This window comes from Paenibacillus lautus (assembly GCF_050482385.1).
GTDB lineage: Bacteria > Bacillota > Bacilli > Paenibacillales > Paenibacillaceae > Paenibacillus_AQ > Paenibacillus_AQ lautus_B.
This window is the reverse complement of the sequence record NZ_JBCNHV010000013.1, coordinates 403,699-445,473: the sequence shown is the minus strand read 5'-3', so window position 1 is coordinate 445,473 and position 41,775 is coordinate 403,699. Positions and strand designations below refer to the sequence as shown.

General features: G+C 50.6%; 40 protein-coding genes and 1 riboswitch (1 of these 41 only partly in view). Of the genes, 8 read left to right on the top strand and 32 right to left on the bottom strand.

The features are described from left to right. The 28 genes from ABEW73_RS18550 to fni form a co-directional block, all read right to left on the bottom strand. Positions 1-396 (bottom strand): hypothetical protein (locus ABEW73_RS18550; RefSeq protein ID WP_430206392.1); only part of this gene is annotated, 396 nt, incomplete at its 3' end. Between the two features lie 327 nt (positions 397-723). Next, positions 724-2,070: a UDP-N-acetylglucosamine 1-carboxyvinyltransferase gene (gene murA, locus ABEW73_RS18545; protein WP_430166921.1), complete on the bottom strand. Its 1,347-nt coding sequence runs from the start codon at positions 2,068-2,070 to the stop codon at positions 724-726. A gap of 498 nt (positions 2,071-2,568) precedes the next feature. Beyond that, complete coding sequence (locus ABEW73_RS18540; RefSeq protein ID WP_100540952.1) at positions 2,569-2,823, bottom strand: DUF1146 family protein; 255 nt, start codon at positions 2,821-2,823, stop codon at positions 2,569-2,571. A 663-nt stretch (positions 2,824-3,486) separates the two neighbouring features. After that, the gene (locus ABEW73_RS18535; RefSeq protein ID WP_430166883.1) at positions 3,487-3,891 is read right to left on the bottom strand and encodes a F0F1 ATP synthase subunit epsilon; all 405 of its coding nucleotides are present in this window, start codon (positions 3,889-3,891) and stop codon (positions 3,487-3,489) included. A gap of 99 nt (positions 3,892-3,990) precedes the next feature. After that, positions 3,991-5,391: a F0F1 ATP synthase subunit beta gene (gene atpD / locus ABEW73_RS18530; RefSeq protein WP_076323983.1), complete on the bottom strand. Its 1,401-nt coding sequence runs from the start codon at positions 5,389-5,391 to the stop codon at positions 3,991-3,993. 119 nt (positions 5,392-5,510) lie between these two features. Then, complete coding sequence (gene atpG, locus ABEW73_RS18525) at positions 5,511-6,371, bottom strand: ATP synthase F1 subunit gamma (RefSeq protein WP_076323982.1); 861 nt, start codon at positions 6,369-6,371, stop codon at positions 5,511-5,513. Between the two features lie 267 nt (positions 6,372-6,638). Then, positions 6,639-8,153 (bottom strand): F0F1 ATP synthase subunit alpha, encoded by a 1,515-nt coding sequence (atpA, locus tag ABEW73_RS18520; RefSeq protein WP_430166881.1) that lies wholly within the window; start codon positions 8,151-8,153, stop codon positions 6,639-6,641. An 18-nt stretch (positions 8,154-8,171) separates the two neighbouring features. Next, a complete protein-coding gene (locus tag ABEW73_RS18515) occupies positions 8,172-8,717 on the bottom strand; it encodes a F0F1 ATP synthase subunit delta (RefSeq protein WP_071218870.1) in 546 nt (181 codons plus the stop codon). Continuing rightward, positions 8,714-9,202, bottom strand: coding sequence for a F0F1 ATP synthase subunit B (gene atpF, locus ABEW73_RS18510; protein ID WP_430166879.1), 489 nt, complete (start codon positions 9,200-9,202; stop codon positions 8,714-8,716). Before atpF ends, ABEW73_RS18515 begins: the two co-directional genes overlap by 4 nt. A gap of 95 nt (positions 9,203-9,297) precedes the next feature. Further along, a complete protein-coding gene (gene atpE, locus ABEW73_RS18505; protein ID WP_007128780.1) occupies positions 9,298-9,510 on the bottom strand; it encodes a F0F1 ATP synthase subunit C in 213 nt (70 codons plus the stop codon). Between the two features lie 106 nt (positions 9,511-9,616). Then, on the bottom strand, positions 9,617-10,378 hold the full coding sequence (gene atpB / locus ABEW73_RS18500) for a F0F1 ATP synthase subunit A (protein WP_076323978.1): 762 nt from the start codon (positions 10,376-10,378) through the stop codon (positions 9,617-9,619). Between the two features lie 35 nt (positions 10,379-10,413). Then, a complete protein-coding gene (locus tag ABEW73_RS18495; protein WP_076323977.1) occupies positions 10,414-10,791 on the bottom strand; it encodes an ATP synthase subunit I in 378 nt (125 codons plus the stop codon). Beyond that, complete coding sequence (locus ABEW73_RS18490) at positions 10,788-11,018, bottom strand: AtpZ/AtpI family protein (protein ID WP_076323976.1); 231 nt, start codon at positions 11,016-11,018, stop codon at positions 10,788-10,790. The genes ABEW73_RS18495 and ABEW73_RS18490 overlap by 4 nt, the downstream gene beginning before the upstream one ends. A 175-nt stretch (positions 11,019-11,193) precedes the next feature. Continuing rightward, positions 11,194-12,351, bottom strand: a complete 1,158-nt coding sequence (gene wecB / locus ABEW73_RS18485; protein WP_430166877.1) for a non-hydrolyzing UDP-N-acetylglucosamine 2-epimerase — start codon at positions 12,349-12,351, stop codon at positions 11,194-11,196. 64 nt (positions 12,352-12,415) lie between these two features. Then, positions 12,416-13,045 carry a uracil phosphoribosyltransferase gene (upp, locus tag ABEW73_RS18480; RefSeq protein WP_430166875.1) on the bottom strand — a complete coding sequence of 210 codons (630 nt, stop codon included), beginning with the start codon at positions 13,043-13,045 and terminating at the stop codon, positions 12,416-12,418. 344 nt (positions 13,046-13,389) lie between these two features. Further along, positions 13,390-14,640, bottom strand: coding sequence for a serine hydroxymethyltransferase (gene glyA / locus ABEW73_RS18475; protein ID WP_430166873.1), 1,251 nt, complete (start codon positions 14,638-14,640; stop codon positions 13,390-13,392). Between the two features lie 90 nt (positions 14,641-14,730). Further along, positions 14,731-15,315 (bottom strand): TIGR01440 family protein, encoded by a 585-nt coding sequence (locus ABEW73_RS18470; protein WP_430166871.1) that lies wholly within the window; start codon positions 15,313-15,315, stop codon positions 14,731-14,733. An 81-nt stretch (positions 15,316-15,396) separates the two neighbouring features. Next, entirely contained in the window at positions 15,397-15,861 is a 465-nt protein-coding gene (rpiB, locus tag ABEW73_RS18465; protein WP_339268509.1) for a ribose 5-phosphate isomerase B, read from the bottom strand. A 114-nt stretch (positions 15,862-15,975) separates the two neighbouring features. Then, positions 15,976-16,057: riboswitch (ZMP/ZTP riboswitch) on the bottom strand. Between the two features lie 91 nt (positions 16,058-16,148). Next, a complete protein-coding gene (locus ABEW73_RS18460; protein ID WP_213647039.1) occupies positions 16,149-16,736 on the bottom strand; it encodes a low molecular weight protein arginine phosphatase in 588 nt (195 codons plus the stop codon). Between the two features lie 54 nt (positions 16,737-16,790). Then, a complete protein-coding gene (locus tag ABEW73_RS18455) occupies positions 16,791-17,354 on the bottom strand; it encodes a manganese efflux pump MntP family protein (protein WP_430109511.1) in 564 nt (187 codons plus the stop codon). Between the two features lie 81 nt (positions 17,355-17,435). Continuing rightward, a complete protein-coding gene (locus ABEW73_RS18450; protein WP_430166920.1) occupies positions 17,436-18,581 on the bottom strand; it encodes an L-threonylcarbamoyladenylate synthase in 1,146 nt (381 codons plus the stop codon). Between the two features lie 218 nt (positions 18,582-18,799). Continuing rightward, positions 18,800-19,495 (bottom strand): stage II sporulation protein R, encoded by a 696-nt coding sequence (spoIIR, locus tag ABEW73_RS18445; protein WP_379409687.1) that lies wholly within the window; start codon positions 19,493-19,495, stop codon positions 18,800-18,802. A gap of 242 nt (positions 19,496-19,737) precedes the next feature. Beyond that, entirely contained in the window at positions 19,738-20,916 is a 1,179-nt protein-coding gene (locus tag ABEW73_RS18440) for an FtsW/RodA/SpoVE family cell cycle protein (RefSeq protein WP_430166870.1), read from the bottom strand. Between the two features lie 317 nt (positions 20,917-21,233). Next, on the bottom strand, positions 21,234-22,421 hold the full coding sequence (locus tag ABEW73_RS18435; RefSeq protein WP_430166868.1) for an FtsW/RodA/SpoVE family cell cycle protein: 1,188 nt from the start codon (positions 22,419-22,421) through the stop codon (positions 21,234-21,236). Between the two features lie 133 nt (positions 22,422-22,554). Next, positions 22,555-23,445, bottom strand: a complete 891-nt coding sequence (gene prmC, locus ABEW73_RS18430; RefSeq protein WP_430166866.1) for a peptide chain release factor N(5)-glutamine methyltransferase — start codon at positions 23,443-23,445, stop codon at positions 22,555-22,557. 4 nt (positions 23,446-23,449) lie between these two features. Beyond that, complete coding sequence (gene prfA / locus ABEW73_RS18425) at positions 23,450-24,517, bottom strand: peptide chain release factor 1 (protein WP_076323964.1); 1,068 nt, start codon at positions 24,515-24,517, stop codon at positions 23,450-23,452. Positions 24,518-24,814: 297 nt separating this feature from the next. Continuing rightward, positions 24,815-25,915 (bottom strand): redox-regulated ATPase YchF, encoded by a 1,101-nt coding sequence (ychF, locus tag ABEW73_RS18420; protein WP_076323963.1) that lies wholly within the window; start codon positions 25,913-25,915, stop codon positions 24,815-24,817. Positions 25,916-26,099: 184 nt separating this feature from the next. Beyond that, on the bottom strand, positions 26,100-27,131 hold the full coding sequence (gene fni, locus ABEW73_RS18415; RefSeq protein ID WP_430166918.1) for a type 2 isopentenyl-diphosphate Delta-isomerase: 1,032 nt from the start codon (positions 27,129-27,131) through the stop codon (positions 26,100-26,102). A gap of 491 nt (positions 27,132-27,622) precedes the next feature. Here fni and ABEW73_RS18410 point away from each other — a divergent pair, with 491 nt between their 5' ends. After that, a complete protein-coding gene (locus ABEW73_RS18410; protein WP_430166916.1) occupies positions 27,623-29,062 on the top strand; it encodes a phospholipase D family protein in 1,440 nt (479 codons plus the stop codon). A gap of 72 nt (positions 29,063-29,134) precedes the next feature. Here ABEW73_RS18410 and cls read toward each other — a convergent pair whose 3' ends face one another. After that, positions 29,135-30,637: a cardiolipin synthase gene (gene cls / locus ABEW73_RS18405; RefSeq protein ID WP_339268520.1), complete on the bottom strand. Its 1,503-nt coding sequence runs from the start codon at positions 30,635-30,637 to the stop codon at positions 29,135-29,137. Positions 30,638-30,839: 202 nt separating this feature from the next. On the opposite strand from cls, the gene ABEW73_RS18400 reads away from it, so the two are divergent. From ABEW73_RS18400 to ABEW73_RS18380, 5 genes are all read left to right on the top strand, one after another. Further along, positions 30,840-31,436 (top strand): TetR/AcrR family transcriptional regulator, encoded by a 597-nt coding sequence (locus tag ABEW73_RS18400; RefSeq protein WP_430166864.1) that lies wholly within the window; start codon positions 30,840-30,842, stop codon positions 31,434-31,436. 111 nt (positions 31,437-31,547) lie between these two features. Continuing rightward, positions 31,548-31,889 (top strand): DMT family transporter, encoded by a 342-nt coding sequence (locus tag ABEW73_RS18395; protein WP_430166862.1) that lies wholly within the window; start codon positions 31,548-31,550, stop codon positions 31,887-31,889. Continuing rightward, on the top strand, positions 31,889-32,203 hold the full coding sequence (locus ABEW73_RS18390) for a DMT family transporter (protein ID WP_430166860.1): 315 nt from the start codon (positions 31,889-31,891) through the stop codon (positions 32,201-32,203). Before ABEW73_RS18395 ends, ABEW73_RS18390 begins: the two co-directional genes overlap by 1 nt. A gap of 151 nt (positions 32,204-32,354) precedes the next feature. Beyond that, positions 32,355-33,293 (top strand): TetR/AcrR family transcriptional regulator, encoded by a 939-nt coding sequence (locus tag ABEW73_RS18385; RefSeq protein WP_430166858.1) that lies wholly within the window; start codon positions 32,355-32,357, stop codon positions 33,291-33,293. Positions 33,294-33,339: 46 nt separating this feature from the next. Next, the gene (locus tag ABEW73_RS18380) at positions 33,340-36,555 is read left to right on the top strand and encodes an efflux RND transporter permease subunit (protein ID WP_430166857.1); all 3,216 of its coding nucleotides are present in this window, start codon (positions 33,340-33,342) and stop codon (positions 36,553-36,555) included. A gap of 91 nt (positions 36,556-36,646) precedes the next feature. On the opposite strand, the gene ABEW73_RS18375 is transcribed toward ABEW73_RS18380, so the two are convergent. After that, positions 36,647-37,324 carry a TorD/DmsD family molecular chaperone gene (locus ABEW73_RS18375; RefSeq protein WP_430166855.1) on the bottom strand — a complete coding sequence of 226 codons (678 nt, stop codon included), beginning with the start codon at positions 37,322-37,324 and terminating at the stop codon, positions 36,647-36,649. Between the two features lie 341 nt (positions 37,325-37,665). Between ABEW73_RS18375 and moaA the strand changes: the two genes are divergently transcribed. Next, on the top strand, positions 37,666-38,670 hold the full coding sequence (moaA, locus tag ABEW73_RS18370; protein ID WP_430166853.1) for a GTP 3',8-cyclase MoaA: 1,005 nt from the start codon (positions 37,666-37,668) through the stop codon (positions 38,668-38,670). 158 nt (positions 38,671-38,828) lie between these two features. Here the strand turns inward: moaA and mobA are convergent, their stop codons facing one another. Continuing rightward, a complete protein-coding gene (gene mobA / locus ABEW73_RS18365; RefSeq protein WP_430166851.1) occupies positions 38,829-39,485 on the bottom strand; it encodes a molybdenum cofactor guanylyltransferase in 657 nt (218 codons plus the stop codon). Between the two features lie 141 nt (positions 39,486-39,626). Here mobA and ABEW73_RS18360 point away from each other — a divergent pair, with 141 nt between their 5' ends. Continuing rightward, complete coding sequence (locus tag ABEW73_RS18360; RefSeq protein WP_430166849.1) at positions 39,627-40,910, top strand: MFS transporter; 1,284 nt, start codon at positions 39,627-39,629, stop codon at positions 40,908-40,910. A gap of 173 nt (positions 40,911-41,083) precedes the next feature. Here ABEW73_RS18360 and ABEW73_RS18355 read toward each other — a convergent pair whose 3' ends face one another. After that, positions 41,084-41,775, bottom strand: partial view of a glutamine--tRNA ligase/YqeY domain fusion protein gene (locus ABEW73_RS18355; protein ID WP_430166848.1) — the end only. It continues 1,027 nt past the right edge of the window; 692 of the gene's 1,719 nt are visible here — the last part of the coding sequence; its start codon lies beyond the right edge, outside the window; its stop codon occupies positions 41,084-41,086.

The following is a 41,775-nucleotide window of genomic DNA, read 5'->3' as shown; positions in this document are numbered from 1 at the left end:
ATGCGGGCCCTGCGGCATCGCCGCTGGCCCGCCGTGGGGTGGCGCGGCGCCGTGCGCAGACGCGCCAGCGGGGCGGCCGGGCGGCGGCGTTTGGGCCGCCCGGGGGCTGTGGCCGGACTCGCCGAAGGCGTCCGGCGCTCTCCCCGGGCCGCGGTGCCCGCGCGGCCCTTCCTGAATATCCTTTTTATCCGGTTTCGAATCATGGCTATGTTCTTCAGTCGATCCGACCTTCTTCTCAAGTTCACCGGGAAAATCCCACTTCAATACGGGAGCAGCCGATCCTTCGGATGGCACCTGGTATGATTGAGGATCTCCTTCTTTCAGAACGTCTTTTGAATCGACCACTCGTTTTTTCCCTGCCGTGCTCAGATTTACCCGAACCTTCGAATCTTTCATTGCATTTCCCTCCTGTGCCTTTTCCCCTGGTATATACCTCTGGTTCATGCTCCATCACGCTCTACTTATACTTATGAGATACGGGCATTTGATAGAACTATTCTAAGAGAAAGGAAAAAATCACATGGATGAAGAAACGATGACGCTAACTGCAAGCAAGCTAGCAAAGAAACTCTAGTCATCCCGAATCTCAACGTAAGAGAATGAATGATCAGCCCGCCATGATAAGGACATACAAAAAAAGAAGGAGCCTCGCCCTTTCGGCAAAGCCCCTTCTTCTACACTCTATTGGGGTCTATCCTGGATCATCATGGTCAATCTTGAATGTTACACCCAGGTAGGTTGAACTTTGAAAACTTTGGCGTCTTCTGTTTCGCTTGCCACTTTTTTCGAAACCTTCTCGGAACTCTGGTCTTCCGTTGAAATACGCCAGATATCCGCGCCAAGTCCAGACAGCTTCTCCGCTAAATGAACATAGCCGCGATCGATATGCTGTACGCCGCCAACTTCGGTAGTCCCCTCCGATACAAGCCCGGCCAATATCAAGGCAGCCCCTGCACGCAGATCCGTTGCCGTTACTTTGGCACCTTTAAGCTTAGCTCCGCCCGTAACGATAGCAGAACGTCCTTCAACTTTGATCTCCGCATTCATCAGTTGGAATTCGTCCACATGCATAAAGCGGTTTTCAAATACCGTTTCTGTAACGACACTTGTACCTTCGGAAACCAGTAAAAGCGCCATCATCTGGGACTGCATATCGGTTGGGAATCCAGGATAAGGCAAGGTTTTCACATCAACCGACTTTAATGGTTTGTCAGCAATAACGCGAATTCCATTCTCGTCCGGTTTAACGGTAATCCCCATCTCTTCCATCTTGGAAATAACCGGTCCAAGGTGGTCTGCAATGGCTCCTTCGACATACACATCCCCGCCCGTGATCGCAGCCGCAGCCATAAAGGTGCCTGCTTCAATTCGGTCAGGAATTACGTTATGCTTAACGCCATGCATCTTCTCAACGCCCTCGATACGAATCACACCCGTGCCCGCACCGCGAACTTTGGCGCCCATCGCATTCAGGTAATTCGCTAAATCGACAATTTCCGGCTCTTTCGCCGCATTTTCGATTACCGTAATCCCTTCAGCCAATGTAGCAGCCATCATAATATTTTCAGTAGCACCCACGCTGGCTACGTCCAAATAGACCTTCGCCCCACGCAATCTGCCATTGCTTTTAGCTTCAATATATCCTTGTCCGAGGCTAATCTCAGCCCCGAGAGCTTCAAATCCTTTTAGGTGTTGATCAATGGGTCTTGTGCCGATAGCACATCCACCGGGAAGCGAAATCCGGGTTCGTCCACAACGTGCCAATAAAGGTCCCATGACCAGAAAAGACGCTCGCATCTTCCGCACCCATTCATAAGGTGCTTCACATGTCGTTATGTGCTCTGCATTCACACGTATCACTTCATCTTGATATGTAATGCCCGCACCAAGCGACTCCAATACTTTACTGATTGTAATTACATCGTCAAGAGGAGGTGCGTCAATAATAACACTTTCCCCAACTTCCCCTAGTAGAGAGGCAGCGATGATCGGAAGAACTGAATTTTTTGCTCCGCTGACTTTGACGCTTCCGGTCAGTCTTTTGCCACCGCGGACGATAAATTTGCTCATCATGGTTTCCCTCCGCGTCCATAATTTTCCTGATTGCCTGTGTTAGTGATTAGTTGTTGCTAATTCCCTAACTTTCATCTTAACATTAGTGATTTCCGCTAAACAAGCGATTTTCGAACTATTTATGACATCTGATTCGGTGTCTACATCAGGTATCAGAAATCCATGATGCCACCTTTATGAAGCATATGTTATCCGCAGTATGGACCTACGAAAGGTACCATGACCAACCAGCACTTGTCAATGCATAACAATTACCGGGTGAACACTATAGTCCGGAAGTCATACCGTCCGCCCGATCAAATTCATATTTTAAGTGTTAACATAATAAAATGCGTTTATTCGACATCTTCTCCCCAAGCAACCTAACAGAGATATAACCATTCATGCTGCAATTAAAACAGGCGAATATAATATCGCCAAGCCCATAACCTCGTGCAACAAATGTTCGATTACTAATTGCAGCACCTTGTGTTATGTATGACGCTCATTCCCGCTCTAAAACATATATCGGATCATTTGACTCCATGTAATGTAGTCAATTAAGAATTCAGCCACGAATCGTCCAAGCACCACCGCCAGCAGCAAATGCAACAGCTTTCCCTGCGGCCCTTTGGGATGACGGACAACCAAATCCAGCTTTACTTGTTGTAATGCCCACCAAGCCAGTGCGATACAAATCAGCGAAACGACAATAGACAACAATCCGTTAACACCAACAGCACTGATTGAATTAGATAAATCCTGGTTCATACTCCCTCCTCCTTCATAAATTATCCTGCCCCGTTCGGGACCGACTCTTCTATAATACTTGGCTGGAGGCTAAGAATCCAGCACTTTCTATTCGACATTTCCTCGGAAATAATAAAATTTATCGACTTTGCCCGAAAACGATCATGAATACACTATTAGCAGAAGTTAGAATTCCCATTAATTTCACTTCAAAAAACATCCAACAGCCAATCATATAGTGTAGTTTTATATCTCGAACTTCTCTTTATACCGACGGTGTAACAAAAAAATACCCATCTATGAAATTAATGATATTCACAGACCGTGTATAGCTGAGATGACGTTATCACGAAAGAAGAATATTTATGTATCAAAACAATCCATGTCTCAGGTCCTTTCTAAGAGTAATTGATGGCTATGGACCCATTTACGTCATCCACCAAATTGTATATGCCATTGGCTCCATGAGCCAACTAGATTCCCACCAGATATGCGGTTCAGACAATGAGATAACCATAAAGGATTACCTCTCTCTCCCTTTCATGCTAGGTTATACCTGCAATCTATGAATGCTCAACACCTTAAACGAGCACTTTTATAACCAGTATCATTGGCTACTAATAGAAATAGAACACAAAAAGACAGCTTGGCTGAAAATTACAGCAAGCTGTCTTCGTTACCTTATTAGTTCCGCGTCACTTTAATCCGGTTCATCGCTCTTTGCAGAGCCAGTTCCGCGCGACGGTGGTCAACTTCATCTTGTCTTCCCTTCGCATGCAGGCGGGTCTCAGCTCTTTCCTTCGCGGCTTCCGCACGCTCCAGGTCGATTTCTTGCGCTTTCTCTGCGCTTTCCGCCAGGATGACAATCTTATCTTTACGGACTTCGACGAAACCGCCTTGTACCGCAAACGGGGTTCTCTGGTTGCCAATCTTCACATAAACTGGCGCTATCTGAAGCGGCGTAACGAAGGAAATATGACCTGGCAAAATGCCCAGCTCTCCCTCGACCCCACGCACCGTAACACTGTTCACCTGCTCTGAGTAGACCAGGCGGTCCGGTGTTACGATTTCCAACAAAATGGTGCTCACTTCCATCCCTCCTCACCGTTTTCCGCAGAAAACTCGCGCAGCAGACCTCACAGTCTCACAAGAAGCACTGTTCCGGTCTGCCGATCACGGAGCGTCAGCTTACAATGTTTTTGCTTTTTCAACTGCCTCTTCAATCGTACCTACGAACAGGAAAGCCGCTTCCGGAAGGTGGTCGTGCTTACCTTCCAAGATCTCTTTAAAGCTTCGTACGGTTTCTTTAACTGGTACATATTTACCCGGGATGCCGTTGAACTGCTCGGCAACGTGGAAAGCTTGGGACAGGAAACGTTGAACACGACGAGCACGTCCAACAATCGCTTTATCTTCCTCGCTCAGCTCATCCATACCGAGAATCGCAATGATATCTTGAAGCTCGTTGTAACGAGCCAAAATTTTCTTAACGCCTTGAGCGACATTATAGTGCTCTTCACCCACGATTTCCGGAGCCAAGATACGGGAACTGGATGCAAGCGGATCTACCGCAGGATAGATACCCATCTCGGAAATTTTACGCTCCAGGTTTGTCGTTGCATCCAAGTGAGCAAACGTTGTAGCCGGAGCCGGATCCGTATAGTCATCCGCCGGTACATAGATAGCCTGGATGGATGTAACGGAACCTTTTTTGGTAGAGGTAATCCGCTCCTGCAAGCGTCCCATTTCGGATGCCAGCGTTGGCTGGTAACCTACCGCGGAAGGCATACGGCCCAGAAGGGCGGATACTTCGGAACCCGCTTGAGTAAAGCGGAAGATGTTGTCGATAAAGAGAAGTACGTCTTTACCTTCTTGATCACGGAAATATTCCGCCATCGTCAAACCAGTCAATGCTACGCGAAGACGGGCACCCGGAGGCTCGTTCATTTGTCCGAATACCATCGCGGTTTTGTTGATAACACCGGAATCACTCATCTCGTGGTAAAGGTCATTACCTTCACGAGTACGCTCACCTACGCCGGCGAATACGGAAATACCGCCGTGCTCTTGGGCGATGTTGTTGATCAATTCCTGGATAGCAACGGTTTTACCAACGCCGGCACCACCAAAGAGACCGATCTTACCGCCTTTTTGGTATGGAGCTAGCAAGTCGATGACTTTAATACCCGTTTCAAGCATTTCTGCTTGCGTGGAGAGCTCATCATAAGCAGGAGCCTCACGGTGGATCGGGTTATTAATTTCGGATACTACGGCACCTGCATTATCGATCGGCTCACCCAATACGTTAAATACACGGCCAAGTGTAGCGGAACCTACTGGAACCGTAATCGGTCTGCCCAAATCCACGGCTTCGATACCGCGAACGAGACCATCCGTGGATGACATAGCGATACAACGAACCAGATTATCACCCAAATGATTGGATACTTCCAAAGTCAAATCAACCGAGCGGCCGCCTTCCAGCGTTGCTTCAATCTTGACAGCATTAAAAATCTCGGGAAGATGACCGCGCTCAAATTCAATGTCAACTACAGCACCTGTAATGCTGACAACGCGTCCTTTTTTCATTGATTCGTTTTCCCTCCTACCCGCTCACCTCTAGCGGTGAACGATGATCGTAAAAGCGGCTTATTCATGACATGGCCGCATATCCGTTAAATACTAAGTTAAGAATTCGGAGCCGTGCATTATTGCTGAGCGTTTGCCCCGCCCACAATCTCGGAAATTTCCTGCGTAATGGCAGCCTGACGAGCACGGTTGTAAGTAAGGTTCAACTCGTTGATCATCTTGCTTGCATTCTTCGTTGCAGCTCCCATAGCAGTCATCTTCGCACCCAACTCACTTGCCTTCGCATTCAGCATCGCACTGAAAATCAATGTTTCCGCATATTTCGGAAGCAGAACCTCGAGTACGCCTTCAGGAGACGGTTCGTACTCATAACCCGTCAGGTTCTCGGCACTACCAATGTTCTCCATCGGCAGAAGCTTAGAGATCTCCTGAAGCTGAGTCAAAGCATTCACGAATTGGTTATAGCACACGTATAACTCATCAATCTGACCCAGTTCATATTGATGAACCGCCGCGTTAGCGATGGCCTTAATATCTGCGTAGGTCGGACTATCGGATAAATCGGTGAGCTCCTCAACAACCGGAAGTCCACGACGGCGGAAATAATCCCGTCCTTTACGTCCGATCACAAACAGGCAATACTCGTCCTTGGACTGATGGCGTTCTGCGATAAAGTTCGACACTTTTCGCAAAATGTTGGAGTTCGATGCACCAGCAAGACCGCGGTCTGAAGTGATCACCAGATAACCGGTTTTCTTCACTTCACGCTTTTCCAGCATCGGATGGCTGATTCCCTTGGTTCCAGCAGCAATGCTGCCAACCACTTCTTTCAGCTTCTCGGAGTATGGAAGCGCGGAGGTTGCCTTCTCTTGAGCTCTTCTCAGCTTCGCGGCAGCAACCATTTCCATCGCCTTGGTGATCTGCCTTGTGTTCTGAACACTCTTGATCTGCCGCTTAATATCACGTAATCCTCTTGCCATGTTTTCACCACCTTAAAGCTCTGGCGAAGCCAAAGCTAACTTCGAAAGCAATCACCTAACTTTGGCGGAGCCAAAGTTACTTCGTAAGCATAAGCCTAGCTTTGGCGAAGCCAAAGCCAACTTCGTACGCGTAGACTAAGCTTTGGCTAGGACCAAAGCCGTACCTTTTGTAAAAATCACTTTGGTCACAGCCAAAGCTACATTCCATATGATGAAAGAGGATGCCGGGCTTACCCCGGCTCCCCTCCTATTGCTTACCTGAGGAGCTTAAACCGAAGCGGCAAAGCCCTTCTTAAATTGATCGATTGCCGCTTTCAATGCGTTTTCGTTGTCGGACGTCAGATCCTTCGTATCCGTAATGGATTGAAGAATTTCCGGTTTATTGCTTTCAATAAACGTGAGGAACTCACTCTCGAAACGGCGCACGTCAGCAACCTCGATATCATCGATATATCCTTTAACGGCTGCGTACAAGCTAACCACCTGTTGTTCAACGGACAACGGCTGGTTTACACCCTGCTTCAGGATTTCCATCAATCTTGCACCACGGTTCAAACGAGCCAAGGTTGATTTGTCCAGATCAGATCCGAACTGGGAGAACGCCTGGAGCTCACGATATTGCGCAAGATCCAGCTTCATGCCGCCCGCAACCTTTTTCATCGCTTTGATCTGCGCGGAACCACCGACACGGGATACCGAAATACCGACGTTAATCGCTGGACGTTGACCGGAGTAGAACAACTCAGACTCCAGGAAGATCTGTCCATCCGTAATCGAAATTACGTTGGTTGGAATGTAAGCAGATACGTCAGAAGCCTGTGTTTCAATAAATGGCAGTGCGGTTAATGAACCACCACCAAGCTCATCGTTGAGCTTCGCTGCACGTTCCAGCAAACGGGAGTGCAAGTAGAAAACGTCACCCGGATAAGCTTCCCGACCCGGAGGACGACGGAGGAGCAAGGACAACTCACGGTATGCTGCCGCTTGTTTCGACAAGTCATCATAAATGATGAGTGCATGCTCGCCTTTGTACATGAAGTACTCACCCATAGCGCAGCCTGCGTATGGAGCGATGTACTGCAATGGAGCCGGCTCAGAAGCCGAAGCCGTAACAACAATCGTATACTCCAGTGCGCCATGACGGCGAAGAGTTTCAACTACCTGCGCTACAGTGGATTGCTTTTGGCCAATGGCTACATAGATACATTTAACGCCGCTGCCCTTTTGGTTCAGGATCGTATCGATCGCAACGGTGGTTTTACCCGTTTGGCGGTCACCGATGATCAGCTCGCGCTGTCCGCGGCCGATAGGTACCATCGCGTCGATCGCTTTAATACCTGTCTGCATAGGCTCATGAACGGATTTACGTTCGATAACGCCTGGTGCGCTGCTCTCAACCGGACGATAAGCTGTCGATTCGATCGGGCCTTTGCCGTCAAGCGGTTGACCCAGCGGATTGACAACGCGTCCAAGCAGAGCTTCACCTACAGGAACCTCCATGATACGTCCTGTACGCTTAACCTGATCGCCTTCCTTGATTTCGGAGTAAGGTCCCAGGATAACGACACCGACATTGCTCTCCTCAAGGTTCAGCGCCAGACCGAACACGCCGTTCTGGAACTCCAAAAGTTCCCCGGACATCGCGTTCTCCAGGCCGTACACGCGAGCAATACCGTCACTTACTTGAATTACCGTACCTACTTCAGAGACAGTGATATCGGATTTATATTCTTCAATTTGACTTTTGATTAAAGTACTGATTTCTTCAGGTCTGATACTCAACGTTTTCACCCCTATCTACTATGCTCGTCTATTAAAAGACTTTTCAAGACGTTCCAGTTTCCCGGCAAGGCTTCCGTCATAAAGCTTGTCGCCAATGACGACTTTCAGGCCGCCGAGCAAACTCTCGTCCACAACATTGGTCACCCGGATATTCTGGTGTGCTAACTGACCGAATTCCGAAGCTACCTGTTCTTTTTCCTGATCGCTAAGCGGGTAGGTGGAGTACACCGTGGCGTCCGCCAATCCTAAGCTCGCACCTTGTATCTTCACATAACTGTTCAGCAGTTCAGCGAACATTTCTGTACGCCCTCTGTCGAGAAGCAATTCGATCGTGTTCAATACAGGCTGCGATACCTTCCCTGCCAACGCCTGGCTGATTACGTTCATCTTCACGGACTGGGGGATATTCGGCGTGGAGATGAATTTCTGAATGTCGGCATCGCCTTCAATGGCATGCACAACAGCGCGCAATTCCTCTTCCACTTCCAGACCCTTCTGCTGCTGAGCCGCCACTTCGAACAGCGCCCGCGCATATCGCTTGGCTGCTACTGTATTTTGGCTCATGGTCTGCCTCCTACCTCTTTAAGGTATTGATCCACCAGTTCTTCTTGAGCTTTGTCATTCTTCACTTCCCGTTCAATCAGCTTGGTAGCGATTTTCACGGAAACACTGCCGATTTCATTGCGAAGCTCTTCGACAGCTTTCTTCTTCTCATTGTCGATATCACGAACAGCCTCGGATTTCAGGCGAACCGCCTCTTCCTTAGCTTGCTCCATAATTTGCTCAGCTTGTTTGTTGCTAGTTTGTCTTGAACGCTCGATGATTTCGTGAGCATCTTGACGCGCTTGCTCCAGTGCCTTCTTCTGCTCTTCTACATAAGCAGTTGCCTGCTGACGTGTCTGTGCCGCTTCGTTCATCTGGCTCATGACCAGTTCACGACGCTGCTCCATGATGCCGAACAATTTACTGAACGCAAACTTTTGAAGCAAAAGGTAAAGAATAATAAACGAAATAATAGTGATTACCATATTTTCCCATAGAATATTCATTGAGGTCACTCCTTTCCATCAACACGAAGTGCGGTGCCTAACAAAACGAAGGCGCGGATGGCATCGGCCCTCCCCGCCAAACCGTTGTATTGTTATTAAGAGAACATGATCAAGAACGCGATAACAGTAGCCGCCAAAGGAATAACCTCTACGATACCAACACCGATAAACATGGTTGTTTGCAATTGACCACGTGCTTCTGGTTGACGAGCGATAGACTCAACTGTTCTACTTACGATCATACCGTTACCCAAACCTGCGCCAAGGGCGCCCAGACCTACTGCAATAGCTGCTGCCAAAAATTCCATTGTTAAATATCCTCCTTAAAATTGTTTCAAAATTGAAATTTGGTGAAACTATAGAAAATATCTCTTTCGAAAAACACCGCTGTTACGGCGGATTCGTCCGAGTTGATCAATGCTCTTCGTGAATCGTTGTTTGCGAGATGTATACCATGGTCAAAATCGTAAAGATAAACGCCTGCAATGCACCAATGAAGATACTGAAACCTTGCCATGCGGCCATAAACGGAATGCCCCAGAAGCCGGTTTTCAGAATCACTGTGATCAGTACCTCGCCGGCAAAAATGTTGGCATAAAGCCGGATTGCCAGAGCGATAGGTTTTGCCAGGTTCTCAATGATATTGAGTGGCAAGAAGATCGGGAACGGTTCGATGTAATGCTTCAGGTAATGCTTGCGATTCTGCTTCAAGCCCAGGTAGTTCATGAGCACGAACACAACGATCGCAAGACCGGCCGTAACGGAAATGTCCGCTGTTGGCGACTTCCACCACAATACGTGGGCGTAGTGGCCATGTTCAAGTCCGAGCGTAGCCAGGATTGGCTGACCAAAGACTTTGAAGTTCTCCGGCAAGTCGGTGATAATTGAGAACGGCAGGCCCAGCAAGTTGGCTACAAAGATGAACAGGATGAGAGTAAGCCCCAATGATATGTAAGCTTTCCCTTTCTTCAGATCCATCGCACTCGCTACGACGCCTTGCACAAATTCCACTACCCATTCCATGAAGTTTTGCAGTTTGGAAGGGTTTTCGACAGATAGATTACGTACAGCTAGTCGACATAATACGAACACCACCAAACAGGTGACGAACAGCATCAGTACCGCTGAAAGATCAATATTCAATCCGCCAAGTTTGATAATCGGTGAATCATGCATAAAATTGTTTTCACCCCTTTCCAAGTTAGCGCTGATCAATGATTGTTTCTCAAACTGAACACAATGCTGACAGGAATGGTCAACAATTGGGGTATGAACAGACCGGCAATTGCACCGCCGAGAGATACCTGCTCGAGTTTAGCGGCGAAGATAACAATCAGAAATCCGATGCACAATCTCGTAATAAAGCCGAAGTTGTACTTTTTCGGTTCCGGATCGACAGCCAATTGCGCCAGCTGCTGCACTTTCATGGAGAGGAAGCGTACATTAAACAATCCCGCCGCCATGCCCATGATCAACCCCATAAAAATCGGGCGAAATTCCGGATAGAGAGCCCATCCGAGAAACAAGGCAGACAATAAGAGTAATGATACTCTAAATACAGCGTTCACAATGGAAGTCAAATCATTCACGCCTGCGCCCCCAAAAACTTTTTAATGAGAAGAGCGATATTCAAAATCCCTACAAAGAGCCCCGAAAGCGTACCAATGGCAAGCCACACTCTGGGCCCGTCCAAATGATTCATGAGCCATCGCCCGGTAAAAAAACCGATGAGAATGTAAGCGGCAAGCAAACCGCCAGCCCCGCTAATGTATAGCGCTATCAACCAAGGGTTATCTTGACTTTTCGGATTTTTCATATGAACCTCTAATCCCAACTCATTTTACTGAATATTGCAAGAGTTTGTCAATGAATCGATTTGATGGATTTACCGTGTGAAATCGGCGTTTTGAGCAGTCTAAATTGCACAAAACGCCGCGGTAACCGTACAGTTCAACTGTATGCTGTCTTCTTGCCCATCAGAATACGGTAAACTATACCTTTGTGAACATTCTGTGAAATTCTTCAGGGCGCTCTTTTCGGATGCCGAAATGGTGCAAAATCGCATTGACAATTCGCTGTGAAGCTTGTCCATCACCATACGGATTAGCTGCTTTGCTCATCTTGTCGTAGAGCTCCTGATCCGTCAGAAGAACCTTAATCCGTTCATATACATTCTCCTCCTGGGTGCCTACCAGCTCCAGGGTGCCGGCCTCAATGCCCTCCGGACGTTCCGTCGTATCCCGTAGCACCAGCGTCGGCACGCCGAATGACGGAGCTTCCTCTTGCATACCGCCGGAATCCGTAATAATGAAATGCGTATGGGTGTAGATATTGTTCATATCCACAACATCCAGCGGATCAATCAGCTTGATGCGCGGGTGATCTCCCAGAATGCGATGAGCCGGCTCTTTAACGGCAGGGCTCGGATGTACAGGATATACGATGGCGATATCCTCAAATTCATCGGCAATGCGCTTTACCGCTTCAAATATTTGACGATGCGGCTCCCCTTGGGATTCGCGGCGATGTGCCGTCATCAGGATCAAGCGTTTGCCCTTCGCCCAGTCCAGAACCGGATGGGTATAGCCTTCACGCACCGTGTACTGGAATACGTCCGTAGCCGTATTACCCGTAACATAAATGCGGGATTCCGGCTTGTTCTCCTTGCGGAGATTCTCGGCGGACCAGCTCGTCGGCGCAAAGTGAAGATCAGCAAGCACACCGGTCAGCTGACGGTTCATCTCCTCCGGGTAAGGATTCAGCTTGTTCCATGTCCGCAGACCCGCCTCTACATGGCCAACCTGAATCTGCTGCAGAAAGGCTGCATAGCTGGCCAGAAACGTTGTCAGCGTATCGCCGTGCACCAGCACGATATCCGGTTTAGCCTCACGCAGAACAGGCTCAAGACCCTCCAGAACGCGCACGGTGATCTCGTTGAGCGTCTGACGGTCCTTCATGACATCCAAATCATAGTCGGGAACAATCTTGAACACATCCAGCACCTGATCCAGCATTTGCCGATGCTGCGCAGTAACACAAACGACCGATTCAATATGCTCGGGGTGACGTTGAAGCTCCAGAATAAGCGGCGCCATCTTGATTGCTTCGGGGCGGACCCCAAATATTGTCATCACTTTCACTTTTGACATGTTTGAAATACCCCTCTTTGCTTGTTTTCAAATATTCAAGACGTACGAATGACTGGCTCGGCTCTTATTTCGTGCCGTACAGCCGATCCCCTGCATCCCCAAGGCCCGGTACGATGTAGCCATGGTCATCAAGGCCCTCATCGAGAGCAGCAACATAAATGTCCACGTCCGGATGGGCCTCATGGACAGCCTTCACACCTTCCGGTGCAGCCACGAGGTTCATCATCTTGATCTGGGTACAGCCGCGTTTCTTCAGCACGTCGATAGCAGCGATGGCGGATCCGCCCGTCGCGAGCATCGGATCAATGACGATCAATTCCCGTTCCGTAACGTCCGTTGGAAGCTTCGTATAATATTCAACAGGCTGAAGCGTTTCGGGATCACGGAACAATCCGACATGCCCTACCTTTGCTGCAGGAAGCAGCTTGACAACTCCATCCAGCATGCCTAAACCAGCCCGCAGGATCGGAATCAAGCCGAGCATGCGGCCGGAAATGACTTTGCCTTGGGTTTCAGCTACCGGCGTCTGTACGGATATCGATTCAAGAGGAACCTCCCGCGTAATTTCATAAGCCATCAATGTCGCGACTTCGTCTACCAATTCGCGAAAGTCTTTTGTGTTAGTCCGCATATCGCGGATAAATGTAAGTTTGTGTTGAATCAACGGGTGATCACAAATCACCAATTTTCCCATGTCTGGTCCCTCCGGTTTGAGTACAAATGTTATTTCAATATGGGCGTAAAATAGTTGTGAGCTCCATAAATCCTGTCTATTATATCATTCCCTCTGCTCAATTGACACCTGCACGGGTCATGTTTTATTCCATGAGTTTTTGACCTTATAACTAAACAGGATCTCCTTCTGTCCTGAGCCTAGGTTTTCCATTTTCGCCTATATTGATGCTAACCGCGAAGCTACCTGACTGGGAAAATGAGAGCATAGCAATCTGGCCAGAATGTTTATAGCTCCTAAAAGGACCCCACCTGCATCAGGCGGGGTCCTCTTATCATAGGCTTCTTCTGCGGAGCAGACTGTGATTAATATTTCATTTCAGCATAGAGAGGATATTGATCTGTAAGCTCAGCCACCAAACGGCCTGCTTTTTCAAGCGTTGCCTCGTCTTTCGGCTGCTTCAATGTCATGGCAATAATTTTCGCGATTTTCACCATCGCCTGCTCATCCATACCGCGGGAAGTAACCGCAGGGGTACCGATACGGATACCGCTCGTTACGAACGGGCTGGTTGGATCAAACGGGATGGCATTCTTGTTCACGGTAATCCCGATGGAGTCCAGAACTTTCTCCGCGTCTTTACCGGTGATGTCCAGATTACGGGTATCCACCAGCATCAGGTGGTTATCGGTTCCGCCGGATACGATGTTCAAGCCTTCCTCGATCAGAGTATCGGCCAGCACTTTCGCGTTCTTCACAACGTTCTCTGCATACGTCTTGAAGGACGGATCCAATGCTTCGCCCAGCGCAACGGCCTTGGAAGCAATGACATGCATGAGCGGGCCGCCTTGGGAGCCGGGGAATACCGCTTTATCGATCGCTTGCGCCCAAGCTTTTTTGCACAGAATCATACCGCCGCGAGGTCCGCGAAGAGTTTTATGCGTCGTTGTCGTTACAAAATGGGCATGCGGAACCGGATTCGGATGAAGACCTGCCGCAACGAGACCGGCAATATGAGCCATATCGACCATGAACAACGCGCCAACGTCGTTTGCGATGGCAGCAAGCCGTTCAAAATCAATGATGCGAGGGTAGGCACTTGCACCTGCCACGATCAGACGAGGGCGATGCTTGAATGCCGCTTTGCGGACTTCGTCGTAATCGATCAGGAACGTATCTTCTTGCACGCCGTAGGCAACGAAATTGTACAGAAGGCCGGAAGCGTTAACCGGGCTTCCGTGAGTCAAATGCCCGCCATGGGCCAAGTTCATGCCGAGCACGGTATCTCCAGGCTTCAGAGCTGCCAAATATACCGCCATGTTCGCTTGCGCACCGGAGTGCGGCTGAACGTTGGCATGTTCGGCTCCGAACAGTTCTTTGGCGCGGTCACGGGCGATATCTTCCACGATATCTACACGCTCACAGCCACCGTAATAGCGTTTGCCAGGGTAGCCTTCCGCATATTTATTCGTCAGCACGGTCCCCATTGCTTCCATAACCGCTTCGCTAACAATATTCTCAGAGGCAATCAGCTCAATGTTGCTGCGTTGACGCTTCAGCTCCAAATCCATCGCTTCCAATACTGCCGGGTCACTCTTTCGCAAATGTTCCATCATGTTCATATCCTCCCATAATCAATCGTTATTTTTTCTTGCAAAGTCAATACTACAAGTTCTCATAATTAAAAAAGCGAGTTCTCATTCGAATCAATCGCATAGCGTGGAATCATCCCTCTGCTCGAGCCGGTACACCGCGCGCTCTCCGCCAATCAGTTTCGGACGGGTATAAGCCGCGGTTACGCGCGCTTTGCCGATATAACGCTCAGCCGGTCTGAACGGAACCGCTACTCGCCGCAAATGCATGCCGATCAGCGTCTCGCCGATATCAACTCCCGCATGTGCTTCAATCGATTCCGCAAGACAAGGCTCCTTCATGCTGCGGTAAGCCGCAGAGGCCATCGACCCGCCCGCTCCCGGAATGGGAACAGCCGCCACTTCCGTCAAACCCAACCGCTCGAGCAGCTCGCGTTCCATGACAAGCGCACGGTTCAGATGCTCACAGCATTGATAGGCCACCGCAAATCCGAATTCCGCTTGAACCTCGGCAATGCCCTGAAGGAGCTGCTGCGCCGTTTCAAGAGCGCCGCCTGTACCGATCCGGCGTCCGACCACTTCACTGGTGCTGGCGCCTATGACCAGCACTTTACCAGGTCCTAACACGGCCGCTTCGGCCAGTTCGCGGACAATCCGCGCTGTCTGTTCGTTCAAGGAAACCTTGGAGATATCCGTCATGTCACAGTCCTCCCGTTGATTTTTTCACAGAAGATGCTTCATTCCCATATCACGATAGCCGCAGTTGCTTTACGCATTCACCTATCGCGATTCATTCTTCAGGTAACGCTCCTCGATGGCCTTGATCTTGTTCACGCGGCCGATATGGCGCTCGCCATGACTGAAATCCGTTGTCAGCCATGCGCTGACGATTTCGGCAGCAAGTCCGGGACCGACGACACGCTCACCCAGCGCAATCACGTTGCTGTCGTTATGCTCGCGCGTTGCTTTGGCTGAAAATACATCATGTGTCAGCGCGCAGCGAATGCCCGGCACCTTGTTGGCCGCAATGCTCATGCCAATCCCCGTACCGCAGATCAGAATGCCGCGATCCGCTTCACCCGAGACTACCTTCTCGCACACAGGAAGGGCATAATCGGGATAATCCACGGAATCGGAACAGCCGCAGCCCAGATCCTCAACCTCATGTCCAAGACCCCGAATGACTTCCACGATCTCCTCTTTCAGACGAATGCCGGCATGATCCGTACCCAATGCAATTTTCATCTATGAAAAACCCCCTCGTATGTTCGCTTTTGCGTTTTAGCTTGTTTCATTATAACCCAAATTCCACGCAAAAGACGAAAAAAGAGCAGTCGGCGCACGTATTGTGCTCCAAATGCTCTTTGCCCAGGCGACCGGCCGTATATTCCGATGCTCCATCGTGGTTTCATCCACTTCGTCGCCAGTTACACCGGATCACTTGTTTTTCACCTTCATCTTAAATCAATACCATGTGAAAGGCAAGTGGCTTTTTAGCCTAATGGTAGGCTTCATATCGATCAAAGCAAGGCTTAGTTATGCCGATCCGCCTCCAGCTTGTCCAAGAGACGGAACAACGCCGTCCGAATCTCTGCAGCCGTCGCTTCATATTCCTCCCGCGAGCCTCCAAAAGGATCGGAGATATCGAAGCTCGGAATGCGCTGGCGCAGCTCGATCAGACGCTCCCGGTCACGGTCGCTGACGTCGCGGCCCAGCGATCTGGCCAGCTCAAGCGCCGCATACAGACTATCCTGCTCCCGCAGATCATCCAGCACCTGTCGGTCATCCTCAACAAACTCTTTCAGCGTATGCATCTTGTCTGCGGCGTGCGGGAACTGCCTTATAGCATACTGCTTATGCGACTGGGTCAACGTCAGGATCAAGTCTGACCACTCCACCAGATTCGCAGTCAACGGTTTGGACACCAAGCGTTCTTGGATATCCTGGTCTCGTAGTATGGACTCCGCATGATGGGACACCGGCATTCCATCCACGGCCGAGACACCGGCGGACTTCGTTTCCAGCGGGATGCCCCGTTGTTTGGCAAGCTTGCGCAGCATGCCTTCAGCCATTGGACTGCGGCAGGTATTTCCCGTGCAGACAAACAGTATATTTTTCACGGTCCCGTTCCTCCCGTTAGTAGGTTCTTTGGGGTTATTGTAACAAATATAACGTCAAAAGATAAACATGACACCAAATATAACCAAAATCAGCCCACCCAGCATTTCACCGTACTCCCCCAGCTTATTGCTTACCTGACGGCCAAGCAGCAAACCGAGAATGGACAGCAAACCGCCCACGATCCCGAAGGAGATCACGATCAACAGCACATCATCCACAAACATTCCGAGCGAAACACCTACCGAGAAGGAGTCGATGCTGACGCTAAGCGAAAACAGCAGCATGCCTAAAAATGCGGTAGGATGTATTCGCTGCCCTTCTCCGCCCCGCCAGGCGTTATACATCATATGCCCGCCCAGTAAAAGCAGCAGCCCGCCGGCCGCAAGCCCTGTGACGTGGCCCAGTAACATGCCAACATAGCGGCCGGCAAATAAGCCCAGCAGCGGCATCAACATGTGAAACAACGCGATCATGAAGCTGATGCCCAGCATATGGCCTAAGCGCATGCCGCTTCTCATTCCGACTCCGATTCCAAGCGAAAATGCGTCTAGCCCGAGTGCAACCGCCATCAGCAGAATCGCCGCAAGCTGTCCCGATTGGACAGACGCCTCCAGCATGCCCATTCCCCCAAGTCCCATGGTCTTGTACACCATATGCGGACAAGGGGTAAATGATGCCAAAAGCGTTCATTCGGCAGCTCAATTCACATCGATGATGTGGTGTCCTGCGGCCTTCAACAGCCGGTTCATGACGGCTGCCCCAAGGCCTTGCTCCGGGCACGCTTCGGCCAGAATGAAGGTCGCGCCTTCGTCATCGAACTGGCGCAGGCCGGCGTACAGCCGGCGGGCCGCTTCCTCCGGCGCGGCCAGGCTGCCGAGCGAGACGGCAACGTCCGCACGGTAGTGACCGATGTGCTCGTCGAATGACAGCACCCCGGTCACCTCCCCGCGCCGGGCGGCCGCCTCAAGCTCGGCCCCGATGCGTGCCGACACCGCGTCGGCACGCAGACCCTGCACCACGCACATCGCACCCTTCGGTGCGTAGTGCGTGTACTTCATGCCCGGCGAGCGCGGCGCCGGGCTCTCCGCCTCCCCGGCGGCGCGATGCAGCGCCGGATCCATGCGCACGCTTGCCGCAACGGCGGCAAGCTGCTCGGCCGTGACGCCGCCCGGGCGGAGCACCGTGACGGTCCCGTCTTCGCCGACTTGCACCACCGTCGACTCGACGCCCACCCCGGCCGGGCCGCCGTCGAGCACGCCGTCGATCGCCCCGGCCAGATCCTCCAGGACATGGCTGGCCAGCGTCGGGCTTGGCCGACCCGAACGGTTCGCGCTTGGCGCAGCCAGCGGACGTCCGGCCGCGCTGATCAAAGCCAGCGCCACGTTGTGATCCGGCATCCGCACGGCAACGGTATCGAGGCCCGCCGTCACGCGAGGGGAGACAGCACCCGGTTTAACGGGCAGTACCAGCGACAGCGGCCCAGGCCAGAACATTGCCATCAGCGCCCGTTCCGTCTCATTTACATGAAGGACCAAACCGTCAAGCTGAGCTAGCTCCGAAATATGCACAATCAATGGATTGTCCGACGGCCGGCCTTTCGCGGCAAAGACGCGCTCGACCGCTTCCGTATTGCCGGCGTCCGCGCCAAGCCCGTAGACCGTTTCCGTCGGAAAGGCCACCGTTCCGCCGAGCTCAAGCACCTGCCCCGCTTCCCCAAGCGCCTGCTTTGCCTCATTCTCCAAACTTAAGCTCTCCCTAGAGAGCGAGTTCGAGACGTGCCACACTTGAGTTGATTTTGCACCAACCTGGCGGAAGCCGTTATCCCGCTGCTGGTTAGGTTCCATGCCGTTCCCGTTCTGTTCCATTCCTATCCCAAACTTTCTGTATATGAAATATATAAACTCCAGTGCGAGTTTTGCCTATGCCCCAAAATAAAAAGCGCTTTTCGTTCTTCAGTCCCGTGCCGGTTCCCATTCAAACCAGTCGCGCCAAAGAGAAAGCACTCTTCTACATCAAAGTTTATCATACCCGATCAGGATTGAAAATCAACTCGCTCATAATCTTAGAACAAGCTTACCACCCAGTTCCAAATGCCACGGAACATATCCCACAAGAAGAAGCGGACCTCCGGTTCGCTATCGCCTGCGTTCTTCGGGGCTTCCTCTTGGGAAGTTTCGCCAGCCTCAGCAGAAACCGTTTGGATACCTGTGTCAAGAGGCTGCGCCGCCGCATCCCCGCTGCCACCATCGATGAAACACAGCGGCGGGAACAGGACACACCACCAGTTCTGCCCTTGACCTTCTCCTAAAGAAATCCGCAGCGCATCGTAATCGCCGGCCGGATACACCGTGCCCCCGTATAATTTCGTCGGGAACGGCACGACGCCAAGCTCTACGGTGTAACTGTACGTAATTCCTCTTTTCTTCAACTCTTCACCCACCAATTGGCGGATTTCGGGAAGATGCTGCCGGGTTAATGCTTTGGCGTCTTCTAGGCTTTGCGGGTTCTCCAGCTGCAGGACCCAAAGCTGCATTTGCTCAACGACCGCATCACGAATCTCCCTTTTGACGAGCTGATCGGACGGGGTATCTGAATTCGCGAGAATGCGAAGCCGTATCGATTCTTGAGGGATCGGACCGCCAACAACGGAAGCATCAATCTGCTGTCCTTCCCAAGCCATAATGACCATAAACATGCAGGATAAGAGCACAACCATTTTCTTCACGATAATACGGAGGGTTTCACTATAATTTGTCATCTCGGACAACCGCCTCTCTATGAACGAAACTCTATGATGCTATCAGTATGTCCGCCGGACAAAGATATAAACGTAGAATCTAGCAATTGATATAAAAATCATAGATTGATGCAGCACGAACCAAAAAAGATGCGACTCCCACGGGAATCGCATCTTCGCCAAGATCGGTTATTCAGTTCATCTGATTGCCGTGCCCCACACTTTTTCGCTGGAGATAGGGCAATTATTGAGCTTCCCCCAAGTTACGCCTGCTTAGAAGCGGCCGGGCGATAGGCATGCGGATCCGGCATATCTTCCTCCACTTCCTGTCCATGCAGCTTCACGCTCATGGCGACCCCCAGACTGGCCATGCTGATCACAAGGGAAGTTCCCCCGTAACTGATGAAAGGCAGCGTAATCCCGGTCAACGGCATCAAGCCGATAAACATGCCGATGTTCTCGAAGATCTGATATAAGAACATGGCCACGACCCCTATAATAAGAAACGGCCCCGCACGCTCTCGGGATTCCAGGGAGATCAGGATCAGCCGATGGATCAGGATGAAATATAACAGAAGCAGGACGGAAGACCCGATAAAACCGAATTCCTCGGCAATCTGCACAAATATGGAATCGGAGTACGCATAAGGCACCCTGCCCGACTGGATCGACGATCCCTGCATGTAACCCTCGCCGCTCATGCCGCCCGAAGCGATGGCAAGCTTCGCATTCGTCGTATGATAGCTGGCCTTGGCGGTCGCCTTCTCCGGATAGAGCCACGGATCAATCCGTTCCACCCAGTGCGGCTTCAGTATTTTCGATTCCAGCAGTTCATCATGATAATGAATATAGGCCTGAGCGCCGCCGAAGGCAACGCCTGCCACAAGCGCAAGCCCAATGAGCGCGTGGGAGAACTTGACGTTCCCGATCCAGAGCAGCCCCAGCAAAATGACGACATAACTGAGCGCGTTACCCAAATCATTCTGGGCCATGACGAGCACAAAAGGCACGAACGCCAAGAGTCCGATCGGAACAACGTCTTTCCAGAAGGACAGCAGCGGTTTGTTTTTGCGCACCAATACGAAAGAAAGGAAAATAATCAGGATCAGCTTGAACAATTCAGCAGGCTGTATACTTAAACTGCCAATGTAAATCCAGCCTTGGGCGCCGTTGATGTCCTTACCGATAAACATAACGAGGACCAAAACAGCTAATCCACCCAAGTAAATATATTTAGCATATTTAATCAACAACCGGTAATCCAGCAGGCTGATTCCGAAAAAAGCAATGAAACCGACAATGTAAAAGGCAATCATGCGGAGATGAGAGCCTTCGAATTTGGTGTCAACGGTTGTGCTGTATATCGACGTAATGCTGATGCCCATCATCAAAACCAGTACAAAAACAATAACGTAATCCATCTTCTTAAATTTCTGAAGCATTCTTTACGGTCCCCCTGTGCCCGGAGCTGTTAACCTCAACCCCCGGTTTGCCTATACAGGCATATAACGATTATTCGAAAAGAAAGTTTGACGCTGCTTATCGTTGATCCAGATGATATTCCGTTAAAAAAGTCTAAAGGCGACATTACAATGGAGCGTTTCAAGGAGCAGGCCGTGCTTAGCCCCTAATGAAATATTCTAAAAGATTTCCTCCACTAATACAATTCACGGGCCCTTCTGTGGATACCAACAAAAAATACAAAAGAGATGCTGCTTTCGATAGCATCTCTTTTGATTCTAAATCCGATATACGTAAATCAAGCCTGTTTGGGTGGTGCGGAACGGTACGTTTGAGGATTGGGCATATCCTCCTCCACTTCCTGTCCATGCAGCTTCACACTCATGACAACCCCGAGACATGCCATGTTAATGATGAGGGATGTTCCACCATAACTGATGAAGGGCAGCGTAATCCCTGTCAAAGGCATCAACCCAATAAACATGCCGATATTCTCAAAGATTTGATACAGCAGCATGGCAACAATACCGATGATTAGAAACGGACCCGCTTTGTCCCGGCTTTCCAATGAAATCAAAATCATCCTGTGAATGAGTATGAAATATAACAACAACAGAAGGGAAGAACCGATGAAGCCGTATTCCTCTGCGATTTGCACAAAAATCGAATCCGAATACGTGTAAGGTACGCGCGAGGATTGTACGGAGCTTCCTTGTAAATACCCTTCTCCGCTCATACCGCCTGAAGCAATGGCCAGCTTCGCATTGTTCGTATGATAACTCGCTTTCGGCGTTGCTTTTTCCGGTATCAGCCATGGGTCAATCCGTTCCATCCAGTGGCCGCGGCTCTCCATGATTTTCGATTCTTTGATTTCATCATGATAGTGGATATAGGCCTGCGCTCCACCGAATGCGATGCCTGCTACCAGCAGCAGCCCGATGAGAGCATGCGAAAACTTCACATTCCCGATCCATAACAACCCAAGCAAGATGACAATATAGCTCAGTCCATTACCCAAGTCATTCTGAACCATGACAACGGCAAACGGGATAAACGTCAAGAGCCCAATCGGTACAATGTCCCGCCAAAAGGACAACTTCGCTTTATTCTTACGAATAAGAACATAGGTGATAAATATGATCAGCACCAGCTTAAACAATTCCGCAGGTTGAAAATCCACGATACCGAGATTGATCCAACCTGTGGCATTATTTTTGGTCTGGCCGATGAAGGAAGGCAGCAAAAGGGTTAATAACCCGCCGATGTATATATGCAGTGCGTATTTATTCCATAACCGATAATCAATCAAACTCAACCCGAAAAAGGCTGCGAATCCGAGGATATAAAATATCCCCATCTTGATATGGTGTCTTTCGAATCCGGTGTCGTCGAGCGTGGCACTATATATCGATGTAATACTGACAACCATCAGCATCAACAGTACAAAAACAATAACAAAATCAATTTTCTTGAATTTCTGAAGCATGCTTTGGTCCCCCTGTGCCCGGAGCTGTACACACTGATTTGCCAATTGAGGTAAGGTAACGATCTGAACGACAACAAACGTTTAATCGGCTCAGCCCATCATCTATTTTAAAAGAAATCCACCCAGAACACAATTAACGAGAAATTCCCAAAACATGCCTGTCAATCCCCGCCAAATCCGGCACCGTGACGATTTCCTTCCAGTGTCCTTCACTCCGCAGAAGCTCTGCCACATCCTCGGCTTGGCCCATACCCAGCTCAAAGGCGATCAGCCGCGGCGGCGCTGACAGCAAGGGCAGCTGCGCCATCATAATCCGGTACGGATTCAATCCGTCCGGCCCGCCATCCAGTGCCGTTCGCGGCTCATAATCGCGGACTTCGGGCTGAAGTCCCTCAATATCCTCCGCCGGAATGTACGGTGGGTTGGAGACAAGGATATCCGGGGTCATGCCGGCGAATGGCTCCAGCAGGTTCCCCTGCCGAAACTCGACACTGGCGTTCAGCTGCTTCGCATTATGAGCAGCTACCTCCAGCGCATCCGGCGAAATATCGCTCGCCTGCAAATCCCATGCCGGCTCCTGCAATGCCAACGTAATGGCGATGGCTCCGCTACCCGTGCCGATGTCAATGGCCTGTAGCCTTTCATTCGATCGCAGCGTGAGCTCTTGTCCATATTTCAGCACCGCCTCCACGAGCAGCTCCGTTTCCGGACGCGGAATGAGAACCGCTGGCGTAACTCCAAACGGCCGGCCATAAAATTCCTGTTCGCCGATAATATACTGCGCAGGCACGCCTTGGGCTTTGCGATTGATCGCTTCTTCCAGGGCGTGGCGGCGGTCCGCCGGAAACGGCTCCGCGAGTGCCATATAATATGAGGTTCCCGACAATCCCAGCACATGCTCCAGCAGCAGCTGCGCATTCCGCTGCGGTTCCATTACCCGCAAGCCGTCTAAAAAAGAAGAAGCCTCCACAAAGGCTTCTCTTATGCTGCGCTGCGGCGTCAATTCAAATATCGTCCGCTTCAAAGCGTTATACTCCTTTTTCCATCAGTTCAGCCTGCTCCGCAAGGGTCAGCGCCGAAACGATCTCTTCAATCTCCCCGTTCATCACTTGATCCAGCTTGTGAACGGTAAGTCCGATCCGGTGATCGGTTACACGGCTTTGCGGGAAGTTGTACGTACGGATCCGCTCACTGCGGTCACCTGTACCTACTTTGCTCTTCCGCTCACCGGCATACTTCGCTTCTTCCTCTTGGCGCATCATATCAAAGATACGGGCACGAAGCACCTGCAGCGCCTTATCTTTATTGGAGTTCTGCGATTTGCCATCTTGGCACGTAGCCACAATCCCCGTCGGGATATGCGTTACGCGTACCGCCGACTTGGTGGTGTTAACGGACTGACCGCCTGCACCACTGGAGCAGAAGGTATCCACGCGGATATCCTTGTCATGGATTTCGATATCCACTTCTTCCGCCTCTGGCATGACCGCCACCGTAGAGGTGGATGTGTGGATACGACCTCCGGATTCCGTAGCCGGAATACGCTGCACACGGTGCGCGCCGCTCTCAAATTTCATTTTGCTGTAAGCGCCGCGACCATTAATCATGAAGATGACTTCCTTGAAACCACCCAGATCGTTCGTGTTGACGTCCATCAGTTCAACCTTCCAGCCCTGGGTATCCGCATAACGGGTATACATCCGGTACAGGTCGGAAGCAAACAGTGCCGCCTCGTCGCCGCCGGCTGCGCCGCGAATCTCGATGATTACGTTCTTATCATCATTCGGGTCCTTCGGCAGCAGCAAGATCCGAATCTTCTCCGCCAGCTCGCGCTCACGCTGGGTAAGCTCCTCGATCTCCATTTTCACCATTTCGCGCATGTCGTCATCCAACTTTTCGCCCTGCATGGTTTTGGCAGCTTCGAGCTCTTCAATTACATTTTTATATTCAACATAAGCCTCATAAGCAGGCTGTAAATCGGATTGTTCTTTGGAATAATCCCTGAGCTTCTTGGAGTCATTAGCGACATCGGGGTCGCACAACAGCTCACTTAACTTCTCGTAACGGTCCGCAAGGGATTGTAATCGGTCCAACAAAGGAATTCACCTCTCTAAGATATATTCCTGAAGATATGCCCTTTTTGCACTTCATTTCGCATCAACAATGAAGTGTAAACGACTTTTTATTTTACCATGAAACGACGTATTTGACCAGCAGGCAGTTGACAGGACTGAAAGGATCTCTCCCTTCGAGTTTGGCTCCCATTCAGAGGGTGATCCACCTGTCACAGGGAAGGTCCAGCATGGCTCAGCTCATCACTATTATATCTTCAAAAAAACCACGGTCCCATGCACAAAGTGACATGGAGCCATGGCCTTTGAATACTTCAATTCCTACACATTGAAACGGAAGTGCATAACATCGCCGTCATTCACAACGTACTCTTTGCCTTCCAGGCGAAGCTGTCCGCGTTCCTTCGCGCCGTTCATCGAACCGGCCGCAACCAGATCATCGTAAGCTACGACCTCCGCACGGATGAAGCCGCGTTCGAAGTCGGTATGGATTACGCCTGCCGCTTGCGGAGCCTTCGTTCCTTTGCGGATCGTCCAGGCACGTACTTCCTGCACGCCTGCCGTAAAGTAGGTGTACAATCCCAGAAGACTGTAAGCCGCCTTGATCAGACGGTTCAAACCGGATTCTTCCAGCCCCAGCTCCTCAAGGAACATCGCTTTGTCCTCGCCTTCGAGCTCGGCAATCTCGGCTTCAACCTTCGCGCTGATTGGAACCACGAGCGCGTTCTCCGCAGCTGCGAAATCACGAACCTGCTGCACAAAAGGATTGCTGTCGGCTTCCGTAACGCCGTCTTCGCTCAGGTTAGCCGCGTATAGCACTGGCTTCAATGTCAGTAGGTGCAAATCACGAACAATCAGCTTCTCATCATCGCTCAGTTCCACACTGCGTGCCGGTTGATCGTTGTAAAGGGCTTCCTTCAGGCGCTCCAGCAGTTCTACTTCCTGAGCATACTGCTTGTTGCCGCCCTTCATGTTCTTTTTCGCGCGATCGATCCGCTTCTCCACGCTGTCGAGATCCGCAAGGATCAGCTCCAGATTAATCGTCTGGATATCGCTGACCGGGTTCACTTTGCCGTCAACGTGGGTGATGTTCTCGTCTTCAAAGCAGCGAACAACATGAACGATGGCATCCACTTCACGAATATGGGCAAGAAACTTGTTCCCGAGGCCTTCCCCTTTGCTCGCCCCGCGAACCAAGCCCGCGATGTCCACGAATTCAAAAGCGGTCGGTACCGTTTTGTTCGGCTGAACCAGTTCGGTCAGTTTGTTGAGGCGCTCATCCGGCACTTCCACGACACCGACGTTAGGATCAATCGTACAGAACGGATAGTTGGCCGATTCGGCGCCCGCTTGCGTGATCGCATTAAACAATGTTGATTTGCCGACGTTTGGCAAACCGACGATTCCTGCTTTTAAAGCCATTTATGTGACAACTCCTTATCAGGTTTACTTCTTTATTTATAAGTATTACACAGCGTTGGTTCTACTCGCCGAAGCTACGAATTGCCAGCTAAACAATCTTATTAATTATAGCAGATACCCGATAGACTTCAACACGAATATACTGCCATCGTTGAATGTGATCCGGGCTCATCATTCCGGCCATTTATGCACGAATCAGCCGTTTGGTAGACTTCAGCGCATCGATATTCCCTGCGCCGATTCCGAACATCGCCGTCCGCAGTTCCAACTCCACCTGGGCAAGCCGCTGATCCAACGCTTCCACCGATTCGACCGCCGAGCCCAGGAGTCCACGCCCGAAGCCTGCCAGATCGGCGCCAAGTGAGAGCGCTTTAGCCGCATCGACGCCGCTCTGCAGCCCGCCGCTGCCAATAAGCGAACAGGTTGGCGCAGCTTCGCGCACCTCCACGATGCATTCCGCGGTAGGATTGCCCCAACCGGCGAAAGCCTCAGCCGCAGCGCGGCGAACCGGATCCGGGCTGCGAAATTTTTCAACCTGGCTCCATGAAGTACCGCCCGCACCTGCCACGTCGATGAAGGCCGCCCCGATATTCAGCAGGCTCTGCGCCGTTTCACCATCGATTCCCCAGCCGACTTCTTTAATGCCAACTGGCACCGAAAGCGTACGGCACAAATCCTCAATTCGCCCAAGCAAACGGCCAAACCGGGTATTCCCTTCCGGCTGAAACACCTCTTGAAGTCCGTTTAAATGGAGAACCAGCATGTCCGCACCCGCGATATCCACCGCCCGCTGACAATCGTTAAGGCCAAAGCCATAGTTCAGCTGCACCGCTCCAAGGTTAGCGATAACCGGCACGCTCGGCGCACTCTCCCGGACACGGAAAGTAGAAGCAAGCTCTTCCTTCTCCACCGCGGCCCGCACAGAGCCTACCCCAAGTGCCCAGCCGCGCCGCTGCGCGGCTTCAGCCAAACGTCTATTGATCTCTCCGGTAGCCTTGCTTCCGCCAGTCATGGAGCTGATTAGAAATGGTGTGCGTACGGAAAAATCAAGAAATGTGGTGTCCAGCTTAATATCATCAAAGTCGATTTCCGGCAATGCGGAGTGACGGAAGCGGTAACGTTCAAAACCGGTAGTTACTCCCACAGAGCCTACTTCCTCATTCAAGCATAAGCGCACATGCTCTATTTTCCGCTCGCCCGTGGGCACTTCCGGCATTAGCCTGCCCTCAGGTCTTTCCAATCCTCTGCCTGAAATGGTTTCAGCAGGTTTACCCGCAGTCTCTTTATGTTCTGAATTCATCCCGTGCCTCCTTATCCACTTCACTCATCCTTTAAATAACTATATATAAGCATATCATTCGCACCACAGATTGTCCCCGCTGCATGATATGTACCTCCACAAGATAAAATATAAACTCGGTGTTCACCCATTCTTACGCATGTATTGAACTAAGAAACCTCTCGACTATCATTCTACCCTGGGATCTTAGGAACAACCCGAAATTCGAATACTATCCGAACTGTAGAAAATGGAGTGCGTCAGGACAGGTCATTCATGTTAATTAACGTTATACAACAGTAGCGATAGGAGGATGGGCTATCTTAGGTTTCCGCCAATTATTTCATAAGCGCGCTTCAGAAAATCAAAATACACCTCGTGAAGGTACAAAGCTTGTACCAGGGAAACTACCTTCCAAAGGCTTCCGCATACGAAACACGATTTTGATCGCTCTGACCCTTCTCATTCTCTGGCTTATCGGCGTGATGATTTATCAGACTCATAAGCCGCTACCGAAGGGGATCTCCTATGAAAGCCAACTCTACCAGAGCGACGTTCAAATGTGGACCGACCTGACCTATCCCGGACCAGACGGTCAACCGATACATGATCTCGAAATCGGACCACGCATTGGTCAAATTATCGATGAATCCCGAAAGTTCCTGGTGATCGATATGTTTCTGTTCAATGGCTACACCCATAAAGGTCAGATATTCCCTAAAGTCAGCGAGGAACTCACTCATCTCCTAGTTGCTCATAAGAAGAAATATCCCGACATGGATATCTTCTTTATTTCCGATGAAGTCAATACCGGATATGGCTCCTATTTGCTGCCGGAATTCGAGGCCATGAAAGCAGCCGGGATTCATGTGATTATAACCGATGTCAACCGGCTTCGGGATTCCACGCCCATCTATTCCGCTGTATGGCGAACGTTCTTCCAGTGGTTTGGCCAGTCGGGCAGAGGGACACTCCCCAATCTGATGGCAAGCGAAGCACCCGATATTACGGTCCGCTCATATCTGAAGCTGCTGAATGTGAAGGCCAATCACCGTAAAATCGTCATCAGCGAGAACACTGCGCTGGTCACTTCGGCCAACATCCATGACGCCAGCGCGTTCCATTCAAACATCGCCTTCGAAACGAGCGGGGACATCATTGGAGATATGCTTGCAGCCGAGCAAGCTGCCGTTAACCTTACAAGCCGAATCAAACTGCCGGAATATGAGCCAGACTCCAAGCCACACGTGCAACCTTCTGGTCAAGCAAACGATGTTGATGTTCGTTATTTGACGGAAGGGAAGATCTATAAATATGTTCTGAAGGCCATTGAGCAATCACAGCCCGGGGACACGCTCTGGATGGGGATGTTCTATCTGTCCGACAGCAAAGTCATGGACCAGCTTCTTAAGGCCTCGGATCGCGGCGTTGATATCCGTCTCATCCTGGATCCGAACCAGAACGCCTTCGGCCGGGACAAGATCGGCATCCCTAACCGTCCGGCTGCCGCTGAGCTCATCCAAAAATCCAAGGGCAACATCTCCATTCGCTGGTACAACACCGGTACAGAGCAGTATCATACCAAGCTTATGTACATTGCCAAACCGACAGGCAAGTCTGTGATTACCGGCGGGTCAACCAACTTCACCCGGCGGAATCTGGCCGATCTCAATTTGGAAAACAACTTATGGATAGCCGCGCCTAAGGATCATCCGCTTACCCGGGATCTGGACCGTTACTTTCATCGAATATGGCTCAACGAAGGCGCAGTCTTTAGTCTCGAAGTCGAGGCTTACCAAGGAAAAACGACATGGATGAAGGACATCCTGTTTAAACTACAAAAATGGCTCGGTTTCACTACCTTTTAAAATTCTTTCACTATGATGTATGTACGCACATGAAGTGCCGGTATGTACCGCGAGTTCCCCACCTCCACCGCATTACAGCAGAGGTGACATTAGCCGGGCGGCCGACTCCAGCAGCCGGGTCATGATTCTCTTTTTACGGGTATGATTGCGGTCGTACAGGATAGCGGATTCCTGGTCCTGCTCGAAGTCGGATACCAGCCTGCCTACGCTTTCGGTATGGACGAGTAAAGCATTAACCTCAAAATTAAGGTGGAAGCTCCGCATGTCCATATTAGCCGTGCCAATGGTTGCGACCTCGCCGTCAACGATCAGCAGCTTCGAGTGCATAAACCCTTTTTCATATTCGTACACCCTTACCCCGGCATCCAGCAGAGCCGGAAAATAGGAATGGGAAGCCAGGAAGGGCAGCCATTTGTCCGGTTTCGACGGAAACAGAATCCGTACATCAAGACCGGACAAGGCAGCCACCCTGAGCGCGGTGAATATGTCTTCATCCGGTATAAAATAAGGCGTAGCCAGCCATACCGACTTACGAGCCGACACAATCATGGAGAAGAAGATGTTCTTCAAGGCTCTTCGCTCATTGTCGGGTCCGCTTGCGATAATCTGGACGGCCCCGGCACGGTTCTCCAGCAAATCCGGTGAATAATAGATGGGTTCACTCGGCTGCTCACCCGTCATGTACTGCCAATCCTGCAGAAAGATAACTTGGAGCGTTCTGACAGCCTCTCCACGAACAAGCATGTGGGTATCGCGCCAGAAACCGAACGCCTTGCTGCGGCTTAAATACTCATCCCCTACATTCAATCCGCCAACGAATCCGACACTCCCGTCAATAACGACGATTTTGCGATGATTGCGGTAATTCACGCGGCTCGTAAAAAATATCGTTTTGGGACTGCCGAATACGGCGACCTGTACACCCGCATCCCGCATCTCCTGCAAAAAGGAAGGCGGCAGCTGCAAGCTGCCAACGGCGTCCACCATAAACCGAACAGCCACCCCCTCTTTCGCCTTCCGTATCAAAATTTCCTGGATCTGCGTTCCGATCGCATCCGGACGGTAAATGTAATATTCCATATGAATGTGATGCGCCGCTTGTTCCAGCTCCGCAATCAAGGCTGCAAAAGTCTCTTCCCCGTCGGTCAGCACCTTGGTATCGCTCGAGAAGGAAATCGGCGTTCGTGCAAGGCGGGTAGACAGCTGAAGGAGCTGCTGCACTTCGGGCTTAAAGCAGGAGATGTCTGGGGTGTTCTTCCGGAGCACTTCGCTGGTATATACCAGAACGTCCTTCCGCGCCTTTTTATCGTATTTTCTCCGCTTGAAATAGTTCTGTCCGAACAAAAAATAAAAGACAAGCCCTACGATAGGGACAAGCGCCAACAGTAGAATCCAGGCCAACGTGCTGGTGGGATGGCGATTCTCCATAAAAATCATGAATCCGATGGATACTACGGTTAGCGTAGAGAATATCCCGATAATGGTCCCGGTCGTCTTCCCGAAATAATCCATGCCAAAATAATAAAACGCGAACAACAGCGCGGTAATCAGTACAGCCTCTATTCCCTTTCTCATATCGTTTACCCCTTATTTCTTCATCGTTTCTGTCTCTATGTGTGTACGATGCTGGTCACACCATATTCTACATGATCTCCCCCAGGAACTAAAGACTGTTCTCCTTGAGCCGACAAGGCCTGATGCCCAAAAATAAAATATTGACAATGCGAACGTCATTTGTTAAAAATATAACTAACGATCGTTAGTTAGGAGGAATCTAATGAGTGCCGCCGACATTAAACAATCCGCCCTTGCCCACTTTGCCAAAAACGGTTACGAAGGGGCATCGTTAAAACATATTGCTGACGACTGCGGAATCAAAAAACCGTCGATTTATGCCCATTTTTCTAGCAAAAAGGATTTGTTTCTGCAGGTGCTTCAGGACGTATTCCAGCGCCAAGAGGACTTGATGGTAGGCTATTTTCTCGACCATGCGGATTGGCCGCTGGAGCAGCAGCTGCACGGATTTCTTGAAAGCCGTCTCCAAGCTTATCGCCTGGATGATGAAGTGCGGTTCTTCATGCGAATGGCCTTCTTTCCGCCAAGCACGCTGTATGACGAAGTAATGGCGATGGTGTATCCGCTGCTGGATCAACAGGAGCAGAACTTGTCGAGGCTGCTTGCCGCGGGTTGTCCGGAGCATGGACGTATCATCCGTCATCCGCGCGATGCGGCGATTGCCTTTATGACCTTGGTGGACGGAATCCATCTGGAAACCGTGTACGGCGGGGAAGAGCGGGCCCAAAGACGTCTTGCAGCCGCCTGGCCTGTGTATTGGTCAGGGGTTACGAAGCAAAGATATAACCATAAGAGTTAATGTTAAGAGTTAATGTTCTATGTTCTACGCATGATAAAGAAGCTTAAGGAGAATAGGAATCGGTAATCGTCAGGGGTTACTGTTGTTTTCATAAAAGGAGTGACAATCATAATGAATCGCAACTGGCTTTTTGTACTGCTTGCTGGGTTAGTCGAAGTGATATGGGTTATGGGCTTGAAGCATTCGTCCAACATCTGGGAATGGCTCGGAACCTTAGCCGCCATTACAGTCAGCTTCTATCTTATTATCGAGGCAGCCAAACGGCTGCCGGTCGGAACGGTGTATGCCGTCTTCACGGGAATCGGCACGGCCGGAACAGTGGCTTCCGAAATGCTGTTCTTCGGAGAACCGTTTAAACTGCTCAAGGTGCTTCTAATCTGCGTGCTGCTGGCAGGTGTGATCGGCCTGAAGCTGGTTACGGCGGATCATGCGGAACCGGAGGTGAGCAAATAATGGCCTGGATTGCTCTTGTATTTGCCGGATTATTTGAAATCGGCGGCGTTATCGGTATCAAAGGCGTGTCGGAACGTAAGGGATGGCGCTATGTACTGATTTTGGCCTTATCTTTTGCCGCCAGCTTCTCCCTCCTCTCCTACGCCATGACCGTACTGCCCATGGGTACCGCTTATGCCATCTGGACAGGAATCGGAACGGCGGGTGGCGCGATCACCGGGATGTTCCTGTTCGGGGAACCCAAGGAGTGGCGGCGGGTGCTGTTTATTGCCATGATTCTATGTTCGGCTGTCGGTCTGAAATTGATCAGTTAAATAATTTCAACAAATTTCATATGTTTTCAGAACCCATGAGAAGGGACGACCGTAGTAAAGTTGAAACGGTCGTTCTTTTTCATATATAATAATCCTTGACCTTATGGTCAATATAAGAACTGCAAAGTTCTCAAGCGAGGTGAGCTATTGATTGGCTGATAAAACGGCAGAAAAACGACAGCAAATACTCATCACTGCGATGCAGCTGTTTTCCGCGAAGGGCTCTTCGGTTACCTCCATGCAGGAAATCGCCGAAGTATGCGGGATGTCGAAAGGCAGCCTCTATCTTCATTTCAAATCCAAAGAGGAACTGGAAAAGAGCATTTACGAGCTTATCGCAAGCCGAATTAAAGATGAGATTCTCCGGGTCGATCAAGATCCGCTGCTTGCACCTAAGGAGCAGCTGCGCAAGCAGACGGAAGTGCTTCTGGTCCATTTTTTGGAGATCCGGGAATTTCTCCTGAAGCAATTCCATGATCAGATGCCGCCGGGGAAACCGCCTTTTAACAAGGAAAACATGCGGCAGGAAATGCTGTCTACATTGCAGTGGTTTAACAATAAGCTGAAAACCATTTATGGACCGGACGTAGAGCCGTATACGATGGAAATCGGCATGTTTATGGGCAGTATGCTCGGTTCGTATATCCGTTTCCTGTTCATGCCGGGATTTCATTTGAATGTGGGAATCATCGCTGATCATCAGATCCAGCTGCTCGATGATATTGTAGCCAGCATTCTGCGCAGACGGCCCGAGCCCCTGATCCCAATGGAGGCGGTTGGGCAATTGGGCCAATTATGCCAAACCGACATGCGCACGCAGCGTCATCCTCTCATTGTCATTAAGACGATGAAGAACGAGCTTAAGAAGATCCAGGTGGAGCCGGATGTCCGGGAAGATGCCATGGAGTCGCTTAATATTATGGAGAAGGAGCTGCTTGCCCTCCAGCCCAGCCGGGCCGTTCTGAAAGGAATGCTTGCCAACTTGGAGGGGATCGAGGACCTTGAAGCATTGTTTACGGAGCTCAAGGGCACCATCGTGACTGTACTCGAAAGCTATCTTACACCCGGTGGAATGATGAAGGGGAATTAGTCCAAGTTAGAGACATAGAGTTTTGGAGAGGAGAGAGAATCGCCTAATGAAAGGAATTATCAATTTCTCGCTGCGCAACAAGTTTGCGATCTGGCTGCTGACCATCATCGTCAGCTTCGGAGGGTTATACAGCGGACTGACGATGAAACAAGAAACCATTCCGGATATTAACGTCCCGTTCTTAAGTGTCACCGCGATCTATCCGGGTGCAGCCCCTGAAGGTGTTGTGGAGGATGTTACCAAACCGCTCGAGACGAGACTTCGCAATATTGACGGCGTCAAAACCGTAACCTCCACTTCCATGGAGAATGCAGCCAACGTCATGGTTGAGTTTGATTATAGTAGTGATCTGGACAACGCTACGGCGGCTGTTCGTGAAGCCATCAACGAGGTAAAGCTGCCTGATGACGCCCAGAAACCTACCATATCCAAATTCAGCATGAGTTCCATGCCGGTTGTCTCTCTAAGTATTGCGAACAAAGACAACATGGCATTGGATGAATTGACACGCATCACAGAGAATGACATCGTTCCCGAGCTGGAGGATTTGGACGGAGTTGCTTCCATCCAGGTAGCCGGACAATTCGTGAACGAGGTACAGCTGAAGTTTAATCAGGACAAACTGAACGAGCTTGGCCTGACGGAGGATACCGTCAAAGGTATCGTGCAGGGTTCCGCGCTGTACGTTCCGCTCGGCATGTTCGAAATGGAAAAATCACAGAAGGCCGTTGCTATTGATGGCGGCATCATCGGCATTGATGATCTGAAGAATATCGCCATTCCGGTTATTCCAGGTGGCGGTGGTGCAGATGCATCTGCCGGAGCCGGTGCTCCGAATGCCGGGGCAGGTCAACAACCATCGCAGCAGCCTCCCGGTAACGCAGCTGGGGCAGGCCAACAAGGCGCTCCTGGAACCGGTGCGGCAGCTGGCGGACCAAGCGGTGCTCCTGCCGTTCCGACCGGCATTCCAACCGTGAAACTCAGCGAGATTGCCAAAATTGAAGTTATTGGAACCTCGGAATCCATCTCCCGCACCAACGGGAAGGAATCGATCGGTATCCAAATCGTGAAAGCCAACGACGCCAATACGGTTGACGTTGTCAATCAGGTCAAAGACAAGGCCGAAGAATTGAGAGGCCTCTATCCTGGCATGGATCTGACAATCATGCTGGACCAAGGCAAGCCGATTGAAGACTCTGTTCATACAATGCTCTCCAAGGCATTATTCGGCGCACTGTTCGCCGTTCTGATCATTATGATCTTCCTGCGCAACATCCGTTCGACGATTATATCGATCATTTCGATTCCATTGTCCTTGCTGATTGCGGTTCTGTGCCTGAGACAAATGGATATCACCTTGAATATGATGTCGCTTGGAGCCATGACCGTTGCTATCGGCCGGGTTGTCGATGATTCGATCGTCGTTATCGAGAATATCTACCGGCGCATGTCCCTCTCGACCGAGAAGTTGACGGGCCGAGAGCTCATTAGCGCCGCTACACGTGAAATGTTTGTACCGATCATGTCCTCCACCATCGTAACGATCGCGGTATTCCTGCCGCTTACCCTGGTCAGCGGTATGGTCGGAGAGCTGTTCATGCCATTTGCATTGACGATGGTCTTTGCACTGCTCGCTTCCCTGGTCGTGGCGGTCACGCTCGTACCTGCTATGGCGCACAGCCTGTTCCGCAAAGGCTTGAAGAACAAACATGATCATGCAGAGAAGCCGGGCGCAATGGCCCGCGGGTATCGTTCCATTCTGAAATGGACGCTAAATCACAAAGCCATTACATTCCTGGCAGCCATCGTGTTATTGGCAGGAAGCTTGTTCCTGACGAAGTACCTTGGAGTTAGCTTTATTCCTGAACAGGAAGACAAATATGCCATGGTCACTTATTCTCCTGAACCTGGCGTCATGCTGGAGGATGTAGAGGAACGCGCATTAAAAGCGGAGAAATTGATCCTGGATCAGCCTGGAGTGCAAACGATGCAGTACTCCATTGGCGGAAGCAACCCGCTTGGTATGGGATCAGCCAATTCCGGATTGTTCTATATTATGTATGACCCGGATACAAAAAACTTCGAAGATGTCAAAAAAGCGCTTGTCGAGGATCTTGCCAAGGAAGTACCGGATGGTACTTGGTCCAATATGGACATGGCGGCCGGCGGCTTTGGCGGCAGCCAGTTAACGGTTAACGTCTTTGGCGACTCTCTGGAACAGATCAAGCCGGTGGCTGATCAAATCGCAGAGCTCGCAAACAAAGATACCGCCACCTTCGACAATGCAAAGACCAGCTTGTCCGAAGCGTTTGAGCAGTATACGCTGGTTGCCGACCAAGAGAAGCTGAGCTCCCTTGGCCTGACAGCCGGACAATTGGCCATGAAGCTGTCTCCGGTACGGGAACGTCCGGTTTTGACCGAAGTCAAAATTGAGGACAAGACCTACAATGTTTACATTGAGACGGACAGCAAAACCTATAAGAGTATAAAGGAAATCGAGAACGAAACCGTCACCTCCCCACTCGGTATCGAAGTACCGATCAAGGATGTGGCCAAGGTGGAAAAAGGAACGACTCCAGACTCTATTATGCGCATCGACGGGAAAATGGTTGTAACCGTCACAGCCGATATTCTGTCCAGTGATGTAGGATCGGCCTCCACCAACCTGGAGACTGAAGTAAACAAGCTTGAACTTCCAGACGGCGTATCTGTCCAATTCGGAGGCGTCACTGAGCAAATCAACGAAACCTTCGGACAGCTTGGACTCGCCATGCTGGCAGCCATCGCGATTGTATACTTTGTGCTTGTGGTTACATTCGGTGGCGGTCTCGCACCGTTCGCCATCCTGTTCTCGCTGCCGTTCATTGTCATCGGAGCCATTATCGGCTTGCTCGTCACAGGCGAGACACTGAACGTGTCTGCACTCATGGGCGTACTCATGCTGATCGGTATCGTCGTGACCAATGCGATTGTATTGATCGACCGCGTGATCCATATGGAGCGCGAAGGTATGAGCACACGCGAAGCCCTGCTTGAAGCCGGTGCTACCCGTCTTCGTCCAATCCTGATGACGGCCCTCGCAACGATCGGCGCTCTTCTGCCTCTCGTATTCGGTTGGGAGAGCAGCGCAGGCATCATCTCGAAAGGTCTCGGCATTACGGTTATCGGCGGTCTGATCAGTTCGACGCTGCTCACGCTCGTAGTGGTACCTATCGTGTACGAGTTCCTGATGAAGTTCAGCAAGAAAAGAATCGAAGATTAAGTAGAACACCAAAGCCCCGGCTTCCTACAATAGGAGACCGGGGCTTTTTTTGATGACTATGATGTAGACGACGATGATGTTGTCTTGCTCGCTAATGTACCAGCACAGCTTCCCTGGAATGCTTCCACGTCTTCAGCATGTTCAGATCCTGTGCGAGGAACTCTTCCAGCAGACTGAATAACGACTGATAAAGCGGACTTTCCGTGGATCCTTTCAGATCCTTGCAGAGGGATGGCACCCATGACAACAAATGCTCCTCCAGAAACTTCTCTTGAACCTCCATCAATTGCAGCATGCTATGTTCACAATACGTATTGTTCAGCATACGGTCATGAAGCAGTGTCATAAATTCCAGTTCAATGGCTATATGATCGTCCGCTTCCCCGTGCAGTTTATTAAAGGCAATACCGACGGATGCATAACAATCGGCTAAATCCTGAGCGCATCCATTCTTCGTATAATGAGACTCTGCCGCCTGACGCTGTTTGGACTGCTGAAGCAATCGGCGGTATTCCGCCCCTTCATATTCGCAAATCCGAACCAATTCCTCAGGTGAGCGTCCACATAAATATGTCATCAGTTCCGTACCGGCCTTCAAACACTCCGCAGCCTTGCTAATTCCACTTCCGCGGCTCCATTCCGCAATCATAGACAAGCTGGGCCAATTGCCCAAAAAATCAATCAGCAGCTCGTAGACCGTCCCCCGGTTTTCAAGCCATCTGTGACAGACGTCAGGCACCTCCAAAGTTTGAACAGGTGATATCGCCATATCGAACCTCCTATTGGTAACCTTTCTTGTTGGATGTGATATCCTTGACAGTATATCTTAGATGAACGCCTAATGAAAGCAGATAGAAATGATTTCCGAAAATTTCGGAAAATTCAGGAAACTTTCGGAAATCTAGAATGTCACTACTCGCTTTCAAGGGGAGAAAGCTTTTGTTCACAGCTTCAATATAATGGATCTCGAAAGCGTTTACTGTGATTCTTCTCACAAAAGAATGGCCGTTTTGCCGCTGCTTGTCCTGCCGTCATGACCCAAACGGCGCATTGACTCCCGTTCGGGGAATGGCTACAATGTGACCATGCATGCTATAAAGGGGGATTTCCATGATCGAACCGCTTAAAGATTCTTTCGGTCGGGTCCATGATTATATTCGCATCTCGGTGACGGATCGATGCAATCTTCGTTGTGTCTATTGTATGCCGGAAGAAGGAATGGAATTCCAACCTCACGATCAGATTATGAGCTATGAAGAGATTGCAGCGATCGTGCGCGTCCTTGCCCCTATGGGCGTCTCCAAAGTACGCCTTACCGGCGGGGAACCACTGGTGCGCAAGGATCTGGAATCCTTGGTCCATATGATTGCTTCCATTGAAGGAATTCAAGATATATCGCTTACCACCAACGGGATCATGCTCCCATCCAAAGCTCGTCTGCTTAAGGAAGCGGGACTCACTCGAATCAACATCAGCCTGGATTCACTTCATGAGGAGCGTTACGCGCGCATTACGCGCGGCGGACGGGTGCATAAAGTGTTGGAAGGCATTGAAGCCGCTTATGAAGCCGGCCTGGATCCGATCAAACTGAACATGGTGTTAATGAAGGGCTTTAACGAAGACGAAATTCGCGATTTTATCGCTCTAACGCTCGATCGTCCCCTCCATGTCCGCTTTATTGAATATATGCCGATCGGCCAAGCATCCGATACCTGGCGAGATTCGTATCTGCCGCTGAGCCGGGTATCCGAAGTATGCCAGGAGGCGGGTTGGACCATTCAAGAAGAGCAGGGACCCTCCGGCAATGGGCCTTCACGAAACATGAAGGTGGTTGGAGCTACAGGAACCTTCGGCCTGATCCATCCGGTCAGCGATCATTTCTGCGATTCCTGCAACCGCCTCAGGCTAACGGCGGACGGCCACATCAAGGCTTGTCTATACTGGTCCGACGAATTTAACGTGCGCCGGGTCGTCGATGATCCTTCCGCGGTGGCGAACCTGTTCCGGAAAGCGCTGGGTGCAAAACCGCTGAATCATGAAATGGCGCTCGCGCTCGAGAAAAAGGCACAAAACCATACCCCCACCGTCCGGCGCATGTCGCAGATCGGCGGATAAACCCGTCTGCTGTGCGTATACTGCCGATGGCAGACTTATTATCGCTAGCGCGCAGTTATATATTAAAAATCCCCGCCAAGCATTTAGTTGGCGGGGATTTTTTTAGTATGATTACCGGTTCATCGGGCTTTGTACATTGGTGCTGCTATAAAACTCTACTATCTATCCTCAGACAAGTCGGAATTCAGCAGGCCGCCTGCTGCCTCATATTCCCCAGGCGTGTTCATATTAAATAAAATCCTGCGCGGATCAAGGCCCGTCATTGCCTCTAATTGCTCCTCGTGCACAAAGACGGCATTCAGCTCCTGCACCCACTCCACCATGCGCAGTTGTCCCTTGATCAGCCTGTGCTCAAGACTTTCTACGGTTTCTTTGCGATATGCCGCCAGCAGCGGATGCATCCTGCCTTCTACCACGGGGATTACAGCGTCGGCTGCGTACTGCTTGTTCGCCAGATCCAGCAGTCCCCGAAGGAAACGCTCATGGATATAAGGCATGTCACACGCAGCGACCATATTCCATTCGCTTTGGGATGACTTGAGCGCTGCATGAAGTCCCGCCATCGGGCCTTGCCCGACATAGAGATCGGGAATGCACTCCAATTCAAGAAATTGATAAGCGGCCGGGACATTGGTGGATAGGATTACCCGTCCGCTAACTTTGTCAAGCACCTGGACTGTTCGCTCGATCAAACTCATTCCCTCCATGGGCAACAGCGCCTTGTTTCTCCCCATTCTCCGGGAGGCTCCACCTGCAAGCACGATACCTGTCACCTGATCCGGCGAAAGGCCAACATCTAGGGGATGATCGCTCATATGTTCTACCCGCCTTTCTTACACGTTGTAAAAAAAGTTGATTCAGTTTACAGGTCAATAACCAGAATAATGGAAAATCATTTAAAAGATGGTTTGTATCCCTTTTCAATGCATGATACATTGAAAGGAAAGCGGCTTCCTATGTTGCCGCGATTTTGGATTGTATTCGGTTTGAAAGGAATGACCTACTTGCGGAATATGGACAATGCTCAACCTTCGCTGACATCGCTCAAGCTGTTCAACTTCTTCATTTACGGAACCATGGTCATCTTCACCGGTTTCTTCCAGTTATATTTGCAAGACATCGGCATGAGCAAAATCGAAATCGGCAGCCTGATGGCCATCGCGCCATTTGTGTCCATCTTCGCAAATCCGTTCTGGGGATTCTGGGGTGACCGGGCGGCCAACATCAAACGCGTGCTGCTGATCATGATGACCGGTACGCTGCTGCTGGTCCAGTTTGTTTTTCAGGCGAATACCTATGCAATGATATACATGACGATGATTTTCTTTTATTTCTTCCAGACTCCGATGTTCTCGCAGACGAATTCGCTGATTCTAACCTATATTGAGGGGACGCAGCAAAAATTCGGCTCGTTCCGGCTATGGGGGTCGCTGGGATGGGCGCTGACGGCAATTGCTGCAGGACCTGTCATCGACCGGCTCGGATCGGGACGCATCTCCATCGTGTTCTCGGTCATGCTGCTGGTGGCGGCGTTGTTCATGTTCACACTGCCCTCCGTCCAGAAAACAACAGCGTCGGCATCGGTTAACCTTAAAGGACTCAGCAGACTGTTCCTGAACTCCTATTTTGTCTGGTTCATTCTGTTAGGCATCATGGTATCCATCCCGAACACAGCCAATAACACCTTTATGTCCCTATACATACTGGAGCTTGGCGGTACCAAGCAGATGGTGGGCCTTGCCATCTTCTTCTCGTCGATATTTGAAGTGGTGATCTTCATTCTGTTTGACCGCTTCCTGAAACGGAAAATCAATGTCCTGGTCGGCTGCCTGGCGATTGTCAGCCTGCTCTTCGCCTTCCGCTGGCTGCTGATGGCGGAAGCCAACAGCGCGCTGGAGGTGGCCTTCATCCAGCTGCTGCACTGCGTAACCTTCGGCGGCTATTTCTATGTCGGCGTTCAGTTGACGATGCTATTTGTTCCGACGCCGTATCGCGCTTCCGGACAAGCGATCTATACCTTGAGCTGGAGCGGCATATCCGGCGTCATCGGCGGTCTCGCCGGCGGCTGGATGTTCCAGAACTTCGGAGCGCAGATCATGTACATGACCGGCACGATGCTTGCCATCGTGGGTGCCATCGGCTTTGGCTGGATGTGGTACAATCTTCGCAAGCACGGGTACCAGCCACTGCATCCGGACGATCCCGAAGGCGAGGAGATCGAGGAGTACGCTGCAAGTTAGAACGTTACTAAAAGCCGTACTAGAAGCCATTCAAATGACAAGATGGTATCACCGTAAATATAACAAGACTCGAATGAATCCTGGAACGGAATCTTCGAGTCTTGTTTACGTTATAGGGAAGCACGGGAGACTCTTCTACGCCCCAATGCCGCTGTTTCTATTTGCAATCTTGATTAGCTCTTCGGAAGCTGGAACGAGCTCTTCAGCGAGACCACGCGGTTAAATACCGGGCGCCCTGGCTGCGAATACTTCGAGTCGACGTTGAAATATCCGTGGCGGAAGAACTGGTACTTGTCCTGCGGTGCAGCATCCTTCATATTCGGTTCCACGAATCCTTGCACGATTTGCAGCGAGTTCGGATTGATGTCGTCCAGGAAGGACTTCTCGGCAGTTGCTTCTTCCGCTTCGCCTGCAACCTCTGGTACCCATTCGGCTTCTTCCTCTTCGTCCTTGAACAGCGGTTCGAACAGGCGGAATTCGGCAGGTACGGCCTGCGTGGCTTCCACCCAGTGAATCGTTCCTTTCACCTTGCGTCCGGTAAAGCCGCTGCCGCTCTTCGTCTCCGGATCATACGTGCAGTGGATCTCGACAACCTTGCCGTTCTCGTCTTTGATCACATCATTGCACTTGATGAAATACGCATGCTTCAAACGCACCTCATTGCCAGGGAACAAGCGGAAATATTTGCTCGGAGGATCTTCCATGAAATCCTCTTGCTCAATATAGATCTCTCGCGAAAATGGGATTTGGCGAATCCCCATCTCCGGATTCTCCGTGTTGTTCTCGGCGTCCAGCCATTCGATCTCACCTTCAGGGTAATTCGTAATGACCACCTTCAGCGGATCCAGCACAGCCATCGTACGCG

What these genes read in the sequence shown, in the direction of transcription:
- upp (WP_430166875.1), bottom strand. Translation starts at nt 13,045, where the DNA reads ATGGGAAAATTGGTGATTTGTGATCACCCGTTGATTCAACACAAACTT.
- wecB (WP_430166877.1), bottom strand. Translation starts at nt 12,351, where the DNA reads ATGTCAAAAGTGAAAGTGATGACAATATTTGGGGTCCGCCCCGAAGCA.
- ABEW73_RS18455 (WP_430109511.1), bottom strand. Translation starts at nt 17,354, where the DNA reads ATGCTGGAGGCGTCTGTCCAATCGGGACAGCTTGCGGCGATTCTGCTG.
- ABEW73_RS18400 (WP_430166864.1), top strand. Translation starts at nt 30,840, where the DNA reads ATGAGTGCCGCCGACATTAAACAATCCGCCCTTGCCCACTTTGCCAAA.
- ABEW73_RS18360 (WP_430166849.1), top strand. Translation starts at nt 39,627, where the DNA reads ATGTTGCCGCGATTTTGGATTGTATTCGGTTTGAAAGGAATGACCTAC.
- ABEW73_RS18395 (WP_430166862.1), top strand. Translation starts at nt 31,548, where the DNA reads ATGAATCGCAACTGGCTTTTTGTACTGCTTGCTGGGTTAGTCGAAGTG.
- ychF (WP_076323963.1), bottom strand. Translation starts at nt 25,915, where the DNA reads ATGGCTTTAAAAGCAGGAATCGTCGGTTTGCCAAACGTCGGCAAATCA.
- moaA (WP_430166853.1), top strand. Translation starts at nt 37,666, where the DNA reads ATGATCGAACCGCTTAAAGATTCTTTCGGTCGGGTCCATGATTATATT.
- atpF (WP_430166879.1), bottom strand. Translation starts at nt 9,202, where the DNA reads ATGAATATTCTATGGGAAAATATGGTAATCACTATTATTTCGTTTATT.
- fni (WP_430166918.1), bottom strand. Translation starts at nt 27,131, where the DNA reads ATGCCGGAAGTGCCCACGGGCGAGCGGAAAATAGAGCATGTGCGCTTA.
- ABEW73_RS18435 (WP_430166868.1), bottom strand. Translation starts at nt 22,421, where the DNA reads ATGCTTCAGAAATTCAAGAAAATTGATTTTGTTATTGTTTTTGTACTG.
- ABEW73_RS18440 (WP_430166870.1), bottom strand. Translation starts at nt 20,916, where the DNA reads ATGCTTCAGAAATTTAAGAAGATGGATTACGTTATTGTTTTTGTACTG.
- ABEW73_RS18380 (WP_430166857.1), top strand. Translation starts at nt 33,340, where the DNA reads ATGAAAGGAATTATCAATTTCTCGCTGCGCAACAAGTTTGCGATCTGG.
- spoIIR (WP_379409687.1), bottom strand. Translation starts at nt 19,495, where the DNA reads ATGACAAATTATAGTGAAACCCTCCGTATTATCGTGAAGAAAATGGTT.
- ABEW73_RS18390 (WP_430166860.1), top strand. Translation starts at nt 31,889, where the DNA reads ATGGCCTGGATTGCTCTTGTATTTGCCGGATTATTTGAAATCGGCGGC.
- atpD (WP_076323983.1), bottom strand. Translation starts at nt 5,391, where the DNA reads ATGAAAAAAGGACGCGTTGTCAGCATTACAGGTGCTGTAGTTGACATT.
- ABEW73_RS18450 (WP_430166920.1), bottom strand. Translation starts at nt 18,581, where the DNA reads ATGGAACCTAACCAGCAGCGGGATAACGGCTTCCGCCAGGTTGGTGCA.
- murA (WP_430166921.1), bottom strand. Translation starts at nt 2,070, where the DNA reads ATGAGCAAATTTATCGTCCGCGGTGGCAAAAGACTGACCGGAAGCGTC.
- rpiB (WP_339268509.1), bottom strand. Translation starts at nt 15,861, where the DNA reads ATGAAAATTGCATTGGGTACGGATCATGCCGGCATTCGTCTGAAAGAG.
- mobA (WP_430166851.1), bottom strand. Translation starts at nt 39,485, where the DNA reads ATGAGCGATCATCCCCTAGATGTTGGCCTTTCGCCGGATCAGGTGACA.
- ABEW73_RS18515 (WP_071218870.1), bottom strand. Translation starts at nt 8,717, where the DNA reads ATGAGCCAAAATACAGTAGCAGCCAAGCGATATGCGCGGGCGCTGTTC.
- ABEW73_RS18470 (WP_430166871.1), bottom strand. Translation starts at nt 15,315, where the DNA reads ATGACGGATATCTCCAAGGTTTCCTTGAACGAACAGACAGCGCGGATT.
- ABEW73_RS18375 (WP_430166855.1), bottom strand. Translation starts at nt 37,324, where the DNA reads ATGGCGATATCACCTGTTCAAACTTTGGAGGTGCCTGACGTCTGTCAC.
- ABEW73_RS18540 (WP_100540952.1), bottom strand. Translation starts at nt 2,823, where the DNA reads ATGAACCAGGATTTATCTAATTCAATCAGTGCTGTTGGTGTTAACGGA.
- cls (WP_339268520.1), bottom strand. Translation starts at nt 30,637, where the DNA reads ATGAGAAAGGGAATAGAGGCTGTACTGATTACCGCGCTGTTGTTCGCG.
- glyA (WP_430166873.1), bottom strand. Translation starts at nt 14,640, where the DNA reads ATGATGGAACATTTGCGAAAGAGTGACCCGGCAGTATTGGAAGCGATG.
- atpG (WP_076323982.1), bottom strand. Translation starts at nt 6,371, where the DNA reads ATGGCAAGAGGATTACGTGATATTAAGCGGCAGATCAAGAGTGTTCAG.
- atpB (WP_076323978.1), bottom strand. Translation starts at nt 10,378, where the DNA reads ATGCATGATTCACCGATTATCAAACTTGGCGGATTGAATATTGATCTT.
- ABEW73_RS18490 (WP_076323976.1), bottom strand. Translation starts at nt 11,018, where the DNA reads ATGAAAAATCCGAAAAGTCAAGATAACCCTTGGTTGATAGCGCTATAC.
- atpE (WP_007128780.1), bottom strand. Translation starts at nt 9,510, where the DNA reads ATGGAATTTTTGGCAGCAGCTATTGCAGTAGGTCTGGGCGCCCTTGGC.